This window comes from Methylocaldum sp. GT1BB (assembly GCF_051027545.1).
GTDB lineage: Bacteria > Pseudomonadota > Gammaproteobacteria > Methylococcales > Methylococcaceae > Methylocaldum.
Genome location: NZ_CP194902.1, coordinates 176,795 through 234,465, shown reverse-complemented (window position 1 = coordinate 234,465; position 57,671 = coordinate 176,795). Strand labels below are relative to the sequence as shown.

Annotated in this window: 48 protein-coding genes and 2 tRNA genes (2 of these 50 running past the window's edge); 34 read left to right on the top strand and 16 right to left on the bottom strand. The window is 55.6% G+C overall.

The window, feature by feature from the left end; all coding sequences use genetic code 11:
* Both ACR2TX_RS02350 and ACR2TX_RS02345 read right to left on the bottom strand, forming a co-directional pair.
* Nucleotides 1-414, bottom strand: partial view of a competence/damage-inducible protein A gene (locus ACR2TX_RS02350; RefSeq protein ID WP_434131067.1) — the 5' portion only. The gene continues 822 nt to the left of window position 1, outside the view; the window shows 414 of its 1,236 coding nt (coding positions 1-414); its start codon is at nt 412-414; its stop codon lies beyond the left edge, outside the window.
* Between the two features lie 2 nt (nt 415-416).
* Complete coding sequence (locus ACR2TX_RS02345; RefSeq protein ID WP_434131064.1) at nt 417-1,352, bottom strand: AEC family transporter; 936 nt, start codon at nt 1,350-1,352, stop codon at nt 417-419.
* Nucleotides 1,353-1,446: 94 nt separating this feature from the next.
* On the opposite strand from ACR2TX_RS02345, the gene pyrF reads away from it, so the two are divergent.
* Nucleotides 1,447-2,181, top strand: coding sequence for an orotidine-5'-phosphate decarboxylase (gene pyrF, locus ACR2TX_RS02340; RefSeq protein ID WP_434131062.1), 735 nt, complete (start codon nt 1,447-1,449; stop codon nt 2,179-2,181).
* Nucleotides 2,182-2,218: 37 nt separating this feature from the next.
* Nucleotides 2,219-3,172: an MDR/zinc-dependent alcohol dehydrogenase-like family protein gene (locus ACR2TX_RS02335; RefSeq protein WP_156880195.1), complete on the top strand. Its 954-nt coding sequence runs from the start codon at nt 2,219-2,221 to the stop codon at nt 3,170-3,172.
* A 7-nt stretch (nt 3,173-3,179) separates the two neighbouring features.
* Here the strand turns inward: ACR2TX_RS02335 and ACR2TX_RS02330 are convergent, their stop codons facing one another.
* Complete coding sequence (locus ACR2TX_RS02330) at nt 3,180-3,761, bottom strand: DUF4124 domain-containing protein (RefSeq protein ID WP_434131059.1); 582 nt, start codon at nt 3,759-3,761, stop codon at nt 3,180-3,182.
* Nucleotides 3,762-3,935: 174 nt separating this feature from the next.
* Between ACR2TX_RS02330 and ACR2TX_RS02325 the strand changes: the two genes are divergently transcribed.
* Entirely contained in the window at nt 3,936-4,661 is a 726-nt protein-coding gene (locus ACR2TX_RS02325; protein WP_434131056.1) for a sulfite exporter TauE/SafE family protein, read from the top strand.
* Nucleotides 4,662-4,682: 21 nt separating this feature from the next.
* Nucleotides 4,683-5,624, top strand: coding sequence for a sigma-54 interaction domain-containing protein (locus ACR2TX_RS02320; RefSeq protein WP_077728389.1), 942 nt, complete (start codon nt 4,683-4,685; stop codon nt 5,622-5,624).
* 80 nt (nt 5,625-5,704) lie between these two features.
* On the opposite strand, the gene ACR2TX_RS02315 is transcribed toward ACR2TX_RS02320, so the two are convergent.
* Nucleotides 5,705-6,931: an argininosuccinate synthase gene (locus ACR2TX_RS02315; RefSeq protein ID WP_156880191.1), complete on the bottom strand. Its 1,227-nt coding sequence runs from the start codon at nt 6,929-6,931 to the stop codon at nt 5,705-5,707.
* A 312-nt stretch (nt 6,932-7,243) separates the two neighbouring features.
* A complete protein-coding gene (locus ACR2TX_RS02310; protein ID WP_240502380.1) occupies nt 7,244-8,563 on the bottom strand; it encodes a sigma-54 interaction domain-containing protein in 1,320 nt (439 codons plus the stop codon).
* A gap of 265 nt (nt 8,564-8,828) precedes the next feature.
* On the opposite strand from ACR2TX_RS02310, the gene ACR2TX_RS02305 reads away from it, so the two are divergent.
* The 3 genes from ACR2TX_RS02305 (at nt 8,829) to thiE (ending at nt 11,369) form a co-directional block, all read left to right on the top strand.
* On the top strand, nt 8,829-9,533 hold the full coding sequence (locus tag ACR2TX_RS02305; protein ID WP_077728385.1) for an MBL fold metallo-hydrolase: 705 nt from the start codon (nt 8,829-8,831) through the stop codon (nt 9,531-9,533).
* 90 nt (nt 9,534-9,623) lie between these two features.
* The gene (locus ACR2TX_RS02300) at nt 9,624-10,547 is read left to right on the top strand and encodes a sulfite exporter TauE/SafE family protein (RefSeq protein WP_077728384.1); all 924 of its coding nucleotides are present in this window, start codon (nt 9,624-9,626) and stop codon (nt 10,545-10,547) included.
* Nucleotides 10,548-10,694: 147 nt separating this feature from the next.
* Nucleotides 10,695-11,369 carry a thiamine phosphate synthase gene (gene thiE / locus ACR2TX_RS02295; protein WP_077728383.1) on the top strand — a complete coding sequence of 225 codons (675 nt, stop codon included), beginning with the start codon at nt 10,695-10,697 and terminating at the stop codon, nt 11,367-11,369.
* A gap of 42 nt (nt 11,370-11,411) precedes the next feature.
* On the opposite strand, the gene xdp1 is transcribed toward thiE, so the two are convergent.
* Both xdp1 and prsT read right to left on the bottom strand, forming a co-directional pair.
* Nucleotides 11,412-12,230 (bottom strand): exosortase-dependent surface protein XDP1, encoded by an 819-nt coding sequence (xdp1, locus tag ACR2TX_RS02290; RefSeq protein ID WP_210023779.1) that lies wholly within the window; start codon nt 12,228-12,230, stop codon nt 11,412-11,414.
* Between the two features lie 287 nt (nt 12,231-12,517).
* Nucleotides 12,518-15,358 carry an XrtA/PEP-CTERM system TPR-repeat protein PrsT gene (gene prsT, locus ACR2TX_RS02285; protein WP_156880187.1) on the bottom strand — a complete coding sequence of 947 codons (2,841 nt, stop codon included), beginning with the start codon at nt 15,356-15,358 and terminating at the stop codon, nt 12,518-12,520.
* Nucleotides 15,359-15,561: 203 nt separating this feature from the next.
* On the opposite strand from prsT, the gene ACR2TX_RS02280 reads away from it, so the two are divergent.
* The gene (locus tag ACR2TX_RS02280; RefSeq protein WP_156880185.1) at nt 15,562-16,311 is read left to right on the top strand and encodes a YdcF family protein; all 750 of its coding nucleotides are present in this window, start codon (nt 15,562-15,564) and stop codon (nt 16,309-16,311) included.
* A gap of 46 nt (nt 16,312-16,357) precedes the next feature.
* On the opposite strand, the gene ACR2TX_RS02275 is transcribed toward ACR2TX_RS02280, so the two are convergent.
* Both ACR2TX_RS02275 and ACR2TX_RS02270 read right to left on the bottom strand, forming a co-directional pair.
* On the bottom strand, nt 16,358-18,937 hold the full coding sequence (locus tag ACR2TX_RS02275; protein ID WP_434131054.1) for an EAL domain-containing protein: 2,580 nt from the start codon (nt 18,935-18,937) through the stop codon (nt 16,358-16,360).
* A 110-nt stretch (nt 18,938-19,047) separates the two neighbouring features.
* A complete protein-coding gene (locus ACR2TX_RS02270) occupies nt 19,048-20,625 on the bottom strand; it encodes a methyl-accepting chemotaxis protein (RefSeq protein ID WP_168183887.1) in 1,578 nt (525 codons plus the stop codon).
* A 444-nt stretch (nt 20,626-21,069) separates the two neighbouring features.
* Between ACR2TX_RS02270 and ACR2TX_RS02265 the strand changes: the two genes are divergently transcribed.
* The 14 genes from ACR2TX_RS02265 (at nt 21,070) to galU (ending at nt 37,612) form a co-directional block, all read left to right on the top strand.
* On the top strand, nt 21,070-22,725 hold the full coding sequence (locus ACR2TX_RS02265; RefSeq protein ID WP_434131052.1) for an ATP-binding protein: 1,656 nt from the start codon (nt 21,070-21,072) through the stop codon (nt 22,723-22,725).
* A gap of 378 nt (nt 22,726-23,103) precedes the next feature.
* Nucleotides 23,104-25,683 (top strand): DNA gyrase subunit A, encoded by a 2,580-nt coding sequence (gyrA, locus tag ACR2TX_RS02260; protein ID WP_156880179.1) that lies wholly within the window; start codon nt 23,104-23,106, stop codon nt 25,681-25,683.
* Nucleotides 25,676-26,758, top strand: a complete 1,083-nt coding sequence (gene serC, locus ACR2TX_RS02255; RefSeq protein ID WP_434131050.1) for a 3-phosphoserine/phosphohydroxythreonine transaminase — start codon at nt 25,676-25,678, stop codon at nt 26,756-26,758. The genes gyrA and serC overlap by 8 nt, the downstream gene beginning before the upstream one ends.
* Before the next feature lie 4 nt (nt 26,759-26,762).
* Entirely contained in the window at nt 26,763-27,926 is a 1,164-nt protein-coding gene (locus ACR2TX_RS02250; protein ID WP_077728376.1) for a phosphoglycerate dehydrogenase, read from the top strand.
* A 9-nt stretch (nt 27,927-27,935) separates the two neighbouring features.
* Nucleotides 27,936-29,042, top strand: a complete 1,107-nt coding sequence (gene pheA, locus ACR2TX_RS02245) for a prephenate dehydratase (RefSeq protein WP_077728375.1) — start codon at nt 27,936-27,938, stop codon at nt 29,040-29,042.
* 30 nt (nt 29,043-29,072) lie between these two features.
* The gene (hisC, locus tag ACR2TX_RS02240; protein ID WP_434131048.1) at nt 29,073-30,188 is read left to right on the top strand and encodes a histidinol-phosphate transaminase; all 1,116 of its coding nucleotides are present in this window, start codon (nt 29,073-29,075) and stop codon (nt 30,186-30,188) included.
* A complete protein-coding gene (locus tag ACR2TX_RS02235) occupies nt 30,185-31,054 on the top strand; it encodes a prephenate dehydrogenase (protein WP_434131045.1) in 870 nt (289 codons plus the stop codon). Before hisC ends, ACR2TX_RS02235 begins: the two co-directional genes overlap by 4 nt.
* A gap of 7 nt (nt 31,055-31,061) precedes the next feature.
* Nucleotides 31,062-32,390 (top strand): 3-phosphoshikimate 1-carboxyvinyltransferase, encoded by a 1,329-nt coding sequence (aroA, locus tag ACR2TX_RS02230; protein ID WP_156880177.1) that lies wholly within the window; start codon nt 31,062-31,064, stop codon nt 32,388-32,390.
* The gene (gene cmk / locus ACR2TX_RS02225) at nt 32,387-33,055 is read left to right on the top strand and encodes a (d)CMP kinase (RefSeq protein WP_077728371.1); all 669 of its coding nucleotides are present in this window, start codon (nt 32,387-32,389) and stop codon (nt 33,053-33,055) included. Before aroA ends, cmk begins: the two co-directional genes overlap by 4 nt.
* Nucleotides 33,056-33,164: 109 nt before the next feature.
* Nucleotides 33,165-34,835, top strand: a complete 1,671-nt coding sequence (rpsA, locus tag ACR2TX_RS02220) for a 30S ribosomal protein S1 (protein WP_077728370.1) — start codon at nt 33,165-33,167, stop codon at nt 34,833-34,835.
* Between the two features lie 43 nt (nt 34,836-34,878).
* Complete coding sequence (locus tag ACR2TX_RS02215) at nt 34,879-35,178, top strand: integration host factor subunit beta (RefSeq protein ID WP_276205321.1); 300 nt, start codon at nt 34,879-34,881, stop codon at nt 35,176-35,178.
* A gap of 490 nt (nt 35,179-35,668) precedes the next feature.
* The gene (locus ACR2TX_RS02210; RefSeq protein ID WP_077728369.1) at nt 35,669-35,974 is read left to right on the top strand and encodes a ComEA family DNA-binding protein; all 306 of its coding nucleotides are present in this window, start codon (nt 35,669-35,671) and stop codon (nt 35,972-35,974) included.
* Between the two features lie 128 nt (nt 35,975-36,102).
* The gene (gene cysC, locus ACR2TX_RS02205; RefSeq protein ID WP_434132392.1) at nt 36,103-36,705 is read left to right on the top strand and encodes an adenylyl-sulfate kinase; all 603 of its coding nucleotides are present in this window, start codon (nt 36,103-36,105) and stop codon (nt 36,703-36,705) included.
* A 28-nt stretch (nt 36,706-36,733) separates the two neighbouring features.
* On the top strand, nt 36,734-37,612 hold the full coding sequence (galU, locus tag ACR2TX_RS02200) for a UTP--glucose-1-phosphate uridylyltransferase GalU (RefSeq protein WP_077728368.1): 879 nt from the start codon (nt 36,734-36,736) through the stop codon (nt 37,610-37,612).
* A gap of 331 nt (nt 37,613-37,943) precedes the next feature.
* Here the strand turns inward: galU and ggt are convergent, their stop codons facing one another.
* The 6 genes from ggt to hrcA form a co-directional block, all read right to left on the bottom strand.
* Complete coding sequence (gene ggt / locus ACR2TX_RS02195; RefSeq protein ID WP_077728367.1) at nt 37,944-39,689, bottom strand: gamma-glutamyltransferase; 1,746 nt, start codon at nt 39,687-39,689, stop codon at nt 37,944-37,946.
* Between the two features lie 34 nt (nt 39,690-39,723).
* On the bottom strand, nt 39,724-40,530 hold the full coding sequence (dapB, locus tag ACR2TX_RS02190; protein WP_434131042.1) for a 4-hydroxy-tetrahydrodipicolinate reductase: 807 nt from the start codon (nt 40,528-40,530) through the stop codon (nt 39,724-39,726).
* Between the two features lie 83 nt (nt 40,531-40,613).
* On the bottom strand, nt 40,614-41,756 hold the full coding sequence (gene dnaJ, locus ACR2TX_RS02185) for a molecular chaperone DnaJ (RefSeq protein WP_077728365.1): 1,143 nt from the start codon (nt 41,754-41,756) through the stop codon (nt 40,614-40,616).
* 223 nt (nt 41,757-41,979) lie between these two features.
* The gene (gene dnaK / locus ACR2TX_RS02180; RefSeq protein ID WP_077728364.1) at nt 41,980-43,908 is read right to left on the bottom strand and encodes a molecular chaperone DnaK; all 1,929 of its coding nucleotides are present in this window, start codon (nt 43,906-43,908) and stop codon (nt 41,980-41,982) included.
* A gap of 76 nt (nt 43,909-43,984) precedes the next feature.
* Nucleotides 43,985-44,602, bottom strand: a complete 618-nt coding sequence (gene grpE, locus ACR2TX_RS02175) for a nucleotide exchange factor GrpE (protein ID WP_077728363.1) — start codon at nt 44,600-44,602, stop codon at nt 43,985-43,987.
* Nucleotides 44,603-44,687: 85 nt separating this feature from the next.
* Nucleotides 44,688-45,746 carry a heat-inducible transcriptional repressor HrcA gene (gene hrcA, locus ACR2TX_RS02170; protein WP_077728362.1) on the bottom strand — a complete coding sequence of 353 codons (1,059 nt, stop codon included), beginning with the start codon at nt 45,744-45,746 and terminating at the stop codon, nt 44,688-44,690.
* Between the two features lie 174 nt (nt 45,747-45,920).
* On the opposite strand from hrcA, the gene bfr reads away from it, so the two are divergent.
* From bfr to recN, 3 genes are read left to right on the top strand one after another with little or no spacing between them, the layout of a single operon-like run.
* On the top strand, nt 45,921-46,385 hold the full coding sequence (gene bfr, locus ACR2TX_RS02165) for a bacterioferritin (protein ID WP_077728361.1): 465 nt from the start codon (nt 45,921-45,923) through the stop codon (nt 46,383-46,385).
* A 60-nt stretch (nt 46,386-46,445) separates the two neighbouring features.
* Entirely contained in the window at nt 46,446-47,330 is an 885-nt protein-coding gene (locus ACR2TX_RS02160) for an NAD(+) kinase (protein WP_077728360.1), read from the top strand.
* 2 nt (nt 47,331-47,332) lie between these two features.
* A complete protein-coding gene (recN, locus tag ACR2TX_RS02155; protein ID WP_434131040.1) occupies nt 47,333-49,021 on the top strand; it encodes a DNA repair protein RecN in 1,689 nt (562 codons plus the stop codon).
* Between the two features lie 163 nt (nt 49,022-49,184).
* Here recN and ACR2TX_RS02150 read toward each other — a convergent pair whose 3' ends face one another.
* Nucleotides 49,185-51,764, bottom strand: a complete 2,580-nt coding sequence (locus ACR2TX_RS02150; protein ID WP_434131038.1) for an Rne/Rng family ribonuclease — start codon at nt 51,762-51,764, stop codon at nt 49,185-49,187.
* 681 nt (nt 51,765-52,445) lie between these two features.
* Between ACR2TX_RS02150 and rluC the strand changes: the two genes are divergently transcribed.
* The 9 genes from rluC to fusA form a co-directional block, all read left to right on the top strand.
* Nucleotides 52,446-53,396, top strand: coding sequence for a 23S rRNA pseudouridine(955/2504/2580) synthase RluC (gene rluC / locus ACR2TX_RS02145; protein ID WP_434131036.1), 951 nt, complete (start codon nt 52,446-52,448; stop codon nt 53,394-53,396).
* Nucleotides 53,393-54,043 (top strand): HAD family hydrolase, encoded by a 651-nt coding sequence (locus ACR2TX_RS02140; protein WP_434131035.1) that lies wholly within the window; start codon nt 53,393-53,395, stop codon nt 54,041-54,043. The genes rluC and ACR2TX_RS02140 overlap by 4 nt, the downstream gene beginning before the upstream one ends.
* Nucleotides 54,044-54,095: 52 nt before the next feature.
* Entirely contained in the window at nt 54,096-55,085 is a 990-nt protein-coding gene (locus ACR2TX_RS02135) for a S49 family peptidase (RefSeq protein ID WP_434131033.1), read from the top strand.
* Between the two features lie 21 nt (nt 55,086-55,106).
* Nucleotides 55,107-55,703: an NUDIX domain-containing protein gene (locus ACR2TX_RS02130; RefSeq protein WP_077728532.1), complete on the top strand. Its 597-nt coding sequence runs from the start codon at nt 55,107-55,109 to the stop codon at nt 55,701-55,703.
* A gap of 148 nt (nt 55,704-55,851) precedes the next feature.
* Nucleotides 55,852-55,928: transfer RNA gene (locus ACR2TX_RS02125), tRNA-Arg, on the top strand.
* Nucleotides 55,929-55,996: 68 nt separating this feature from the next.
* A tRNA-Asn gene (locus tag ACR2TX_RS02120) sits at nt 55,997-56,072 on the top strand.
* Nucleotides 56,073-56,554: 482 nt separating this feature from the next.
* Nucleotides 56,555-56,929 carry a 30S ribosomal protein S12 gene (rpsL, locus tag ACR2TX_RS02115; protein ID WP_077728355.1) on the top strand — a complete coding sequence of 125 codons (375 nt, stop codon included), beginning with the start codon at nt 56,555-56,557 and terminating at the stop codon, nt 56,927-56,929.
* Between the two features lie 19 nt (nt 56,930-56,948).
* Nucleotides 56,949-57,419: a 30S ribosomal protein S7 gene (rpsG, locus tag ACR2TX_RS02110; protein ID WP_077728354.1), complete on the top strand. Its 471-nt coding sequence runs from the start codon at nt 56,949-56,951 to the stop codon at nt 57,417-57,419.
* 44 nt (nt 57,420-57,463) lie between these two features.
* Nucleotides 57,464-57,671, top strand: the beginning of a protein-coding gene (fusA, locus tag ACR2TX_RS02105; RefSeq protein WP_077728353.1) for an elongation factor G. 1,892 nt of this gene lie beyond the right edge of the window; 208 of the gene's 2,100 nt are visible here — the first part of the coding sequence; the start codon lies at nt 57,464-57,466; its stop codon lies beyond the right edge, outside the window.

The following is a 57,671-nucleotide window of genomic DNA, read 5'->3' as shown; positions in this document are numbered from 1 at the left end:
GGGAGCGGTGCCCCAAAGATTGTCGAGACGCTCCGAGCCGCGCGGGAGGAGTGCCTGCTTCCTGTTGATGTCCGGCATCGCGCGTCCGAATCGCATGAAATAAGACTCGACCTGAGCCAGCGCGTCTTCGTCCAGTTCGAGGGGCGGGCCGAAAGCCTGGCTGACTGCTTCGGCGGTGAGATCGTCGCAGGTCGGTCCCAATCCGCCGGTACAAATGCATAGATCGGCGCGCCCGGCGATTTCGCGGAGCAAATCGACCAACGCTTCCAGCCGGTCGCCGACCGCGGTATGCCGGGCCACGTCAAACCCCAGTGCAGTCAACTTTCGCGACAGCCAGGCCGAATTGGTATCGGTGATTTCGCCGGTGACGATTTCATCCCCTTGCGAAAAGATTTCTGCGACAGGTCTTTGCATGATCAATGTCCGGAATGTATGGCGGCCACCCGATGATGCCAGAAGGGCAGGGTGACCATGGCGAAGAGCGTGGTCAGCGAGACGGCCAGGGCGTAGAACGAGGTGTCGAGGCGGTAGCGGTCGCAATAAACGACGCCGAGCAGCATGCTCGGCATGGCGGCCTCCAATACGAGTGCTGTCAGAGTATCGCCCTCGAATCCCAGGGAGAGTCCCAACCCCAGACCGAACAACGGCATGGCGCCCATTTTGAACGCCACGACAAGCGAAGCGAGCGGCAGGTTACGGCTGTGCCAGGAATTCCAGCGCAGGCCGAGTCCCAGTGAAATCAGCATGAGAGGCACGACGGCCGCAGACAAGCCCATCAAAAACCGCTCCATCCAGGCGGGTTGCGCCACGCCCGCGAAATTCAGGCCTAGTGCGACCGCCGCGGCCCAGAGCGGCGGATTGAGCAGGAGAGAGCGGAGCATCGAACCGTTTTCCGAGTTCGTCGTACCGTAGTACCGGGCGATCAGGATGCCGAGGGTAAAAACCAGCGGCATGGATGCGAACAAATCGATTTGAATGACGATGGTGCGTGCCCACGTACCGAAGGTCTGCTCCAGCACGGGAAGCCCCATGTAGGTTACGTTCGAGAAAGCGATGCTCAGCATCGCGGCGCCCAAGCGTTGCGGTGCCAGCTTGATGAGACGGGCGGCCAGCCAGGTGATGGCGATGCCGAACAGAATGATTCCCGCGCCGAACAGCGAGATCTTCAGCGTCTCGATACCTAAATCGGCCGTCCACAGCACGGAAAGCACCAGCGCCGGCAGCAAGAGATGAAATACCACAGCGGTCAGCACCAAGCGAGTTTGATCGGCATCCAGCCCGCCAGGCCGTATAATGCGCCACATTGCGCCGCACAGGATCAATACGGCCATCTGCATCAGCACGGAAACCATTCGCGACTCCTGGGTTCGAGGAGGCGTTATTCTAGCAATCACAGTGCCGACACCGAGACCACAGCGGCCGAACGACCCGAAAACGAGGAACAGCATGACCGACACTCTTTCTAAAAAGCCCATTCCCTCCCGAGACCGCCTCATCATGGCGCTGGACCTGCCGAGCGTGGCCGAAGCCAAGGATCTGGTGGAAACCTTGGGCGATTCGGTGAGTTTTTACAAAATCGGGCTGGAACTGTTCATGGCCGGCGACTACTTCGAATTGATCGAATGGCTCAAGAAGCGGGGCAAGAAGATCTTCGCCGACCTCAAGTTTTTCGACGTGCCGGAAACGGTTGCGCGGGCAGTTAGAGCCCTGAGCGCCCATGGCGTCGAATTCGCCACCGTGCACGGTAACGATGCGATCATGGAAGCCGCTGCGAAAGCCAAGGGCAATCTCAAGATTCTGGCCGTCACGGTATTGACCAGCCTCGATCAAGGCGATCTCAGGGATCTCGGCTTCGAGTGCGACGTGCAGCGCTTGGTTCTCTCCCGCGCCCGGCGCGCTTTGGCCTTGGGCTGCGACGGCGTGATTTCTTCGGGCCTTGAGGTTCCCGCATTGCGGCGGGAGATCGACGAAAAGCTGCTGGTCATTTCACCCGGCATTCGTCCCGTGGAAAACCGTCCGACGGACGACCAGAAGCGGGTCGTGACGGTCGAGCAAGCCTTCTTGAATGGCGCTGATTACATCGTCGTCGGTCGTCCGATCCGGGACGCGGACAATCCGCGCGAAGCGGCGGAAAAGGTGCAGGCGCAGATCGAAAACGTGTTCAGAAGGGTGGCGAGTTAAAACGTCAGCTCTGGCTTGTCGTCTCGCGAGTCCCGCTATGCAAGCCCTTTGGCTGGAAGACAGACGGCTCTCCATTCGTAACGATCTTTCCATTCCCGTCCCGCCCGCAGGCGAGGCGCTGGTTCGGGTGCGGCTCGCGGGCATCTGCGGCACGGATTTGGAGTTGGTGCGGGGTTATTATCCTTACGCCGGCATTCCCGGACATGAATTCGTCGGCGAAGTCGCCGACTCGCCCGATGGTACGCTCATAGGCTGCCGGATAGTCGGTGAAATCAATGTCTCTTGCGGAGAGTGCGAGATCTGCCGGCGAAATCTTCCTACCCACTGCGCGCGCCGTACCGTGCTCGGTATCCGCGATCGGCGCGGCGCATTCGCCGAATATCTCACCTTGCCTTTGCGGAATCTGCATCGGGTGCCGGACACCGTGCCGGATGAGGCGGCGGTCTTTGCCGAACCACTCGCCGCGGCGCTGCAAATTCAGCGGCAAATATCGATAAATGCCGGCGATCGAATATTGTTGATCGGAGCGGGCCGATTGGGACAGCTCATTGTTCAGACGCTGACGCTTACCGGCTGCGATTTGTGCGTTTCGGCGCGACATCCCCGGCAGAAAGCGCTGCTTCTGAGTCGGGGAATCCGGTTGATTGCCGAAGACGAGATTCCCGCTCGACATTACGACATCGTCATCGAGGCGACCGGTTCGCCGGCCGGTTTCGATCTTGCCCGGCGCGCCGTCCGCCCGCGCGGCACGCTGGTGTTGAAATCGACTTATCGGGACAGCGTAAACGTGAATCTTTCTTCCTTGGTCGTGGACGAGATTTCGCTGCTCGGTTCTCGCTGCGGTCCTTTCGACTCGGCCCTGCGCTTGCTGGAGCAGAAAGCCGTTGATCCCTCTCCGTTGATCGATGCGGAATATTCTCTAGCTCGTGCGGTCGAAGCCTTCGAATTGGCCAAGAGGCCGGGCGTCCTTAAGGTACTGATCCGTCCATAGTCGACTATTAGCGGCGGTGGACGCTTCCCGGAACCACTATCGGATATGGCGCGATCGGGATATGCCTTGCGGCCTCGACCTTCCGGCGTGCCCGTTCCAGTTGATCTTGCTGGGTTTGAATCGTTTCGTCTTTCGATTCCAAAGCTTGCTGCAAGCGGGCCTTCTCCTCCCGATATCTTTCCTTCAGCCGTTCCATGTCCTGCCCGCTCGGAGACCTGAATTCGGACGCCTTCCTGCCGCTCAATAGGGCGGCGCGATGAGCGAGCAAGTCCAAAATCAACTCTTGCTTGGCCGCAGGCGTCAATTCGTACTCCGGTCCCAAACCGGCCGGCATCTTCTTTATTCGATCCATTTCCCGATCGATCCGGCGCAAATGGTCCTTGGCGAGATTTCGGCAGACCGCGTCGATCGGGCCTTTATAAAGGTTTCGCTGCTCGTCCTCGGCCGGAGTCGCATTCATGCCCGCGGGTGGATGATAGCCGTAGCGGACAGTGCCCGAATTATCCGTCCAACGATAAAGAGTCGCGGCTCCTGCCGGCGTGGCCAGACTCGCGAAAAGAAAATAAACAGCAGCAAAACGCAGTTTCATGGAATTTCTCCTGCGATGGCAGTTCTTAATCTGACTGTGGGACCCCCGATTCGCTCCCGTCGACTCGCCTGAACGTTGCCTGACGAAGGGCTCTCCAGGATACGCGCCGAGGCAGCTTATCGTTAAGCCCGATCTGTTATACCTATAAGTTTTTGTGCTATCGTTCGCCCCCTTATGCACCATCTCGAAACCGCGTTCAGCACGTCCTATCTCGTAGCCCTGCTGATGGGGCTTTTCAGTTCCCTGCATTGCTTAGGGATGTGCGGTTCCATCATCGGTTCGCTGACCCTGAGTTTGAGGCGGGAAATCCGCGAGCAAAAATCCCTGCTCATGCCCTTCGTATTCAGCTACAACTTGGGGCGCATAGCCAGCTACTCGTTGGGGGGGCTGCTTGCGGGTCTTGCTCATCATGTTCTCAGTATGCCGCTCGGAGAAGGGCACGGGCATCGCATCTTGCAAATCATATCCGCACTGATCATGGCCGGAGCGGGTCTGCATATCGCCGGCTGGTTTCCGCGATTCGCTTACATCGAGAAGGCCGGCGGAATCATCTGGAAAAGAATCGAGCCTTACGGCCGGCGCCTGATCCCGGTGGAGACCTTGCCCAAGGCTTTCATCTTCGGCATGATTTGGGGTTGGCTGCCGTGCGGTCTGGTCTATACCGCGTTGGCGCTCGCCGCGACGACCGGAGATGTGGTGCGCAGCACCTTCACCATGTTGGCGTTCGGCATAGGTACTTTGCCTGCCGTCATGGGCGTCGGTATAATGACCTCGTTAATGGTGCGGTTGTCCAATATGAAGAAATTTCGCCAGGCGGCAGGGGTCACTCTGATTGCCTTGGCCCTATTGGCGGCATTCCCTTGGCTCAACCCCATGGTTCGCCATACAATAGGTTCCTAAAAGAAGGAGGAGGGTGAGATTATGTTTGAGAAGCTGATCGGCCAATCACCGAATTTCGAGGCGTTATTGCGCAGCGCCAGAATGATTGCCGCGACCGACGTGACTGTTTTGGTCGTCGGAGAGACCGGTACCGGCAAGGAGGTGCTGGCGCATGCTTTGAAAGAACATAGTCCTCGTGCAAATAAACCTTTCATCACGCTGAATTGCGCCGCACTTCCCGAGGCGTTGGCCGAGTCGGAATTGTTCGGGCATCGCAAAGGCTCGTTCACCGGTGCGGTGAATGGCCAAACCGGCCGTCTTCAAGCCGCTGACGGGGGTACCGTATTCCTCGACGAAGTCGATTCTCTGCCCATGGCTCTGCAGGCGAAGTTCCTGCGTTTCCTCGAGACCGGCGAGATTCAGCCGGTCGGCGAAACCCATACGTTGAACGTAGACGTCCGGATTATCGCCGCGACCAATGCCAATCTTCAGGAAAAGATTGCGCGGGGAGAGTTCCGTAAAGACCTCTATTACCGTCTCAACGTCGTTCCGATCGAGATACCGCCGTTGCGCGAGCGCATGGGCGACATCCAGTTGCTGCTGCAGCACTTTATGATGCAGTTTGCCGAAGAGCATAAGCTTCCGGAGGCTTCGTTCAGCAAGGCGGCTCTCAGCCGGCTTGCAACTTACTCCTGGCCTGGCAACGTCAGAGAACTTCGCAATGTGTGCGAGCGACTGTCCATCCTGCTGGCCGGGCGGACTATCGATGAGGGTAATCTGCCTCTGGAGATCGTCAATCGGGTGCCGTCGCAGAAGCCGGTATTTGACTTGCCTGAGCTGGGCATCGATCTGGAAAAAGTCGAGATGGATCTGATTCGCCAGGCCTTGGCGCGGACCAATGGCAACCGCAGCCGCTCGGCCCGGCTTTTGGGAATCTCACGGGATACTTTGCTTTATCGCATGCAGAAATACGGAATCAGCTAAGAGACATTTTCCTGGGCGGTCTCACTCTCCCGCCCAACGGAATTCTTAAAGCCCGCGGTAAGACCACGGGCTTTTTTCGTTTAGACGAACTTCAGACCTTTTTTCGCAGCAATCCGCATGCGTAAGGCATTGAGTTTGATGAACCCTTCCGCGTCTTTCTGGTTGTACGCGCCGCGATCGTCCTCGAACGTGGCGATGCTCATGTCGAACAGGCTGTTGCTGTCGGACTTGCGGCCGACGACGGTCACATTGCCTTTGTAAAGCTTCACTCTGACTTCGCCGTTCACTGCCGCCTGCGAGGCGTCGATTAGTTCTTGCAGCATCAGACGTTCCGGGCTCCACCAGTAGCCGTTGTAAATTAGGCTGGCATAGCGGGGCATCAGTTCGTCCTTCAGATGTGCTACTTCGCGGTCCAGCGTGAGGGATTCGATGGCGCGATGGGCTCTGAGCATGATGGTGCCGCCCGGTGTTTCGTAGCAGCCGCGGGACTTCATGCCGACGTACCGGTTTTCGACGATATCCAAGCGGCCGACGCCGTTAGCGCCGCCCAGTTGGTTGAGCTTCGCCAGGATTTGTGCGGGTGAGAGCGATTCGCCGTTGATAGCTACGATGTCGCCGCGCTCGTAACTCAGCTCGATATAGGTCGGTTTGTCCGCTGCTTTTTCCGGGGACACGGTCCAGCGCCACATGTCTTCCTCGGGTTCGGCCCATGGATCTTCGAGAATGCCGCCTTCGTAGGAGATGTGCAGCAGGTTGGCGTCCATGGAATAAGGCGATGCCTTGCCACGTTTCATTTCGATCGGAATGCCGTGCCGCTCGGCATAGGCCAGGAGCTTCTCGCGCGAATTCAGATCCCATTCCCGCCAAGGGGCGATGATCTTGATGTCGGGCCGCAGCGCGTAAGCGCCCAATTCGAACCGGACCTGATCGTTGCCCTTACCGGTAGCGCCGTGGGCGATGGCGTCGGCCCCGGTCTCGTTGGTGATTTCGATGAGACGCTTGGCGATCAAGGGTCGGGCAATCGACGTTCCCAAGAGGTATTCGCCTTCATAGATCGCATTGGCGCGGAACATCGGGAACACGAAATCCCGGGCGAATTCCTCCTTGAGGTCGTCGATGTAGATTTCTTTGATGCCGAGAGCCTGAGCTTTGGCACGCGCGGGCTCCAACTCCTCGCCCTGGCCGATGTCCGCGGTGAAGGTGACGACTTCGCAGCCGTAGGTCTCCTGCAGCCACTTGAGGATGACAGAGGTGTCGAGCCCGCCGGAGTAGGCGAGGGCGACCTTTTTTACAGTCTGGTTGGACATGATGTTCCCGTTGCGTGAAGAAGAGAAAAACGGCGAGATTATAACGTTGTCGCGAAGCTCGCGCAGCGTGAGGCTACGGATTTCGAACGTTTCGAGAGGTCAAGGTTCGGATGACCTCGGGTGAATTTTTCTGCTATCCCGATCTGACGGTCCCGTGAGAGTAGGCGACCAACAGCGATCGTCTGGGAAATCCCGCGTTGATCGCGGAGCTGCTGTCGTGTCCATGGCCGAGTTCGATCCCCCAAACACGCGCGACGGTCATCGAGTTCGTCGCCGATGCCGGCTCGTAACGGCAACGATATCGCAGTTCTTTCACAGCCCGTACTTCTTCCGCTTTCTCCAAAAGGTCGCTCGGCTCATGCCGAGCAATTGCGCAGCGCGGTCGATATGGCCATGGGCGGATGCCAGGGCTCGGCGAATGCGATCGGCCTCGTTTTCCGTTACCGGCAAGTCGGCGACCGTCGGCGATAGGGGCTCTTCTCGAAATTCGGGCGGCAGATCGTCCAGCTGCAGTACGTCGCCCCGTCCCACGGCAAAGGCGTATTCCACGACATTTTGCAGTTCGCGCACGTTGCCGGGCCAGTGATGATCCAAAAGCACCCGCATGGCTTCCGGTTCGATGCTCTGGATACGGCGCGGCCCGTGAAGATTGTGCTGGTCGATGAAGTGCTGCAACAGAAGACCGATGTCCTGCCGCCGTGCCCGCAGCGGCGGCAGAAAGATGGGGACCACGCGCAAGCGGTACATCAAATCCTCGCGGAAGTGTCCGGCCTTGACTTCCTCGCGCAGCGACCGGTGGGTGGCCGCGACGATGCGCACGTCCACGGTGATCGGATGATCGCCGCCCACCGGGATAAAGGTTTTCTCCTGGAGTACGCGCAGCAGCTTGGCTTGCAGTTCCAGCGGGAGTTCCGCGACTTCATCGAGGAAAATCGTGCCGCCGTCGGCGCGTTTGAACAGTCCCTGGTGATCCTTGATCGCGCCAGTGAATGCGCCGCGGACATGCCCGAAGAGCTCGCTTTCCAACAGATTGGCGCTAAGCGTGGCGCAGTTGATGGCTAAGAACGGATGACTGCGGCGATGGCTTTCCTCGTGCAGGGCTTGAGCGACCAATTCCTTGCCGGTGCCCGATTCGCCCCGGATCAAAACCGTTGCTTCGGTCTGGGCGACGTTGCGGATGATTTGGAAGGCTTGCTTGAGGGCGGAATCGCGGGTGATGAGGCCATGAAAGACTTCCGCTTTATCCGCCGCTTGCAGTCCGATGCTTTTCGTTCTGGGCTCGGCCTCTGCCGGCCAAAGCATTTCGATCGCTCCCGCAAAACGCCCTTGGGCGTCGAAGAAAGCTTGGGCCGAGCGTTTGACGCGGACGGTTCCGCCCTGTGCATGATCGAGTTCAATCGAAACGCCGTCGATCCTTCCTTCTTGGGCAATGCTATTTCGAACATCGCGATCTCGGCAACGGATGGCAGAGCTACAAGGTTGTCCCAGCACTTGCTCGCTGGAAAAGCCGAGCAGGCGCTCTGCTCCACGGCTCCATAGCAAAATTTCGCCTTTTGCGTTAACGACGAAGACGGCGCCGCCCATCAGTTCGGCCAAAGTCGATACGGCTCTATCGGGTCCAACGGTGCTCAACCAACGATTCAGAAAAGGAGAGAACTGGCTCACAATGAGGCGATTGAAAGGTTTCGGGGGTGTTTCAAGCGACGTGTTTTGTTGCACATAATGTATCACGCGAAACGTATAATGAAACGTCGGGTAGGTAGGGCCATGGCCAGGAGTCGTAAAAACCCGCGAAACGCCGGGCACGCCGTAGATGCGAAGGGTTGTTCCGGCGTAGGCACGGTCTTTGTAAGTAGTCAGTCAGAGTTGGCGGATTCCTGATCCAAAGGAGGCTACGATGATCTTCAAACAACTTTTTGAACCCGATACCTTTACCTACACCTATCTGCTCGCCTGCGAACGGACCCGTCGCGCGTTGCTGATCGATCCGGTCGCGACCGAGGTCGAAAATTATATTGGCCTAATAAAAAAACTCGACCTTGATCTGCGCTACACGATGGAGACTCATGTCCATGCCGACCACATTACGGGCTCCGGGCTTTTGCGCGAGCGTTTGGGCAGCAAGAGCGTCGTGCACCGTGACGCTGGCGCCATGTGCGCCGATCTTCTGGTGACCGACGGCATCCTGCTTCAGATAGGGGACATCGAAATCGAGGTGCGGCACACTCCCGGCCACACCAACGGCTGCGTAAGCTATGTCGTCGGCGACCGGGTTTTTACCGGCGATGCGTTGTTCATCGGAGGTTGCGGGCGTACCGACTTTCAGCAGGGCGATGCCGGTCGGCTGTACGACAGCATCATCAAGAAACTGTTCACCCTGTCGCCCGATACTCTGGTTTATCCGGGGCATGACTACAACGGCAACACGGTTTCTACCATCAAACAGGAGATGGCCAAAAATCCACGCGTGGGAGGCGGCAAGAGTCGCGAGGAATTCATCGATATCATGAATAAACTTGACCTGCCGTATCCGAAGTACATCGATCAGGCGTTGCCGGCAAACCAAGCCTGCGGCCGGGAACTCGCCGTACGCCACGGCTGAAACGCTCGCTCGCCAGAGAAACATTACCGGAACCCGGCCTCTGTGCGTAATTGAGAGGTCGGGTCATCCGGTATTTGAGGGAGATTGCTCATGACCCTCGTCGTCATCTTATCGCTCGTGATCGGTTTGCTGCTGGGATTGCTCGGCGGTGGCGGATCGATACTCACAGTCCCGGTGCTGGTCTATTTGGTCCATATCGAACCTAAAACAGCCATTGCTACATCTCTAGTCGTCGTGGGCGTCACCAGCCTCGCCGCAGTTGTCAATCACGCCCGCAACGGGCGGGTCTGCTGGCGTACCGGACTGATCTTCGGCATCGCGGGCATGGTGGGTGCCTATGGCGGCGGACGGCTGGCGGCCTATGTTCCGGGCGGCGTTTTGCTGTTGCTGTTTGCTGCCATTATGTTCGGCACAGCTTTGGCGATGTTGCGCGGGCGACGGCAAAACAACGTGGAAGCGGATGCGGTTAAGCCGATTTGTCCGGCCGATCTCCCTTTGCTGGCGATTATATTCGACGGGCTCATGGTTGGTGTCCTCACCGGATTGGTGGGTGCCGGCGGCGGCTTCTTGGTCGTGCCTGCCTTGAATTTGCTCGGTGGATTGCCCATGCACGCGGCTATCGGCACCTCATTGTTGGTCATCGCCATGAAATCGTTTGCGGGCCTCGCCGGATATATTACTCACGTCAGTATCGATCTCGAATTGGTTTCCATCGTCACCGGCGTCGCAATCGTTGGCAGCGTGTTAGGCGGACTGCTCTCTCGCCATGTCAGTGGACAATCATTGCGGCGGATCTTTGCGGTATTCGTCATCGCGATCGCCTGCTACCTCCTGTACAAAGAACTGACGCCCCAATTGATCGCAGAGACTCGGGAAGCGCTTCTGAATCGTCCCGATTTCTTTTTAGGTATGGCCACCATGCTGGGGATCGTTGCGATTGCACGGCTTTGGCGATGGATTCATGCTCAAGGCCTGCATCAAAAAAAAAGTAGCATTTACGCTGAATCCCGGTAAATTGCTGAGCGCTATAAAGATGATTGGCATGCAATTTCGGTAATATTGGCATCCGGCACGGAATTGTTCGGCGATTCTGAGAGCGCCAAATTTGGCGCTCAAATGCCCATTCACCAGTTTACCCATTAAGGGCTGATCGACCAGGACATGCATAACATCCGCTTACCGTTTCCCCGCTCTGGGCTTTATGCCATCACTCGAGAAGCTTACCGGAATGAACAAGCCTTGGCCGAGGCTGTGGCGGCAGCCATTCGGGGCGGGGCTGCCGTGGTTCAGTACCGCGCGAAAGCCTCCCGCGATCCGCTACGCGAGGCGGCGCGTCTCTTGGCCGTCTGTCGCGACGGCGGCGTGCCGTTGATTATCAATGATGATGTGGAACTTGCCCGTCGTGTCGGTGCCGACGGGGTGCACGTGGGTAAGGACGATCTGTCGTTGACGGAAGCGCGGGACGTTCTGGGGCCGAACGCCATCATCGGCGTATCCTGTTACGATTCGGTCGATCTCGCCGTCCGGGCCGAAGCCGGCGGTGCCAGCTATGTCGCTTTTGGCCGGTTTTTCCCTTCCAAGACCAAGCCCGATGCGCCTTGCGCTCACCTCGAAACGTTATCGTTGGCCAAGCGGCAGTTAAGCATTCCTATCGCGGCCATTGGCGGCATTACGGCTGAGAACGGTGGCCAGTTGGTACATGCCGGGGCGGATTTATTGGCGGTGATCGAGTCGGTATTCGGGGTGGGCGATCCTTGCCTTGCTGCCTCGGAATTTGCTCCTTTGTTTGAACACGTAGGAAGAAGCGAAAGGCCCGTCTCGCCGCCAGCACTTTAACTGGAGTGGCGGCTCGGCGCGGACCAATGGATAACACTTCAGTTAGGCAGTTAGCGTCTTCTTGCCGCGACGAGTTTTCAGCAGGGGAATGCCCCATGCCAGCAACAAGAGGCTCGCCGGCTCTGGAACCGGGCTTCCCGAAGTCGGGGGAGGAGTGCGAATCAAGCCGTGCAGCGAGGCGATCTTCACGAAGTCGTCTTTCGTAGTCAATCCACAAGTCTGTCCAGGCCCGCAGGAAATTTTCGGATTGTAGGCGCTGACCAGCCAATATTTGGAGGTGATGCCGGTCGGGTTGATGTTCGTCGGCTGGTCTTTTTGTAAATTGGCGTAGTTGTCAACCAAGGACCACCCACCGGTCGTGGTTAGATTGCTATAGTTGTATCCGGTTAGGTTCGGCAACACAGCGGTGTCGCTCGTATCTGCGGTATACGCCAGAACCGTGATATCCGTGTCGCAGGTTATTTGAGTATAGCCAATGTCACATTGGCTAGTGTTGCCAAAATTCGGCCATCCGATGGTGATTTGGTCCAGTGCGACGGCTGCATCGAAAGCGAAGACTATCGAATCAATGCGTCGGTAATTGTCCATCGCGTGTTCCGGTGTGGAGCAACTTGAGTCGCCGGCGGAACAAACGCCCAATCCTCCGGAATAGGTGCCTACGTTTGCTGTCCGGAGATTTCCGCTTCCGTAGGTGTTGCTTGAATTTACGTAGGCTGACCACTCTAGGCCAGGAGCACCGCTAGTCGTCGTGATGCCACTGTTGGGGAGTCCCCAGGTATAGTTCGCCGAAGCTATGGGCGCTAAAAATGAAGCAAAGAATCCAACCAAAGCGAATTTACCGAGTCGTTTCAGTGTACGCATTCTGTTACTCATCGTTTTATTGTTGTTACAGCAAGTATTATGCAACCGAGGTGCCAATACTGTTTTTTTGTTAATTTTCAATGGCATGGGCTTTAATGTCGCTAATGAGCGACGGCCATATGGAAAAACTGTAAAAAAAACTGACATGAGGACGCGCTTGTGGGAACAGAACGAGAACGAAAAACTTGGGTGAATCGGTGCTCGTTTCTTAAGTAACGAATTTTTCAAGCGATTGTTCTCGACAAGGAAAATGTAAGCGTCGTACAGCGATCCGAATCTCGACCCGCTTACCGATGATCCTGCAGCTTAGCCTGTAATTTCTTCGCGTCTTCGATCTCATCGAACATCGTATTCGCACGTAAAGCTTCGTTTAGCTCGTTAAGGGCCTCTTTTCTCCGGCCCAGTGCATCCAAGGCGACGGCAGTGTGGTAACGGATTTCGGGGTCGGACGACGAACGAATATGGGCGTTCCGCAAGTAGGGCAATCCTTCGGCAGGCTTTCCCTGTCGCACGAGAATCCATCCGATCGTGTCGTTCACCGAGGGGTTGTCCGGAGCCGCTTTGTGGGCTCGTTCCGCGAGCTTCAAAGCTCTCGGGTCGTTTGCATTCGAATAGAGAACAGCCAGGTTGTTTAAGGTAGGCGGGTAGTCCGGGTATCTTTTGAGAATCCGTTCGAAATACCCGATCGCCTCAGCCTGTTTCCCAGCCTGGAGATAGCCCTCGGCGAGGGCTTGCATCGAATTGAAATCCTCCGAGTGGGAACTTACCCATTGCTCCAGGAAACGGAACGCTTCCTCGCCTTTCCCCGCCAGTCTTTGCGCCTGATAGAGCCTGACGGCGCCCAGTGAATCTTGGTTCTTCTGGAAGGCGGATCGATAACTGACAATGGCCTCGGCGTATTGGGATTGATGCATCCGAATGTCGCCCGTCAGTTGATCGCTCAAAGCGAGGTCGGGATGTCGGTTGTGCAGATTCTCTACTACTTCGATGGCTTTTTCGGTTATCCCAGATTTTAGGTAAGTCTCCACCAAAGCCGCCTGGACGGGAAGATAATCCGGGTTGGCGCGGGCGGCGCTTTCGAGAGACCAGATTGCGTCGCTCACGGCATCCGCAGCGATTTGCAATCCAGCCGTTTTAAACAATCGCTCGGCATCGTTGAATGCCGAGCGGGCTATCTTCTGCAAGATAACTTGCGCGACCGGTTTTTTACCAAGGGCAAGCTGACAGCGGGCGGACGCCGTCAAAACGTCCAAATTGTCGGGAGCTATCGTTTCCGCTTCCTGAGCCACAGCGAGTGCTTTTTGGGTATCGCGGACTCCTAGATACCTGTCGATCAGTTTGAGTTTGATGTGTATGGCCTTGTTATCGGCGGCTCGCGCTTTTTCGAGCCACCGTAGAGCCTCGGTGCTGCGTCCGCGGGCATCCTCCAGCGCAGCGAGTTGGATCATGGTCTGCGTATCCTGGGGCCGTTCTCGAAGAATACCCAAGAAGCGATTTTCGGCTTGCTCGATTTTCCCTTCGATTAGATCTAACTTGCCGAGATTAATCAGCGAAGGAAGAAAGCTGGCGTCTTTTGAGAGCGCTTTTTCGAAATTCTTCCGGGCTGAATCGCGCTCCCCGGATGCCATTTGGGCCGCCGCCAGCATGTTGATCAGCGTCAGGTTATTCGGTTCTCGCTCCAGCGACTTTGTCAGAATCTTCACGGCTTCCGCTGGCTGCCCCCGTTTTAGGTACAGCACACCGAGCGCGATTGCCGCTGGGCGCTGGCCGGGATCGTTCTCGAGAATGGATCTCAGTTCGCTGATACCGATGTTCTGCTGACTCGTTCCCAAGCGGCTAAATGCCAACTGGGTTTTGACCTCCGCTAAACCGCCGCTGGCTTGGCTCGCTTTCTCGAGTGCGGTGATCGCGTCCGAATGCTGGCCTTTGTGCATGTAAGCGGTGCCGAGCAAATACAGCAAGCGGAAATGATCGGGATGGTACTTGAGTGCCTGGCTGAGGATACGGATAGCCTCGTTATGGTCTCTTTGCTCCACCAGCACCGAGCCGAGCGCTTCGGCGACTTCTGCATGGCCTGGATATTGCCCGAAATAGTGGGTCAGGAATTCACGAGCTTTTTCGAAGTGGCGCAGGTTGTAATTAGATAACCCCGCCACCAGCAATAAAGTAGGTTTTCCCCTTACGACTTGCGTATCGAGTCCATCGATAACGGTTACAGTTTCGTTCAACGCGGTTTTCGCAGCTTCGGGCGCACCGTTACGCGCCATTAACAGCGCGTAAAGGTAGTTGGCCCTAGGCTCGAAGGGTTGCGTCTTTCGCAGAAAATTCAGGTCTTCCGAAGTATGATCGTTCTTGCCCAGCTCGAACAGCAGGCCGGCGCGGGCGAGTCGGGCCTCGTAGTGCTTCGGTTCTAGGTCGATCACGCGGCCATATTCTTCTATGGCTTGTTCATGTTGCCCCTTGGCGTGACTGATCGACGCCTTGAGATTCCAGCCATCGGCATTGGTCGCATCGCGGGATACGGCTTCTGCTGCGATCTTTTCGGCGTCGTCCACCATGCCTCGCCGCAAGAGCAGGGTTCCCTGCCCAACCAATGGCGAAACGGCTTTCGGATCGAGTTTCCCTGCCTCCCGGAAACTCGCCGCCGCTGCTTCGAAATCCCGCACCTCCGTATAAGCTTGTCCGCGTAGAGCGAGAATCTCGGACCGAAGCTCCGGTGGAAAACCTTCGGCCGACACCGTCGCGAGCAGATCGTGGTACTTCATCTGCGTTAGTAGGGCCTGGGCGAGTGGCACTACGGTCAAGGAGCGATCCGCGCCCAGGCGATTGGCGTTAAGCAGTTCCTCGGCCGCTAGTTCTCCGTTTCCTAGTTTGAGATAAGAGAGTCCCAGAAGCAGATGAGCCGAAGGTAGTCCAGGTGATAACTGTAGAGCATTCTTCAGTTGAATCACCGCAGTGTTGTAATCCTCCTTGTTGTAATAAACCAAGGCGTCTTCATAAAAAGCGGAGGCACTCTGGGTTTCGGCCCGGGAAACAGGAGACGTTAGCAGGACGGCCACAAAAACATAAGCCATTTGAACTTTAAGAAATACAAACGGCTTAAAGACTCGAGCCTTGATCGATTGCATGAAATGGTCTCGACAACAATAAGTGGATTGGATCTGAGCTCTCAATGATAGAAGAGCAGTTGAAAAATATTACGAGCCGGACGAGAGGAAGCGGAAAAACGCAGCCTGGAATTTTCGTGCTTTTCTTCTGATTCTAGCGGCTATCCCGTCCCCGATGTCCGCTAATACGTTCTGCTGTCTCTTTTCATAAATATAGTCATATCATGAACTGGAACTGGTCTATTACCAATCTTTTCGCTGCGTTGCTGTTGCCTCCGCTCAACATGCTCGTTATCGGAGCAATCGGTTTCTGGCAGCTCAAGATGCGGCCTCGGCTGGGCCGCGGTTTGATCGCCGTCGGCCTTTTCGGATTGGGGCTGCTGTCGATACCTTACGTGTCCAACTGTCTGTTGGCTACGCTCCAGGTTCCGCCTCTGCCTGCCGTCGACCGCGATGCGGAAGCCATCGTGATTCTCGGCGGGGGCATTCGGTCGAATGCACCGGAGTATGGCGGCGATGCAACCGTCAATGATCGCACTCTGGAAAGGATTCGATACGGAGCGTCCTTGTGCCGCAAGACCGGAAAACCGATCTTGGTCACCGGCGGCGCGCCCGAAGGCTACGCGGCGGAAGGTCCTATCATGCGCTCGATTTTGGAGAACGAGTTCGGCGTCCCGGTCCGCTGGGTCGAAAGCAGGTCCCTAAGTACGAGAGAGAATGGCCGATTCTCCGCGCCGATTCTCAGGCAAGCAGGCATACGCCGGATTTATCTCGTTAGCCATTCCTGGCATCTGCCGCGAGCGGTTCCGGAGTTCGAGCGGGAAGGCTTGGAAGTGGTCCCTGCCGGAACGGGATATGTGCCGACGGACCGCCTCAGGCCGATCGATTTTGTACCCAGCTATCGGGCCATAACCAACAGCGCCTTCGCATTTCACGAATGGATCGGCCTGGCGTGGTATCGGATTCAAGGCTGACGGCAGGCAGTTCCGGGAGCGATTAGGAATTGGTCCAAGATTCTTGTCAGTTCAACGGGCCACTGCGATCCATGCGGCGCCCTGCCAATTGGGCGATCTCTGAAAGCGGCAGCGGCCGGCCGAACAAATAGCCCTGGCCAAAATGGCAATGGTGGCTGCGGAGAAATTCGAGTTGTTCGGGCGATTCTACTCCCTCGGCAACGACCTGCAGGTTGAGATTGTGGGCCAAACCGATGATCGCTCGAATGATTTTTCCGTTATCGTTCTCCAAACACGCGCCGGCGATGAAGGATTTGTCGATCTTAAGGGCGGAAATTTTGAATTGCCTCAGGTAGCTTAGCGAGGAATAACCGGTGCCGAAGTCGTCGATCAGCACGTCGATCCCCATGTCGGCCAGCTGATCCAACACGGCGATGGTCTCTTGCACCTGCTGCATCGCGAGGCTTTCGGTCAGCTCCAGTTTGAGCCGTGACGGCGAAAGACCGACGCGTGACAGAATGTACCCGATGATCTTGGTGAGGTTATTCCGGAATTGATGGCCGGATAGGTTCACCGAGACGCTGAGATCGGTTCCCAGGATTTTCCCGAACTGAAGACAGTCCCGACAGGCCTGCTCGAGTACCCAATCTCCGACCGGATTAATCAGGCCGGTGTCTTCCAAAAGCGGCACGAACTGGTCTGGAGGAATCATGCCGCGGTCCGGGTGATTCCAGCGGATGAGCGCCTCCATGCTGACGATGCGGCCGTTTCGTAGGTCAACCTGAGGTTGATAATGAAGCGAGAATTCTCTTCGCTCCAGGGCGTTGTATAAGTCGTTTTCCAAATCCAGCCGCGTGCTGTTTTTCTCGTGGATTTTGCCGGAATAGAACTGATAGGTGTTCCGGCCTTGGTGCTTGGCATCGTACATCGCCAAATCGGCGTGGCGGATCAAGTCGTCGACGTTTTCGGCATCGCGGGGGCTCAAAGCGATGCCGATGGTCACGGTAATGCGGCGTGTACGATCGCCAAACAGAAAAGGTTCCGTAAATGCCTCCAACACCCGCTGGGCGATTTTGTTCGCATCGTCTGGGCCACCCAGGTCGTTGACAATAAGTGCAAATTCATCGCCGCCCAGCCTTGCAACGATGTCGCCTCGGCGGGTGCGTCCATTTTCACGCAAGCACTTTGTCAGCCGCTCGGCAACCTGTTGCAGCAGGCGGTCGCCGATCTGGTGGCCGAAAGTATCGTTGATGGTCTTGAAGCGGTCGATGTCGAGGTACAGCAACGCCGCCTGCTTGCGTTCGCCATGCGCCCTGAGGATGGCTTTTTTCAGGTGATTGCGGAACATCAGTCGGTTAGGAAGTTCGGTTAGATGGTCGTGATTGATCAGCTGATCGACGAGAGAATTCGTAAATTTTCGGGAGCTTAGATCGGCGAATACACCTATGTAGCGAATGACTTGATGTCCGTCGTCCTTCAATGCAGTGATGCTCAGCCATTCCGGGTAGATCTCGCCGCTCTTCCGTTTATTCCAGATTTCGCCCTGCCATTGGCCGGATTCATCCAGGCTGAGCCACATTTGGCGATAGAATTGCCGGTCGTGCCGTCCGGAACTGAACATCGAAGGTTTGCGTCCTATCACCTCGTCTTTCGAGTAGCCGGTGATGGTGGTCAGCGCACGATTCACCATCACGATATTGGCTTTGGCGTCGGTGATGAGGATGCCTTCCGAACTGGTTTCGAACACGCTGGCGGCGATTCGAAGCTGTTCTTCGGCGCGCCGGCGTCCTTCTTTGTTCCAGATATTCCGGATTGCCAAGGCTAAAGTATCTGCAAAGGTGGCGACGAGAAGTTCGTCGTCCCCGTCGAAGAACCCGCCGTCGGTCTTATCGCAGAGATAGAGGCGCCCATACGTCTCTCCGTTGTGGGAAATCGAGACGGCGAGAAGATTGCGCATGGGCGGGTGGCCCGGCGGAAATCCCGCCGCATGCGGGTGCTCGTGCAGATTCTGCAGCCGCAGAAACTGATTCCGGGCCAGCGCCCTCCCCAGCAGTCCCTTTCCTTCCGGCCAGTGTTCGATGCGCTGCGCCTGTTCTTCGCTCAAACCGGTGTAGATGAATTCGGCGAGTTGGCCTTGCTCGTCGAAAATTCCAATCGCCCCGTAGCGCGCCGATAACAGACGGGTCAGATATTCGAGAGAGCTTTCCAATAGATGCCGTTCCAGCTTTATCGTATTCATGATCCGCAGCAAGGAGCGGGTCGCTAGGCTAAGCGACCTCAGCTGCTCGGACCAGGATGGCGAAGGGTCGCGATTCGTCGACAATTCGGCATGGCGATGCGATGCATCCGACAAAAGTTCCTTTTCGCGCTTCAGGAGCGCGTCAATCAGGCTGGTTCGGGTTACGGCTCCGATAAAATCACCGCTATCGTTGAAAACCGCTAGAGCCGCCAGGTGCTCGTTTTTCAGCCGGTTTTTCACGATTTCGAGCGGCGTGTTTTCATGGACAGGGGCCGGAATCGGGTCAACCACCAAGTCCGCCAGTATCTGGTCCGGATTCCGGGCGATTTGTTCGCTCGATACGAGTCCCAGAAAGAGACTTATCCCAGCGGGGAGGACATCGAAAACGCTATAGATACAGCCCGGCACAAGCTCCTCTCGTGATGGCCGGTCGTCGGCTTTTGCTCTTGTCAGTTGATCGGTTAATGCTTCCCGTGCGCAAAGTCTCGAGCGTCCGATTGGATGGTTAGTCGAATCGCTCATTCGTCGGCCTGGGCGAAACGGTTCATGAGGTTTTCAAGATCCACAGCCAACTGTAACGCTTGTTCACTAGTGTTGGCGGTCCGCTCAGCCTCTTTCGCGATGTTCTTGGTTTTTTGGTTGATGTTTTCAACGTTGCGCATGATTTCTTGAGTGACGCAGGATTGCTCCTCCACGGCACTTGCTACCTGCACATTCATATCCTTGATTTCTTCAATCGCTCGCGTGATCTCGGAAAGCGTTTCATTGCAGACCTCCGCCTGTTGCACGCTCACTTGAGCTTGCCGGCGGCCTTTCTCCATAACGGCGGTGGCTTCCTGGGCTTCTTTCTGCAGCCGCTCGACGATTTTCTGGATTTCCCGGGTCGAACTCTGGGTGGTGGACGCCAGCTTGCGTACTTCTTCGGCAACGACCGCGAAACCGCGTCCCCGCTCGCCCGCGCGCGCAGCCTCGATGGCGGCGTTCAAGGCCAACAGATTGGTTTGATCGGCGATGTCGCGGATCACGTTGACTACGACATCGATGCCTCTGCTTTCTTGTTCCAGTTTTTCTATCACCTGTGCGGCATTCTCGACCTCATGGGCCAAGTCGTCGATTGCAACGCTGGTCTGCCCCACGGCATGTTTGCCCTTGCCGGCTGCATGGGTCGCGCGGTCGGCTGCGGAAGCGGCTTCTGCGGCATTGCGGGCAATGCTCTGAACGGTTGCCGTCATTTCATCGACGGCCGTCGCTACCATGGCGATCTCCGACTGCTGATGGGTGAGGTCGTTGCTGGTCTGGGCCGCAGCCTGCCGGGCGTGAGTCGCCATGTCCTGGAGCCGGGCGGCGGCGTCATCGAAGCGCCCGATTACGGTTCGCAGCCTAGCCTGCAAGGAGACGATAGCGGTCTGCAATTGGCCCACTTCATCATCTCTTCCGGCATAGACCTTTCGGGCGATGCCGTTGTCGATGAACTGCTTGGAGAAATTCGCAGCCTGGGTGAGCGGCCGTGTGAGAAGACGTGCCATGAATAACGAGAGGGCCATACTGACGGCGGCTGCCGCATAAAACGCGGGTTGCGCGCCGGCTCCGGTAAAACCGAGAGCTAGCAGGGGTGCCGTGGCGACGAGAAATCCGACGAACGCTTTCGCCGAGAAGCTCAATCGGAGCAGCGAAGGCAGCTTGAACTTTTTTTCGCGGAACGACCGGTAGAGCGCTTCGGCCCTAGCAACGTACTCCCGTGAAGGACTCACCCTCACCGATTCGTAGCCGATTATGCGGTCTTTATCCAGCATCGGCATAACGAATGCGTCCACCCAGTAATAGTCGCCGTTCTTACATCGATTTTTGACGATGCCCATCCAAGGGGTCCGGTTTTTCAAGGTGGTCCAGAGATCGGCGAACGCTTCCGGCGGCATATCCGGATGTCGAACGATATTGTGGTTCTTATTCAATAGCTCCTGTTCGGTGAACCCGGCGACTGTCTGAAAGTCCTTGTTCGCGTAAGTGATGATTCCCTTTAAATTGGTAGTCGAGATCAGTTGTGTAGCGGCGGGATACGTCGATTCGTTTGCAGTGACGGGAAGATTGATTTTCATAGAGAAGCCTTTGTTCAGTCCGCTCGGCAGGCAAAGCGCGGGCGCGCGTTCCGTTTGCATCGTCGAGGCAGGGTTCGTTCACGTTGCGAAAAGCCCATCCGCGCTGGTGTTAGGAAAAATCCGGGGACCATGGGGATGACGGCCTAGAGTATAGGTGGGAGGAAACAAGAAATTTCTTATTTTTGGCGCTGGGTCGTTTTCCTGGTTCGTGTACTGCCAGCGAGGCAGTTCGGATAGCAGGAGGTGGGCGGCGCCAAGAGCGGCGGCGCAGGCCGAATCGCACCGGCCCGATTCGCATATTCGCCGAACTGGTCTAACTTTTGGGCCAGTTCTCCAGAAGTTCTACAGTGACTGTCGGGATCGGAGCGAGCGGCGGCTCCCAGCCGTCGGACCGAACCGGCTGGAGGCTCCGGTTTTCTTACAGGCGCTTTTTAGGGGTCCGTTATGTCCGAACACACCGATACACTGATTGGTCATTTGCTGGAAGTTCGCAACGGTCAATTCGTAGCCAAGCTATTGAGCGAGGAAGAAGGCTTTTGCCCGACTGTGTCGGTGGACGGTGAGCTCAAAGTGGTCGGACAACCGGGATCTTACGTATCGATCCGTCAGCACGGTTTTCGATCCTTGGCGCTGATCAATCATGTAGAAGCAGATCGTTCCGGTGGTCGAATATGCCGTTCCGCGGCCGGCAGCCTGGTCGCGCTTACGCCGCTCGGACAAATTACCGATGAAGGCGTGTTCCAGCGCGGTGTAAGGCATTTTCCGACACCCGGCGCCGAAGTGCACATCGTGGCCGAGGACGAGATCGATTCGATTTTCGCGAATTACCGGCAGTATCGGTTCAATCCCGGCTATCTCCGCAGCCATCCCTCGACCGGCGTTTACCTGGATCCGTCGGCTTTGTGCAGTCGCCATTTCGCTATTCTCGGGCAGTCCGGCTCCGGCAAGTCATGGTCGGTGGCAAGTTTGATTCAGTGCATGGTCGATGCCATGCCCAACGCGCATATCATCCTGCTCGATTTGCACGGCGAATATTGCTGGAAGGATAGGAGCAGGGCTCTCCATTCCGCCTTTAAGCCGGAACAGACGCGTTATCTCGACGCCCGAGCCCTGGAAATTCCTTATTGGCTGATGACTTTCGCCGAGTTGCTCGACCTGCTGATCGATCGCAACGACCCGGGAGCTGCCATACAGACTGCTTTCCTGCGCGAGACGATTTACGAGTTGAAGAAAAAATCGGCGAAATCCCTGGATTTGGAAACAATCTCGCTCGACTCGCCAATTTATTTCTCGTTACAGGAGGTTTACGACAGCTTCAAGGAAGCCAATGAATTCCGCACCGATTTCGGCAAGACCAAAGGCCCGCTGTTCGGCCAGTTCGACGAGTTTCTGGTCAAGCTGCTGAGCCGGCTCAATGACGTGCGCTATGATTTTCTGCTCAATCCGGTAAGACGGAACCGCTCGGAGAGTCTGCCCGGGCTGCTGCGGGATTTCGTCGGATTGGGCGACCCCAAATGTCAGATCACGATTATCGACTTGAGCCCGGTACCTTTCGACGTGCGTCCGACCGTTTCCGCGCAGATCGGGCGCTTGGCCTTCGAGTTCAATTACTGGAACCCGTTCAACCGAGAGTTTCCCATTCTCCTGGTCTGCGAAGAAGCTCATGCCTATATTCCCCGTGAGTCCAACACCCAGTTTGAAGGCACTCGCAAGACCATGGAGCGGATCGCCAAGGAAGGGCGCAAGTACGGTGTCGGTTTGGGGGTTATCAGTCAGCGGCCCCACGAGTTGTCGGAAACGGTATTGTCGCAATGCGGCACGTACATCTGCCTGCGCATTACCAATCCCGACGACCAGGACTATGTGCGCAAGCTGGTGCCGGAGGGCGAGTCCGATTTGGTCGATATCCTGACGTCTCTCAGCCGGGGCGAGGCCATGATCCTCGGCGAGGCCATCCCACTCCCTACCCGGACCCAGATTTATAAGCCCGACCCGACGCCCAACAGCAACGACGCGGATTTCTATTCGGCGTGGAAGTCCGGTCCGGAAGATTTAGACATCGAGGGCATCGTCGATCGATGGAGGCGGCAGGGGCGGTAAGCCGGGTGCTTGTCCGGTACTGACCAGATTTCCGCCATTTTCTTGAATGTCTTAGGTATATTAATCAAGCCCGTAAATACCCTCCTGGTATTTCGGGCCGCCGCCCAGGCCGGTACACGCCCGGCCTGGGCTCACGCGGCTTGTCGCCGCGCCGGGGCATCCCTGCCCCGGATCAACCCGGCCTATATTTATAGGCCGGGTTAATAATGATTTAGATTGCCTATCTAATGTCGGTCCACAATCTTATGCACAGGGACGGTGGACAACTGTCGTTCCTGCTTTAGTGGAGCGGCCACGCCTCAACGGTTATAATGCCGGTTGGTTATTTACGCGGCGTATCTGAAGCGGCGCGGCTCCTTTACGGTACAGCACTCCCTCATGACTTCCTTCGCCAAAGAAATTATTCCGGTCAGTCTCGAAGACGAGATGAAACAGTCCTATCTCGATTACGCCATGAGCGTGATCGTGGGGCGCGCCTTGCCGGATGTGCGTGACGGTTTGAAGCCGGTACATCGGCGCGTGCTTTACGCCATGCACGAGCTGAGCAACGATTGGAATAAGCCTTACAAGAAGTCTGCCCGCGTCGTGGGTGACGTCATCGGTAAATACCATCCGCACGGCGACGCCGCGGTGTATGACACGATCGTGCGCATGGCCCAGCCGTTTTCGCTGCGCTATATGCTAATCGACGGTCAGGGCAATTTCGGGTCGGTCGATGGCGATCCGCCGGCGGCCATGCGTTATACCGAAGTGCGCATGGCCCGCATTGCGCACGAATTGCTCGCCGATCTCGAGAAAGAGACGGTCGATTTCATCCCGAACTACGACGAATCCGAAAAAGAGCCTTCGGTACTGCCCACGCGCATTCCGAACTTGCTCATCAACGGTTCGGCAGGCATCGCGGTGGGCATGGCGACGAATATCCCGCCCCACAATCTCACCGAAGTCATCAGCGCCTGCTTGTTGCTGATCGAGAATCCGGATGCCGGCATCGCCGAACTGATGGAACACATCCCGGGACCGGATTTTCCCACAGCCGGCATCATCAATGGGGCGAGCGGCATCCGTGAAGCTTATCTCACCGGCCGGGGCCGCATTTACATCCGTGCCCGCTGCGATTTCGAGGAAGACGGCGGACGCACCAGCATCATCGTCAGCGAGTTGCCGTATCAGGTGAACAAGGCCCGGCTCATGGAAAAAATCGCCGAGCTGGCCAAGGAGGGGAAGCTGGAGGGCATTTCCGGGCTGCGCGACGAGTCGGACAAGGACGGCATGCGCATGGTGATCGAACTCAAGCGCGGCGAAGTGCCGGAAGTGGTGCTGAACAATCTCTATCAGCAGACCGCCATGCAGAGCGTGTTCGGCATCAATACCGTGGCATTGCTGGACGGACGTCCGCGCTGTCTGAACCTCAAGGAGTTGCTCGCGGCGTTTATCGATCATCGCCGCGAAGTCGTCACCCGGCGCACGCTGTACGATCTTCGAAAAGCGCGCGAACGTGCGCATATCCTGGAAGGTCAGGCCGTCGCTCTCGCGAATATCGACGAAGTGATCGAACTGATCAAGACGTCGCCCAATCCTGCGGAAGCGAAACAGCGGCTATTGGAGCGCACCTGGCGTCCCGGCGTGGTTTCGGATCTTCTGGCCAGGGCGGAAGACGCAATGCGGTCCCGTCCGGAAAACCTCGCGGCCGGTTACGGTCTGACCGAACACGGTTACAACCTGTCGCCGGAGCAGGCGCAGGCAATTTTGGATCTCCGTCTGCACCGCCTGACCGGGCTGGAGCAGGACAAGATCATCGATGAATACAAGCAGCTGTTGGCGCAGATTGACGAGCTCCTCGAAATTTTGGCCAGCGACAAGCGATTGATGGAAGTCATCCGCGACGAGCTTGTCGCCATCCGCGACCAGTTCGGCGACAAGCGTCGCACCGAAATCATCGAGGACCGTCTCGATTTGTCCGCGGAAGATCTGATCACCGAGGAAGACGTGGTGGTCACGGTTTCCCACGAAGGCTACGTGAAATCGCAGCCGCTCGGCGCCTACCGGGCGCAACGGCGGGGCGGGCGCGGCAAGGCGGCGGCGACCACCAAGGAAGAGGATTTCATCGAAAAACTCATCGTGGCCAACACCCATGACACCATTCTGTGCTTTTCGAGCGTGGGCAAGGTGTACTGGCTCAAGGTCTACGAGCTGCCTTCGGCCAGCCGCGTGTCGCGCGGCAAGCCTTTCGTCAATCTGCTGCCGCTGGAGCAGGGCGAGCGCATCAATGCCATCCTCCCGATTCGGGAATTCGACGAAAGCCATTACGTTTTCATGGCGACCGCCTCGGGTATCGTCAAAAAAGTGGGGCTGCGGGAGTTCGAGCGTCCGCGCCCGTCCGGGAAAATCGCCATCGATCTGCGGCAGGACGATCACTTGGTGAACGTGGCCATCACAGACGGCAAGCAGCATGTCATGCTGTTCAGCAATGCGGGCAAGGCCGTGTGCTTCGAGGAAGAGGACGTGCGGCCCATGGGGCGTGGCGCAACCGGCGTCCGCGGCATGACGCTGCACGACGGCCAGAAGATCATTGCCCTCATCATCGGCACCGAGGGTTCGGTGCTGAACATTACCGAAAACGGGTTCGGCAAGCGTACGGCGCTGAGCGACTTTCCGATACACCGCCGCGGCGGCCAAGGCGTGATCGCCATCCAAACCAGCGAACGTAACGGTTCGGTAGTCGGCGCCGTACTCGTTCAGGATTCGGACGAGATCATGCTGATCACCGATGCCGGCACGCTGGTGCGGACGCGGGTCGAAGAGATTCGGGAACTCGGGCGCAATACTCAAGGCGTGACGGTGATCCGCCTCAGTCCGGGTGAAAAAGTCGTCGGAGTGGACAGGATTCCGGTCCTTGAGGGCGAAAACGACGAGTTGGCGGAAACGGATGAAGACCAGGAGGGCGACGATGGCTAGGGTTTACAATTTCAGCGCGGGACCGTCCATGCTTCCCGAGCCGGTGTTGCTCCACGCGCGCGAAGAGTTGCCGGATTGGCATTCCACTGGTATGTCGATCATGGAAATGAGTCACCGCGGCAAAGATTTTGTCGCCGTCGCCGAAAAATCCGAGGCGGACCTGCGCGAGCTTCTGACGATTCCGGCGAATTACAAAGTCTTGTTTTTACAAGGTGGCGCGACCGGACAATTCGCGGCGGTCCCAATGAATCTTCTTCGGGGAAAATTCAAGGCTTGCTATGTCAATACCGGCCTCTGGTCGGAGAAGGCCGTTTCCGAGGCCGAGCGGTACTGCTCGGTCGCTATTGCGGCGAGTTCCAAGGAAAGCGGCTTTACGACTGTTCCGCCTCGCTCCGATTGGCGCATCGATCCGGATGCGGCTTATCTCCATTACACCGCCAACGAAACCATCGGCGGGGTCGAATTCCAGGATGTTCCTGACTCGGCCGGGCTGCCGCTGGTTTGCGACATGTCGTCCAATATCCTGTCGCGCCCGCTGGATGTCGGCCGATTCGGCTTGATTTACGCCGGCGCGCAGAAAAACATGGGGCCGGCCGGTATCGTCGTGGTGATCGTGCGCGAAGATCTGATCGGGCAGGCCCTGACTGGTACGCCGTCGATCTTCGACTATAAGAAGCAGGCGGACAGCGGTTCCATGCTCAATACGCCGCCGACCTACAACTGGTATTTGCTGGGCCTGGTGTTGGAGTGGCTGAGGGATCAGGGCGGATTGGCTGCCGTCGAAGCGCGCAATATCCGTAAGGCGGAAAAACTGTACGCCGCTATCGACGGTTCGACGTTCTATTCGAACCCCATCCAGCCGGCTTATCGTTCCCGCATGAACGTCCCGTTCCGGCTGGCGAAAGCGGACCTGGAAAAAACGTTTTTGGCCGAAGCCAAAGCAGCAGGATTAGTGAACCTGGAGGGGCACCGGTCGGTAGGTGGATTCAGGGCTAGCATCTACAACGCGATGCCTGAAGAAGGAGTCGATGCCTTAATCGAATTCATGCGCGAGTTCGAGCGCAGACACGGATAGTTTCATGTTCAAGATTCTCACCTACGACAACATCTCGGTGGCCGGATTAGAGCGACTGCCCCGCGACCGTTACGAGATTGCGTCGGAAATTCAGCATCCCGACGCGATACTGCTGCGCTCCCATAACCTCCACGGCGTGCCCATCCCGGAATCGGTGAAGGCGGTGGGACGTGCCGGCGCCGGGGTGAACAACATTCCCGTCGCGGAGTATTCGAAGTGCGGCATTCCGGTGTTCAATGCACCGGGCGCCAACGCCAATGCCGTGAAAGAGTTGGTCATTGCGGGGATGCTATTGGCGGCCCGCAACATTTGTACGGCTTGGGACTTTGCCCGCCAGTTGGAGGGCGACGACGAGACGATTCATCACCGCGTCGAAAAAACTAAGAAACAATTCGCCGGTTTCGAGCTGGCGGGCAAGACCTTGGGGGTTTTGGGGCTGGGCGCTATTGGCGTAAGAGTGGCCAATGCGGCGACGGGTTTGGGCATGCATGTGATCGGTTACGATCCGCTGCTTACGGTCGAAAGCGCCTGGCAGCTGTCTTCGTCGGTTGCGCGGGCCGCGAGCATCGACGATTTGATTGCGAAGGTCGACCTCCTGACCTTGCACGTGCCGCTGAACGACCAGACGCGCCACCTCGTCAATGCGGCACGAATCGGCATCATGAAGAAAGGGGCGGTCTTGCTCAATTTTTCTCGCGCCGGCATCGTGGACGACGCCAGCGTGTACGGCGCTTTGAACGCAGGCCATCTCGCCGCTTATGTATGCGACTTTCCTTCGCGCGCCATGCTGGACCATCCCCGCGCAGTCGTACTCCCGCATCTCGGTGCCTCCACCGCCGAAGCCGAGGAAAACTGTGCGGTAATGGTGGCCGATAGGGTGCGGGATTTTCTGGAAAACGGTAACATCCGACACTCGGTGAATTTTCCGGACGTGGTCATGCCGCGGACCGAGGGCGTCCGCCTCGGAGTAGCGAATGAGAACGTGCCCAAGATGGTAGGGCAGATTTCCGGTGCGCTGGCTGACGCTAACCTCAATATTCTCGATTTGTTGAACAAGTCGAGAGGTGAACTTGCTTATACGCTCATCGACCTCAATACCGAGGTGCCCGCCGAAACGCTGGAACATATCCGGGCCATCAAGGGAGTGCTTTCCGCCCGCGTCATATAACGAGTTGTCATGGAGAATTCGAACAATACATCGACTGTCGATACTGCGTTGCTTCACCTCCGCAAGGAGATCGATGCGATCGACGATCGGATCTTGGAGCTGTTGAACCAGCGTGCGCGCTGCGCCCAGCAAGTTGCCGAAATCAAGACGGCGGCGGGCGAGGTCGATTGTTTTCACCGCCCCGAGCGGGAAGCGGAAGTGCTGCGGCGCATCGCCGAAAACAATAGCGGTCCTTTGAGCCAGGAAGCAGTCACCCGTTTTTTCCGCGAGCTCATGTCGGAATGCCTGGCCTTGGAAAAACCGTTGACCGTTGCTTTTCTCGGTCCTCAGGGCACGTTTACGCAGCAGGCCGCTTACAAACACTTCGGCCATGCCATTCAGGCGGTGCCCTTGCCGGCTATCGACGAAATTTTCCGGGCTGTCGAAAGCGGCGCCTGCCAGTACGGCGTGGTGCCCGTCGAAAATTCTACCGAAGGGGTGATCACCCACACCCTGGATAGCTTTTTGCGATCCTTTTTGCTCATCGCCGGCGAGGTGGGGCTGCGTATTCACCACAACCTGATGAGCAAGTTGAGTAGCTCCGAAGAAATACGTGAAGTTTTCTCCCATCAACAATCTCTCGCTCAATGCCGCGAATGGCTGGATCGTTATCTTCCGAACGTTCGGAAGACCGCCGTCAGCAGCAATGCCGAGGCGGCACGACTTGCCGCTGTCATGCCGAATACCGCGGCCATAGCGGGGGAAGTGGCGGCCGAGCTGTATGGACTCAATGTTCTGGAGCGCAACATCGAAGACGAGCCGGACAATACCACGCGGTTCTTGGTGATCGGGCGGAATCCGGTCGGAGCCACCGGAAACGATAAGACGTCGTTACTCCTCTCGACCCGGAACAATCCCGGCGCTCTTTATGCTGTCCTCGAGCCTTTTGCGAGGCACAGCATCAGCATGACCAAAATCGAATCCCGACCGTCTCGCCGGGGTACGTGGGACTATGTCTTCTTCGTCGATGTGGAAGGACACCGGAATGAACCTCGATTGGCGGAGGCATTAAAGGAAGTTGAGAAAAGCGTCACGATGTTGAAAATCCTCGGTTCTTATCCTCGGGCCTCGTCTTGATCGTTTGATCCTAGTATTCGACTCATCTTTATGAAAGCAGAGCATTTAGCCGTTCCCGGAGTTCGGGCGCTCACGCCTTACCTGCCCGGCAAACCCATCAGTGAACTGGAACGGGAGTTAGGGCTACGCAATATCGTCAAATTGGCATCGAACGAGAACCCTCTAGGGCCTAGCCCGAAGGCGCTCGAAGCAGCACGTCGTGCATCATCCGAAATCCACCTATACCCGGACGGCAGCGGTTTCGAGCTCAAGGCCGCATTATCGCGCAAACTCGATGTCCGACCCGAACAGATTACCTTGGGTAACGGTTCCAACGACGCACTGGAGTTGGTGGCCCGCGCTTTCCTGTCCCCGCAGTCGAAAGCGATCTATTCCGAATATGCCTTTGCGGTTTATTCCATCGTGACGCAAGCCGTCGGCGCACAGGCGGTCGTTGCACCGGCCCATGACGGCTCTCACGGGCCCCGTTATGGCCATGACTTGCAGGCCATGGCCCAGGCAGTTGATGAATCGACGCGGGTCGTATTCATTGCCAATCCCAATAATCCGACCGGGACCTATTTGACGAAATCGGAGTTGCGCAGTTTTCTCGGCGACCTTCCCGAGCATGTCATCGCCGTTGTGGACGAGGCGTATTTCGAATATGTTGAAGCTCCCGACTATCCCGATTGCATAGAGTGGCTGTCCGATTTTCCCAGTTTGATCGTGATCCGGACTTTTTCCAAAGCCTATGGACTGGCGGGGCTGCGGGTCGGGTATGCGGTGTCGAGCCCAGCGATTGCCGATCTTTTGAATCGCGTGCGGCAACCGTTCAACGTCAATTCTCTGGCCTTGGAAGCCGCCAAGGCTGCACTCGACGACAACGATCATCTGACCCGTTCGGTTAGCTTGAATCGAGAGGGCTTGCGTCGACTAAGCGAAGCCTTCACCGAGCGCGACTTGAGCTTCATTCCTTCGGTCGGCAACTTCATTATGGTCGACATGGGAAGACCGGCAGCCCCGGTTTACGAGGCGCTGTTACGGCAGGGCGTCATCGTTCGGCCGGTTGCCAATTACGGGCTTCCCAATCATTTGCGGGTCACCGTCGGTACCGAGGAAGAAAACCGGATTTTCCTGGCCGCACTGGACCGTGTCTTGGCCTTATGATCGAGCGTCTATGCATCATCGGCGTGGGGCTGATCGGCGGATCGGTGGCGCGTGCCGCGCGCGCCAAAGGGCTCTGCCATGAAATCGTGGGCGTCGATGCCGATACCGATAACTTGCGAAACGCATTGGAATGCGGTGTCATCGACGTCGGATATTCCGATACATCGCAAGGCGCTGCAAGTGCCGATTTGGTGATGATCGCGACCCCGGTCGGGACCTTTGATGCCATTTTTCGCGCGTTGAAGCCGGTATGGTCCACCCGAGCGGTCGTTACGGACGCGGGCAGCACGAAGTGTAATGTCATCGAATCCGCCGAAAGAGTTTTTGGTGAAATTCCCGACAATTTTGTGCCAGGCCACCCGATCGCGGGAGCCGAACGGAGCGGTGTGGATGCCTCGACCGCCGATTTGTATCAGGGCAAGCGAGTTATCCTGACGCCTCTAAACAACACGTCGCCGCTGGCCATCAAGCGGGTTGAGCGTTTTTGGCGAGCGATAGGAGCCAAGGTTTCGGAAATGGAGCCAGCCCATCACGACGAAGTGTTGGCCGCGACCAGCCATTTGCCTCACGTGTTGGCCTTTACGCTGACTTACATGCTAGGTAAGAAAGACGAGCAGCAGGAAATTTTTCAGTATGCCGCTGGCGGATTTCGGGACTTTACCCGTATCGCGTCCAGCGATCCGAAAATGTGGCTGGATATCTGCCTCGCGAACCGGCGGCAAATCGTATCCTTGATCCATCAGTTCCGCGAAGAGCTTAGTGTGGCCGCTGGTCTGATTTCGAGAGGGGCCGAGGACGAACTCTATTCTTTATTCTCCGAAGCCCGCAGTGCGCGACAACGATTCTTAGATCAACTTGAAAAATAACAGGTCCATGCAGAACAACACGATCAGCTTTCGGGTGCAGCCGGGTGGCACGCTTCGCGGAGAGGCCCGGGTGCCCGGCGATAAATCCATCTCCCATCGATCCATCATGTTGGGTGCGCTGGCCGAAGGCACGACCCGCGTCACCGGCTTTTTGGAAGCGGAAGATTGCCTCGCCACTATGAATGCGTTTCGGGCGATGGGCGTCGACATCGAGGGCCCGCAAGACGGGCAGGTGTGCATTCGAGGTGTGGGGCTGCATGGGTTGCGTGCGCCCAAAGAACCGTTGTACCTGGGGAATTCGGGCACGTCGATGCGTCTCCTTTGCGGTCTGTTGGCGGGGCAGCATTTTGACTCGGTTTTGACCGGCGACGTTTCTCTTTCCCGCCGCCCCATGAAGCGAGTAACCGAGCCGCTACGTACGATGGGCGCAGTGGTGGAAACTACCGAGGCGGGAACCGCTCCGCTCAAGATTAGAGGCAGCATCAAGCTGAGGGGGATTCACTACGATATGCCGGTGGCCAGTGCCCAGGTCAAGTCCTGTCTTCTCTTGGCCGGGCTTTACGCCGCCGGTAGAACGTGTGTGCGCGAGCCGGCTCCTACGCGCGATCATACCGAGCGCATGTTGGCCGGATTTTCCTATCCGGTGGTTCGTGAAGGCGATACCGTATGCGTACAGCCGGACGGGAGACTTGTTGCCTGCGACATCGATGTGCCTGGCGACATATCATCGGCGGCATTTTTCATGGTCGGCGCAGCAATCGGCGAAGATGCCGATGTCACCCTCCGGCATGTGGGCGTGAATCCGACTCGTACCGGGGTTTTGGACATTCTGCGTCTGATGGGGGCGGATATTCAGGTCGTCGATGTCCGCGAGATGGGCGGTGAGCCGGTTGCGGATATCCGCATCCGTTCAAGTCGCCTGCGCGGGATCGAGATTCCGCAAGAATTGGTGCCTTTGGCGATCGACGAGTTTCCGGTTCTGTTTGTCGCCGCGGCTTGCGCCGAGGGGGAAACTCGATTGACCGGCGCCGAGGAACTACGGGTCAAGGAAAGCGATCGTATCCAAGTAATGGCTGACGGTTTGCAAGCCTTAGGCATCGACGCCCAGCCGACGCCGGATGGTATGATTGTACGGGGCGGAAAACTGTCCGGGGGGAAAGTAAATTCCCACGGCGACCATCGTATTGCCATGGCATTTTCTGTTGCCGCGCTGCGGGCCGCCGGCCTGATCGAAATCGACGACTGCGCGAACGTCAATACATCCTTTCCGAGCTTCGTGGAGTTGGCGCGCGATATGGGCCTAAACATCTCTGCCATTTTCGGCGAAATCCTATGACAACGAAGGTGCCGGTGATCACCATTGATGGGCCGAGCGGTGCCGGCAAGGGGACGGTGAGCCGTGCGTTGGCCAAGACGCTGGGCTGGCATTTCTTGGACAGCGGGGCCATCTACCGTTCATTGGCCTTCGCCGTTACCCAGGCTGCGATCGACCCCCACAATGTCGACGCCGTTGTCAGTGTCGCTCGGTCGATGGATCTTCAATTCGAGGCGAACGATCCGCCGCGCATCCTTCTGAACGGCCAGGATATTGCCTGTCAAATCCAGACGGAAGACTGCGGCAACACGGCTTCGAAGATCGCCGCTTATGGACCGGTACGACAGGCACTCTTGCAGAAGCAGCGCGATTTTCAGCGAGAACCCGGCTTGGTCGCAGACGGCCGCGACATGGGCACAGTCGTTTTTCCCGACGCCCCGTATAAGATATTTTTAACTGCCAGCGCGGAAGTGCGCGCAAAAAGGCGGCATAAGCAGTTGAAAGAGAAGGGGGCTGATGTTAACCTTGAACGCTTAACGAAAGAGATTGAAGAACGGGACCGGCGCGACAAGGAACGTGCTGAGGCGCCGCTGACTGTACCGGATGGCGCTGTTCTGATTGATTCGTCCGATCTCACGATTGATCAAGTTATCGCCCGATGTCTCGATATTATAGGCGGTAGGTAAGATCGTAATCGGTAATTTTTGAGGCGTTGCCGGCGTTTGCTCGGCAATTTGTTTAACCAATTAACCCAAACGGCTAGGGAAACTTGGCTGTTAGAACCAAGTTCGTTTTATGAGCGATAGCTTTGCACAATTGTTTGAAGAGAGTCTGGCTCAGGCGGAAATGCGCCCAGGCAGCATCATCACGGGCACCGTAATCGATATCGGCCCCGATGTGGTCGTAGTCAATGCGGGATTGAAGTCGGAAGGCGTCATACCCAAATGGCAGTTCTTGAATTCCGACGGACAAATCGAAGTACAGATCGGCGACACGGTCGAAGTGGCGCTCGACATGCTGGAGGACGGTTTAGGGGCTACGCTGTTGTCCCGCGACAAGGCAAAGCGGTTGAAGGCATGGCAAGAGCTCGAACAGGCGTACGAGAAGAATGAGACCGTGGTCGGTAGAATTACGGGCAAGGTACGCGGAGGCTTCACGGTGGCTGTCGGTGCGTTGCGCGCCTTTTTGCCCGGATCTCTGGTCGATGTGCGTCCGGTCCGCGACACGTCCTACTTGGAAGGGCGCGACCTCGAATTCAAGGTCATCAAGATCGACCAAAAGCGCAATAATGTTGTGCTTTCCCGCCGCGCCGTAGTGGAATCCGAGTTCAGCGCCGAGAAGGAAGCGTTGCTCGAGAACCTGAAAGAAGGTGCGATCGTCACGGGCGTGGTGAAGAACCTGACCGATTATGGCGCCTTTATCGATCTCGGCGGCATCGACGGCCTGCTCCACATTACCGATATGGCTTGGAAGAGAGTGCGGCATCCCTCGGAAGCCGTTCAGATCGGCCAAGAAATCCAGGTCAAGGTACTTAAATTTGATCAGGAAAAGAATCGCGTCTCGCTTGGCTTGAAGCAGCTGGGAGAGGATCCGTGGCTGAATATCGCACGTCGTTATCCGCCGGGCACGCGCCTTTTCGGAAAGGTCAGCAACCTTACGGATTACGGCTGTTTCGTCGAGTTGGAAGAGGGCGTCGAAGGCCTCGTTCACGTATCCGAGATGGATTGGACCAACAAGAACGTCAACCCGGCCAAGGTTATCCAGTTGGGTGAGGAAGTCGAGGTCATGGTACTCGACATCGACGAGGAGCGTCGTCGCATTTCTCTCGGCATGAAGCAGTGCAAGCCCAATCCTTGGGAAGAATTTGCTGCGAGCCACAAGAAGGGCGACAAGATTAAGGGCAGCATCAAGTCGATTACCGATTTCGGTATTTTCATCGGACTGGAAGGTGCTATCGACGGTCTGGTGCATCTGTCGGACATTTCTTGGTCCATTCCGGGCGAAGAAGCGATTCGCCAATACAAGAAAGGCGATGAAGTGGAGACCATCATCCTGGCCATCGATCCTGAGCGGGAACGAATCTCGCTCGGCATAAAGCAGTTGGAGCAGGATCCCTTCCAGAATTACTTGGCGACCCACGAAAAAGGCAGCATTGTCAACGGGGTTGTCAAGGAAGTCGACGCTAAGGGGGCAGTTATCACCCTGGCTGACAGTGTTGAAGGCTATCTCCGCGCGTCCGAAATTTCTCGCGATCGAGTAGAAGACGCTCGTACCCAGTTGAAGGTAGGCGACGAAGTCGAAGCGAAGTTCATCGGGGTCGACAAGAAAAACAAATCCATTACTCTCTCGATTAAGGCGAAGGATCAAGAAGAGGAAGCTGCTGCAATCAAGGGGTACTCACAGCAATCTTCCTCCGGTATGCCTACTTTGGGAGATATCTTCAAGGAACAGATGGAAAATAAATAGTCAGGTCAAGCAAGGGGGGCGGACACACTGCCCCCCGCTATTTATGGAAATGACAGTGACAAAGTCAGAATTGATCAATCTCTTAGCAGAGAAGTACGGCCACTTGGCGTTTAAGGATGTCGAGTTGGCGGTAAAAGGAATGATCGAACATATGACCCATGCCCTTTCATCGGGCGAGCGCATCGAAATTAGAGGGTTCGGGAGTTTCTCGCTGCATTATCGTCCACCGAGGATGGGGCGGAATCCAAAAACAGGCGACTCAGTCGAGTTGGCTTCCAAGTTTGTACCTCATTTTAAGCCTGGCAAAGAACTGCGAGATCGAGTCAATCAAGCGCGGAGTTGAGTTGCCCCTGAGGCCGCCACAAATTAGGCGATATAGATTTGGTCCATTAAAGGCATCGTATTGCGTCTCCGTCCCTCTGTCTCTGTCCTAGCATATTCTGTTTAGCACACCAGCCGGTGTAAGTCCTTCCTCACAAAAATTGCCATCCAGCCGTGACGTGCTCCGACGTGCATTGCTGCACTGGGATCGTCTGGGTCCGGCGACAAGTCAATCTTGGAAAGTGCAGTGGAATGCGCTGGAGTGTCAGCAACCACGCCTATCAACTGCCTTGAAGGTGTCTATGAGAACGCCTCCAATACTGTCCGCTTCGGCAGTAACAGAACCCAAGCGCTGCTTTCATCGGTCTCTCATCTGTAAAGCACTGCCTAAATGACTTGTCGGCAAAAGCTTACGCAAAAATCCGAAAATTCCTACAGTAATTTCAATTGCATATGCGGCATCGACTGCTAGCTTTAAGCTTGCAACATATTTGCAACCTACAGGAGCCGTCATGTTGAAGCTTAGGAAAGTTATATTTGCATTAATGCTTTTTAGCTGTGCGTGGTGCGTATCAGCTGAACCAGTAGATATTAATTCCGCTACGGCCGACCAGCTTGCCCAAAGTTTAAACGGTGTAGGCAAGGCAAAAGCGGAAGCGATTATTCAGGATCGTGAAAAAAACGGCAAATTTAAGTCGGCGGATGATTTGGCGCGTGTCAAAGGAATTGGCACCGCGACAATCGAAAAGAACCGCGACAAGATTACTGTCGGCGCTGAAGCACCAAATTCGGCAGCGGCATCTGCCAAGGCCAAATAATCAAAAATCGACTATCGATTCCGAAAGGCTCCTTCGTGGAGCCTTTTTTTTGAAAAATAAATTTCCATCCTTGGTGAGCGCCATCGAACTCAAGGCTAAAATACTCGAGGGAATTAAAACGAGTGAAAGTGATTTCTATGAGTTCAAACATCGTATGGCACAACGCGTCCGTAACACGAGAAAAGCGAGAGCGGCTTAATGGGCACAAAAGCTTTATTTTATGGTTTACCGGCCTTTCCGGGGCCGGTAAATCGACCTTGGCTCATCGTGTCGAAGAGCTGCTGTTCGAACGGGGATGTCGTACCTACGTGTTCGATGGCGATAACGTACGGCATGGACTTTGCTCTGATTTAGCGTTCAGTATAGAAGACAGACGGGAAAATATCCGCCGCATCGGCGAGATGAGTAAGCTGTTCATCGATGCAGGCGTTATTGCTCTGACGGCTTTTATATCCCCGTTTCGACGGGACCGACAAATGGTGAGATCGCTAGTCGGTGAGGGAGATTTCATCGAAGTTTACTGCGATGCATCGGTAGAGGTGTGCGAAAATCGTGACGTCAAAGGTTTGTATAAGAGGGCTCGACTTGGCGAAATTCCTGATTTTACAGGCATCTCTTCTCCGTACGAGGAGCCAGAAAATCCTGAAATTACCTTACATTCAGGTGTCGACTCTTTGGATACATGTGCTCAGATAGTGCTTCGATATCTCGAGGATAAACACAAGATTTAATTTGGTTGAGTAAAGAGCAAAGCAAACAATGAAGAGGATTGTAAGAAAAGCAGTTTTTCCGGTTGCCGGCCTAGGAACGCGATTTCTTCCAGCCACTAAGGCGAGCCCGAAAGAAATGTTGCCTATTGTAGACAAGCCATTGATCCAATATGCCGTGGAAGAAGCGGTTGCGGCCGGGGTCGACGTCATGGTGTTCATTACTAGCCGGACGAAAAGGGCAATTTCAGATCATTTCGACAAGGCCTACGAACTTGAAACCGAGCTGGCCAACCGCGGTAAGTCGGAGATCTTGCGGATTGTTCAAAACATCGTCCCGCCCCATGTCACTTGCGTTTACATTCGCCAAGCGGAAGCCCTGGGCTTGGGGCACGCAGTCAATTGTGCGCGGGCTGTGATTGGAGATGAACCCTTCGCCGTGTTGCTGGCTGACGACATGATCGACGATGGGCATACCGGCTGTCTGTCGCAGATGGTTAAAATCTTCGACGAATGGCAGTGTTCGGTACTGGGAGTTGAGAGGATCGCTCCTTCGGAAACTCAAAGCTACGGCATCGTTAAAGCTAATCTGATTCAAGACAACATTGGAAAGTTGGAGCAAATCGTCGAGAAACCGAAGCCAGAAAATGCACCTTCGAATTTGGCGGTAGTTGGTCGGTACATTTTAACCCCTGCCATTTTTGACAAACTCGATAACGTGGCTAAAGGGGCCGGCGGCGAAATTCAACTTACCGATGCTATTGCGATGCTGCTGCACGAGGAACCGGTTCTAGCTTATGAATTCCATGGTAAACGTTATGACTGCGGTTCAAAGCTCGGATATTTGATCGCAACGGTAGAGCAGGGCCTGAAACATCCAGAACTGAGTGATAGCTTCAAGGACTATTTGACCACTCTCAAGTTGTCGTAGTAGCGCCTGAAGGGTGTCACCGGGCGGATGGAGTTCCCATACGCGGAAGTAGGGGAGGGTCTAGGTAAGGTCGGACATCTAAAATCAGTGCATCGTCCGCGCGATTTTTTACGAACTCAGACGTCGCGCGTTGTACGGCCCGATGCTAAGCTTTGAGGTGAGCGTGGCGGTCGAGTGATCTCTCTCGACCGCCAAGACTTAAACAATGCTTCGTACGCGCAATTGACCACTCAAATATAGAGAGCGCTGCGCGAACGCGCGTCAATGCAGTGTCGGAGAAAGCGACGCATAGGTCCAGTTAACGCAAGTCCTCGGAAAACAGCGAAACACTCTATTTCAGTTTGGCCAAGCCTTCGCCTCGCGGATCGCTGGCGGCGTAAACCCGATTAATGCTCTTGTCCCAGAGAACCGATTGCATGTCACCGTAGCGGCGATCGATGGGTTTCAACTCATGACCCCTTTTCTTAAGTTCCACTTGCTCCTCCTCGGTTAGGCCGCCGGGTTCATATTGGATAACATCCGGTAGATATTGATGGTGAAATCGAGGAATGGACACCCAAGAATCCGGTGTGTGGCCTTCGGCGAAATCCAAAACGGCTAGCAGTACCATGGAGACGATACGGCTTCCGCCGGGGGTTCCGATCATGCCTATGCGATGCTGGTCCTCAACAAACGTCGGCGTCATGCTGGACAGCATCCGTTTACCGGGTGCAATGGTGTTAGCCTCACCGCCTACCAATCCGTAAACGTTGCTTGAGCCGGGATGAGCGGCAAAATCATCCATCTCGTCGTTCAGCAATACGCCGGTGCCAGGAGGCATAAATCCGGAGCCAAAAGGATAGTTGACGCTTAGAGTGGCGGCGACACGATTGCCTTCCCTGTCTAGAACGGAAAAATGAGTGGTGTTTTCGCCATCCGGCTCAGGGGCGTTGAACTGACTTAAATACAGACTCGGGAGTGCTCGGCTCGGGTGTATCGCCGCGCGTAAACCGGCGGCATAATTCGGGCTGAGTAACCGACGTAACGGCATCATTACGAAATCGGGATCACCCAGGAATCGCTCGCGGTCGTGATAGGCGCGCCGCATGGCTTCGACTATGAGATGCTTGCGGGTAGTGCTGTCGACGGCTTTCAGATCGTAGCCGGACAATATGTTCAGGATTTCGATCAAGCCGATCCCGCCCGCGGAAGGCGGTGGTGGCGCGGTTATGCGTATTCCACGGTAGAAGCCTTGAACGGGCTCCCGCTCGACTACACGATAATCGGACAAGTCTTGTACGGTCCAAATGCCGCCGGCACTTCGGACGCCTTCGACTAATCTTTTCGCGGTATCGCCGTTATAAAAGCCGATCTTGCCGGATTCGCCGAGCTGCGTGAGCGTATTCGCGAGTTCCTTTTGCTTCAAAAGCGCACCGGGCTCGGGCATTTTCCCATTGACTAGAAAAACGTTGGCTGCTGCTTTCGACCTGCGCAATACGTCGGCGCGAAATGACAGTAGTCGACAATGACGTTCACTTATGGGAAACCCGTCTTCGGCATAGCGAATAGCCGGCGCTAAGTCGCTAGAGAGTGGGAGCCGTCCGTAATTCCGGGCAAGATGCACGAGCGCAGCCGGCATGCCTGGAATGCCCGCAGAAAGAGCTCCGTTGACTGATTTGTTGGGCACGGCTTTTCCTTCGTCATCGAGGTACATGTCGGGCCGGGCCGCCAAGGGAGCCCGCTCTCGACCGTCCAGCATCACCGTTTTGCCGTCGGACGCTCGATGAAGAAGCCAAAAGCCGCCACCGCCGAGCCCCGATCCCGCAGGTTCGACCACTGCGAGTGCTGCACTGATGGCCACCGCGGCATCGAACGCATTACCGCCCTTATCCAGAATTTCAAAACCGGCTTCCGTGGCGAGCGGGTGCGCGCTGGCGATGGCAGCTTGTGGCGGAGCAGCCGTCGCTACCGGCAAGAAAAAGATAAGGCAGAAAGTGAGCCGGATTAGCCGCGGCTTAAGAAACGACCTGCTAAGAAGTTTAAGCGTGTTGACTTGGCGGTTGACCCATGGAGAGTACGGACGGAATCGACTGTCCATTACCTAATTGTCACGTTAAGGCGAAGGTAAGCCGTTAGGCCTTGAGCCCCAGTACGTCCTGCATGTCGTAAATGCCCGGCGTTTTGTCCATAAGCCAAATGGCGGCGCGCATGGCTCCCTTGGCAAAGGTCATGCGGCTGGTCGCGTTATGGGTAATTTCGACGCGCTCGCCTTCGTCGGCGAACATCACGGTATGTTCGCCCACGATATCGCCAGCCCGAATCACGGAAAAGCCTATCGTTTTGGGATCGCGTTCCCCGGTGTAGCCTTCCCGTCCATGGACGGCGCATTCGCGCAGATCTCGGCCGAGTGCGGCGGCCACGACCTCGCCCATACGTAATGCCGTCCCGGAGGGGGCATCCACTTTATGCCTGTGATGGGCCTCGATGATCTCGATATCGGTTTGCTCGCCGATGACCTTCGCAGCGATTTCCAACAGTTTGAGGCAAAGATTTACCCCTACGCTCATGTTCGGTGCTAGTACGAGCGGTATCGTAAGTGCGATATGTTCGATATCCGCTTTCTGTTCAGGCGTGAAGCCAGTCGTACCGATAACGAGTCGTTTACCGTGCTCCCGACACACCGCGAGATGTTCCATGGTTGCCTCGGGACGGGTGAAGTCGACGACGACATCGAGGTCCGAGATGACGCGGCTCAGGTCGTCGACCACCGGGATGTTGAGCTTCGACAGTCCGGCAAGCTCTCCGGCGTCCTTCCCCGTTTCGGGGCTGCCTTTTCTCTCCACCGCGGCTGTCAGGAGCATTCCGTTGGTGTCGAGGCAGGCGCGTATCAAGGCTTGTCCCATGCGACCAGCGGCTCCGACGATTCCAACTTTGATCATTATGGTTTTCCTGAGATATGGCTTTGGTATTTTCGTGTCGATCAGTGGCCTTGCGGCGTTTCGATAATCCGGCAATCCGGCAATTAAAGCCCGAGTTTGTCGAAAAACTGTTTCACTCCGTCGAGCCAGCCATGCGCTTGTGGACTGTGATGACTGCCGCCCCCGCTCAGGGAGTCGTCCAGTTTCTTGATCAACTCGATCTGGTCCTTATTGAGATGTACCGGCGTTTCGATACGGACTCGGCACAACAGATCGCCCTGCGGGCCGCCGCGCACCGGTTTTACCCCTTTGCCGCGCAGCCGGAACAGCCGGCCGGTTTGGGTTTCCGCGGGAATCTTAAGTACCACTTTGCCATCGAGCGTTGGAACCTCCAGTTCGCCGCCCAAACAAGCGGTCGGGAAGCTGATCGGAACCTCACAATAGAGATTGGCACCATCCCGGGTAAAAATCGGGTGCTCTTTAACGGAGATTTGTACGTACAAGTCGCCCGGTGGTCCTCCGCTTTCTCCCGCTTCGCCTTCGCCGGCCAAACGGATACGATCCCCCGTGTCCACACCTGGCGGGATCTTGACTGATAGCGTTTTGGTTTCCTGAACACGTCCCTGCCCGTGACAGACGCGACAAGGATCCTTTATTTGCTGGCCCGTACCGTGACAGGTCGGGCAGGTTTGCTGCACGGCGAAGAAGCCTTGCTGCATGCGGATGGCGCCATGGCCCTGGCAAGTAGAGCAGGTCGTGGGTCCCGTGCCCTTCTTGGCGCCGGTGCCATTGCATTCGTCACAAGTTACGAAGGTCGGTACGCGGATCTTGACTTCGGTGCCCGCGACCGCTTCCTCGAGGGTGATCTCCAGGTTATAGCGAAGATCGGCACCGCGTTGCACGCGACTGCCCCGTCTTCGGCCTGTCGCACCGCCACCGAAGATATCACCAAAGACATCACTGAAGATGTCGCTGAAACTTTCGCCGGTAAAGCCGAACCCACCGGCTGCGCCCATGGATGGATCAACTCCGGCATGGCCGAATTGATCATAAGCGGAACGCTTCTTCGGATCGGAAAGCACATCGTAGGCTTCCTTGATCTTTTTGAACTGCTCTTCCGCTTTCGGATTGTCGCGGTTGCGATCTGGATGATATTTCATCGCTAAGCGGCGAAAGCTCTTTTTGATGTCGCTATCGCTCGCGTTTCGCGCCACGCCTAAAAGTTCGTAATAATCTTCTTTCGCCATAACATAAAGAGCCGCAGGGCTTTGCCTGCGGCTAAGTTGGAGTCAATGCGCAGGACGCATCAAACTTGCCCGAAATACTCAGGCGTTAATTCCTCGCCACCTTCCCTCACCCGAAAGCTCGACTGCTTTACGCATAAACTTAGGAGAGGAGGGCGGATGAGCAGAGCAGTTTGCTTCCGCTCATCTGCATTCATGGCACAGTGCCAAACCGAGCGATAAGGCCTTATTTCCGATCCTCTTTCACTTCTTCGAATTCGGCATCGACGACATCTTCGCCTGCCTTGGCTTCCGTCGGTTGTTCGGTTTCAGCGCCGGGCGAACCAGCTGTCTCGCCTTTCTGTGCGTATAAGCGTTCCGCCAGTTTACCCGAAAGCTCGGTCAGATGTTCAGTCTTTCGCTCGATTTCCGCCTTATCGTCACCGTTCATGGCGGTCTTCAATTCACTAATCGCACCTTCGATTTTGCTGCGCTCGTCGCTTTCCACTTTATCGCCAAGTTCGTGCAGCGTCTTGTTCGTTGCATGGATCATGGCGTCTGCGTTATTGCGCGCAGTTACCAGTTCGTGCAGTTTCTTGTCTTCTTCGGCATGCAGTTCCGCATCCTTGACCATACGCTTGATCTCGTCCTCGGTCAGGCCGCTGGAGGCGGTGATGCGGATCGATTGCTGCTTGCCAGTAGCTTTGTCCTTGGCCGACACGTGCAGGATGCCGTTGGCGTCGATATCGAAAGTCACTTCGACCTGCGGTATGCCGCGCGGAGCCGGCGGGATGTCGGTCAGATCGAATTTGCCGAGAGACTTGTTGTCTTTCGCCATTTCACGTTCGCCCTGCAGGACGTGAATCGTAACCGCGGTTTGGTTGTCCTCGGCCGTCGAGAAGACCTGCCCGGTTTTGGTGGGGATGGTGGTGTTCTTCTCGATCAGCTTGGTCATGACGCCGCCCAAGGTCTCGATGCCTAGAGACAACGGAGTGACGTCCAGCAGCAGTACGTCTTTGACCTGTCCACCTAGAACGCCGCCTTGGATCGCCGCACCGAGCGCCACCGCTTCATCCGGATTGACGTCCTTGCGAGGCTCTTTGCCGAAGATGTCCTTCACGAAATCCTGAACTTTCGGCATGCGCGTCTGCCCACCGACGAGGATAACCTCGTTGATTTCGCTGGGCTTGAGGCCAGCATCCTTGAGCGCGGTTTCGCACGGGCCTTTTGTCTTCAAGATCAGATCCTCGACCAAGGATTCGAGCTTGGCACGGGTAAGCTTCATATTGAGATGCTTGGGCCCGCTCGCATCGGCCGTGACGTAGGGCAGGTTGATGTCGGTCTGCTGGCTCGAAGACAGCTCGATCTTCGCCTTTTCCGCCGCTTCCTTCAGGCGTTGCAGAGCCAACGGATCATTGTGCAGGTCGATGCCGTTCTCTTTTTTAAACTCGTCGCAGATGTAATCGATGATGCGCAGGTCGAAGTCTTCGCCGCCAAGATGGGTGTCGCCGTTGGTGGAAAGTACTTCAAACTGATGCTCACCGTCGACTTCGGCAATTTCGATGATGGAAATATCGAACGTACCGCCGCCGAGATCGTAGACCGCAACTTTGATGTCTCCGTGCTTTCTGTCCAGACCGAAGGCCATGGCTGCGGCGGTCGGCTCATTGATGATGCGCTTGACATCGAGCCCAGCAATGCGGCCGGCGTCTTTCGTTGCTTGGCGTTGGGAGTCGTTAAAGTACGCGGGTACGGTGATGACCGCCTCTTTGATCTCCTCGCCGAGAAACGCTTCGGCGTCCTTTTTCAGCTTCATCAATACGCGTGCCGAAATTTCCGGAGGGGCCATTTTTTTGCCGTTGACTTCGACCCACGCGTCGCCGTTATCGGCTTCGACAATCTTGTACGGCACAAGATGTATGTCTTTTTGAACCACAGAATCCTTGAAGCGGCGTCCGATAAGCCGCTTTATGGCATATAAGGTATTCTTGGGATTGGTGATCGCCTGCCGCTTAGCGGACTGCCCGACCAGTACCTCGTTATCGGCCGTAAAGGCCACGACCGAGGGGGTGGTGCGAGCGCCTTCGGCATTTTCGATGACGCGCGGTTTGCCCCCTTCAAGAATGGCCACACAGGAATTGGTGGTGCCCAAATCGATGCCAATAATCTTCGCCATTTAATTCTCCAAATTAATCAATAGCTTGTGGGTTAGGTGTGGGTTTAGCGTTAATATGGGGGCGCCAAGGCTGATTTCAAGCTTGCTCGTCGATGCGCGTGGATTCTGCGGCGGCTTGGGCAATAACCACCATGGCCGGACGTAACAGGCGATCATGGAGGAGATATCCTTTTTGGAAAACTTTTACCACCGTATTGGGCTCGATATCAGTGGTCGGTTGCATCGCCATGGCCTGGTGTAAGTCCGGATTGAACTTTTCGCCTATGGGATCCACTGCTCGGACGCTGAATTTTTCCAGTACCGAATTCAGCTGCTTTAGCGTGAGCTCCATGCCTTCGCGCAATTTCACCACATCCGAGGTCTCTCCGACGGCCGCTTGCAGCCCGAGTTCGAGGCTATCGACCACGGTCAATAGCTCCTTCGAAAATTTCTCCAGAGCATATTTATTGGCATTCTGGAGTTCTTTTTCCGAGCGTCGGCGCAAATTCTCCAACTCGGCCTGGGTGCGTACGAATTTGTCCCAATTCTCCTCCGCTCGGCGAGTTGCTTCGGTCAATTGCTGTGCAAGTTGCTCGATCGGCGTTGGTTCGACAACACCTTCTTCCGTTGTGATTGCCGTGTCGACAGAAGCGGCTTGTTCCGCTTGATCTGGCGCCTTTGGCGCCGATTCGGGCGAAGCCTGGTCTTTGCTCATATAACTGCTCCTCAACGAAAAATAATGAGCCCGTGTGCCTATGCACGCACACAGGTCGACGATTTCTACCAATATGGGTTAAGAATTAAGATGGGGTCAGCGATTTTTGATTCAAGGCGGCCCCCAACAATTTCGCGGTAATGTCAACCAAAGGAATGACCCGCTCATACGCCATGCGGGTGGGGCCGATAACGCCGAGTACGCCTACCGCCTCGCCATTGAGAGAGTAAGAGGCGGTTACCAGGCTGCACTGATCCAGCGCACGATAGCCGGATTCCTCGCCTATAAAGATCTTGACGCCGGGGGTTTCTAGGCAACGGTCTAGTAGATGGACTAAGTCTTCCTTCTGATGAAACGTTTCGAATAAGGAACGGAGCCGCTCCATATTGGCCAAATCGGCAAAATCCATCAGATTGATTTCGCCGGTTAGCACAAACGGGTTCCGACGTTTTCCTTTATCCTTAAGTGCCAAATCCGCGATTTCAGCCGCATCAATAATTTCCTGGCTTAAACGATTCCGCATTTCCTGCAAGTCGTTAAATAGACTCTCGCGGATCGCAGTTAGATCCTTGCCTGCATAGGTTGAATTGAGGAAATTTGCTGCCGCTTGCAAATCGGCAGGCGTGAACTGACGGGGTGAGTGAATGATCTTGTTGTGGACTTCCTGTTCGTTAGTGACCAGGATGACCAGCAAGCGTTGACCGGACAGCGGGATAAATTCGATGTGTCTGAAGGTGACTATCTCCCTGCGCGGCAACATCACGAGGCCCGCCATATGGGTTACTTCCGAGAGGACGCGAGAGGCGGCTTCGAGCAAATCGTCGGGATCTTCCTGAGTATTCAGGTCCTGGCGGAGCTGTCGGATGATGTCTTGCTGCAAAGGTTTGATGGTCAGCAAGGTATCAACAAAAAAACGGTAGCCGGTTACCGTCGGCATGCGTCCCGCTGACGTATGTGGCGATGTGATCAGCCCTATGTCTTCGAGATCCGCCATGATGTTGCGGATCGTCGCCGGGCTTAAATTCAAGCCGGTGTCGCGCGCTAAAGCCCGCGAACCAACCGGCTGGCCTTCGCCGATATAACGCTCCACCAGCACTTTAAGCAAGTGTTGGGCTCGCTCGCTCAATTGGGGATATTTAGGCACCGGTATCCTCGAATGGTGGGGGTTTTAGCACTCGAGACCATCGAGTGCTAAAAAGTTAGCAACCCCTAGATAATGTGTCAAGAAGCTCATACCATATCGAGCAAAGCGGCGTCTAATTAGGTGTAAATCTTAGGTCACCACATGGCGAACGCTTCCATATCCAAGGAGAGAATTATGCAAGGCGACTCGACGGTTATCGATTATCTTAATCGCGTGCTGGGCAACGAACTGATCGGCATCAACCAGTATTTTCTTCATGCGAGAATGTACAGGAACTGGGGGTTGGGCGAGCTCGACAAGCACGAATATGATGAATCTATCGGTAAGATGAAGCGTGCCGACAAGTTGATCGAGCGTATTTTGTTTCTTGAAGGATTGCCAAACTTGCAGGATTTGGGGCATTTGAAGATCGGAGAAAATCCGGAGGAAATGCTCGGCTGCGACCTTCAGTTGGAACTTCAAAGCGTATCTTTGCTGCGCGAAGCGGTCGAGTTTTGTGAAAAGGCCGGAGATTATGTCTCCCGAGATCTTCTGGAAGAGATACTCGAAGATGAGGAAGAGCAGGTCGACTGGCTTGAAACGCAGGCGGAGTTGATTCGGAAAATCGGCCTGCAGAACTATTTGCAGTCTCAGATGTAAGCTGCGGTACCGGTCAGCCCCATTTACAGTGACGCGGGACGCTCGCGGCTTCAGAAACATATGCCATCCATTTTCCGGAACGTAGCCCTAATCGGGAAGCCCGATGCGCCACGCATAGCCGAAACCCTTTCCTCGCTTTACGGACATCTTACCGGGAGATGCCTGCGTGTTTTGGTGCAACGGGACTGCGCTCATTTCGTAGCCGATTCTTCGCCGGAAACGTGTACCGTTGCCGAAATAGGCCAGTGCTGCGATCTCGCAATTGTGGTTGGCGGCGATGGCACACTTTTATCCGCCGCGCGTGTTCTCGCGCAGTTCGAGATTCCATTGATTGGGGTCAATCTGGGGCGATTGGGGTTCCTGGTCGATATTTCTCCGTCGGACGCCGGAGCGAAGCTCGATGAAATTCTTGACGGACGCTACAGTGCCGATGAGCGCTTTCTGTTGCGGGCGAAAATTTTTCGCAACGGTCATGTGATATACGAGCAGACGGCGGTTAACGAAGTAGTCGTGCATAGCGGGAATGCCGCCAGCATGATCGAGATTGAGGCATCGATCAACGGCGTTTTTCTGAATTCGCAACGCTCTGATGGGCTTATCGCGTCAACTCCCACGGGCTCTACGGCTTACGCCCTGTCGGCTGGAGGTCCGATTCTTTATCCCACGCTTAAGGCTATCGTATTAGCGCCGATCAATCCCCATACCTTGTCTAATCGTCCGATCGTGGTGGATGACGACAGCGTAATCGAAATTGCCTTCCGTCCCAGCAAACAATTCAAAGCTCAGGTCGTTTGCGACAATGTGTCGTTTCCTGATGTCGAAATAGAGGATCGCATCGAGATTCGAAGAGAACCTAAGACTTTTCGCATTCTTCATCCGCTTGACTATGATTTCTTTGAGATTCTCAGAGCGAAGCTCAACTGGAGCTCCGGTTATCGAAGCTGACTATGCTTGTCCACCTCAGCATCAGAGATTTGGCCGTCGTCCGATCACTCGATCTGGAGTTTGAGCGCGGATTGACCGTGCTAACCGGCGAGACCGGCGCCGGGAAATCGATATTATTAACTGCTTTGGGGTTGGCTTTGGGCGAGCGTGCCGATTCGGGGTTCATCCGCCCCGGGGCTGCGCGCGCCGAGATCAGTCTTTCGTTCGGCTTGGAGGATGCTGCAGATGCGCGTCGCTGGCTCGACGAAAATGAATTATCGGAGGACGGCGAGTGTCTGGTGCGGCGGGTTATCAGTCAAGACGGCCGTTCGAAGGCTTTCGTCAATGGTCGCCCGGTTACCTTGCAAGCCTTGCAGGAGTTGGGTTCCAGCTTGGTCGAGATACACGGCCAGCATGCTCATGTACATCTTCTGAAGGCAGCGGAGCAGCGCCGGTTACTGGATGAAGCCGCTGGGAACGAATCGTTGTTGGTCCAGATCGGCAATCTCTATGATCGTTGGCGAAGTACTCGGTGCGAGCTGGAAAAGCTTACCAATACAGCCAAGGATCAAGCCGCCCGCGAAGAGTTGTTGCGCTACCAAATCGACGAGTTGGAGCAGCACGACATCTCTGGGCTCGATTACCCGGCCCTAGTTGACGAGCATACACTCCTTGCCAATGTTGGCAAAATTCTCACCACCGGTCAGGCGCAGCTCGAACTCCTCTATGAAGATGAAAGTCAATCGGTCAACGCGCGCCTGGCGCAAGCTATCCATGCCCTATCGGATTTGAGCCGGCTGGCTCCCGAACTGGAAGAAACGACCGCTCTCCTAAATGAAGCGCAAGTGCAAGTTAAAGAAGGGGCATTGCAGCTCCGTCGTCAACTGGAGCGGATTGAGGCCGACCCCGGTCGTCTGGACTGGCTTGAACAGCGCCTTGGCGATATCCATCGTTTGGCCCGCAAACACCAGGTCCGGCCGGAAGAATTGCCTGGACTGCTTGATTCGCTACGCTCGGAATTGAACGGTATCGCCCATGGATCGGAAAGAATCGAAGCGTTGGAGTCGGATCTTCGGCAGGTCCTCACGGATTACGGGAAAGTTGCCGATATGTTGTCCCAACGCCGTCGTACGGCCGCTAGCCGGTTACAGTCACGGATCTCGGAGATGATTCAGGAATTGGGCATGCCACAGGGGCAGTTTTTGGTGGATGTGGGTACCGAGAATGCGAAAGAACCGACCCCGTTTGGCCTGGATCAGGCCGAGTTCTTGGTAAGCGCCAACCCGGGATTGCCGCCGCGTCCTTTGGCCAAAGTCGCGTCTGGCGGCGAATTGTCACGCATCAGTCTAGCCATTCAGGTGGCTGCTACCGACTCCAAGACAGTTCCGAGCTTGATATTCGATGAGGTGGATACGGGAATCGGCGGCCGGGTGGCCGAAATCGTCGGTCAAAAACTGCGCGCGCTGGGACAGGGGCGGCAGGTATTTTGCGTGACCCACCTGCCTCAGGTTGCGGCTCAAGGTCATTACCACTTGTTAGTAGAAAAAGTCAGCACCGATGGGGTAACACTATCGACCGTCCGAAAGCTTTCTCGTGAAGAGAGGAAGCAGGAGATTGCGCGTATGCTTGGTGGAATCCGTGTCACCCAGCAAACCTTGGCGCATGCCGAGGAGATGTTGAATAGCCACTTGCAAAGCGAGTTGGAGGTGTGACTGAGCGCTGAAGATTGTTTAAGAAGTGAACTGTACGAGCCATTTGCAGTGCGACAAAGGCCCTCGGATTATACGGTAGATCTAAGACAAACGAAGAAGTTGTCGGGCGGCAGAGCCGCCCGACAAGTTGACTAGCACGCTATTTCTTTCTCCCTGGCCAAAATCACTCCGTGCCACTTTCGACACTCGATTTGTCCGGTACGACAACGGCAGTAGTGCTCCGACTTTCTTCGGCTGGTCGGTGCTCATCGGTGGCTCGGTTGTCATTGGCCGTCGAGACCACTTCACCCGTTTCGCGGCGATTTTCGTGAATACTGTCATCGGGTCCTTCGCTGGACTCACTTCGTTTGGCGCTAAACCTCTTATCTCGTCTGCCGCGCCCCCGGCGTTTGGCCAAGGATCGGCGAGGCGATTTACGCGCTTCGAGACTCAAATCTTCCGCTTCGGTTTCCTCGCTATCATCCGATGGTGAATCAAGCTCAAAGGACCCGATAACCGGCGTACTAACTGAGCTTATGCTTTCGCGCTCGCCCCGAGATTCCTCGGGCGCCCTGGGCCTTGGCAAATGGACCGCAGGAATCTCCGGCTTTTCCTCTTTCTCCAGCGACGGACGGTCTGGTTCGGTTACGATTTGGACCCCATTGTCGGAAACCAGAGCGGACATGATTGTCTCAGTCGGTGCCTCTTCGGTAGGTTTGTACCCAATCGTTTGACGCTCCGGGATCGGGAGATTGGCGTCTTCGATTTTCTCCGGGGCGATCTCTCTAGCTTGGTTTTGCTGGCCGCTACGCGCTAAGCCGGGCTCGCCCCGCCTCGGGCGTCTCCTGCGCGCCCCCCCGCGTCTGGACTGATCTCGGGTTCGCCGGTCACCATTGCCGAATTCCTGTTTCTCCGGAATTGGAGTTCGGGCTTCGATTTCTCTGGTTTCAAGCATTTCCCCGCTCATTGACTGCTGACGCTGTTTGAAGTCGGCTATCCGATGGGGGCGGTGTTGAGCGACTTGTGAGAGTATCGGCTGAGGCTTTTCGACGACAGCTTCCGCTTCGTCCTCAAGTTTGCCGCCGGTCAAAATCGACCAGAACCGCTTTATGAAGCCACCTGCGGCGTGTTTCCCTGCGCTAGTAATCGGAGCCGGATGAGCGGGCAGGAATTCCTTAACGGCAGGCTCCGCGCTGATTGATGCGCTTTCCCTCGTAAATCTGGGGAGCTCGGATTCAGCTGACTTCAGCATCTGATAGCTCGGTTTCCGCTCTCCTTCTTCCTCTGCGCCAGTGCTTCGCACACGCTGGATTTCATACGCCGGCGTCTCAAGATGTTTGGTCGGTATTACGATAACACTAACTAGGTGGCGCTTTTCGATGTCCGCGACAGCCGAGCGCTTTTCGTTGAGAAGGTAGGTAGCCGAATCTACGGGCAGATGCGCGATAACCTTGTCGGTATTTTTTTTCATCGCCTCTTCTTCGATGATACGCAGTACCGAGAGTGCCAACGACTGTACGCTGCGCACGGAGCCTTGGCCGTTACATCGTGGACAGGTGAGCAGGCTGGATTCACCGAGCGACGGTCGGAGGCGCTGACGGGACATCTCGAGCAAGCCAAAACGAGAGATTCGGCCGATTTGTATCCGGGCTCTATCCGCCTTGATCGCGTCACGTAATCGGTTTTCGACGGCCCGCTGATTACGCGCCGCCATCATGTCTATGAAGTCGATCACGAACAAACCGCCCAAATCCCGCAGTCTGAGTTGGCGCGCGATTTCGTCGGCGGCTTCCAAGTTGGTATTTAGCGCTGTTTCTTCGATATCGCCGCCTTTGGTTGCCCGGGCGGAGTTGATGTCGATCGCTGTCAAGGCTTCGCTGTGATCGATTACGATGGCTCCACCGGATGGCAAAGGGACCTCGCGGCTGTAAGCTGTTTCAATCTGGCTTTCGATCTGATAACGACTGAATAGCGGGACTGTGTCTTGGTAAAGCTTTGCCTTTTGGATGAACTGCGGCATGACCTGCTGCAAAAAGCTGCGCACCAGCTTGAAAGTGCCCGCATCATCGATCAGTATCTCGTCGATATCGCCGCGGAGATGATCTCTCAGCGCACGAATGATCACGTTGCTTTCCTGAAAGATTAGGAACGGGGCGGCCTTTTCCTTGGCCGAGCGGTCAATAGCCTCCCACAATTGCAAAAGGTAATTCAGGTCCCATTGAAGTTCTTCGGCTGACTTGCCGCCCCCGGCAGTCCGCACGATAAGCCCCATGCCTTCCGGAATTTGGAGTTGATTCATAACCTCGCGCATGTCGGAACGAATATCGCCCTCGATACGTCGAGAAATGCCGCCGGCGCGCGGATTATTGGGCATTAGCACCAGGTAACTGCCGGCCAGGCTGATGTAAGTCGTTAACGCCGCCCCTTTGCTCCCGCGCTCCTCCTTCTCGACCTGAACTATGACTTCCTGTCCCTCTTTGACTAAATCCTTGATATCCCGGCGGGAAAATTCCTCGTCCAGGGGCTGTCCGAAATAGTTCGGCGTAATTTCCTTGAATGGCAAGAAGCCATGGCGGTCGGCGCCATAATTGACGAAGGCCGCTTCGAGACTGGGTTCAATGCGGGTAATAATACCTTTATAAATGTTGGCTTTTTTCTGTTCTTTGGAAGGGATTTCTATATCAAAGTCGTAAAGTTTTTGTCCGTCCACCAGTGCAACCCGAAGTTCTTCGGGCTGAGTGGCGTTGATTAACATTCTTCTCATCCGGCTGGTCCTTTAGCGGTTCCCCGAAGAAGCGGGCAAGCGGTTTCATGCAGCCATTGTTCTTATCAATCAAAGCGTGTTCTCAATTGACGTGAATGCGCCTATTGCGCTGAAAACCGAATCTTGACGTTGCGAGGGATACCCTGCCTCAATCGGAGGAGGGGGGTTCCATTCTTCTCTTCAGGTCACGCGATACTCGCTCGTCATGGGTCGAGCGAAAAAACCCTACTGTTGTCGTTTTTTCCGGCCAAATTTTTCTGTTTGGTACTTTGACCTTCTAAACAAAATGTTCTGTCTGTCGCCAATAATTCCGTTCAGCAAACGGTTCTCGGTTAGATCTGGCATTTGCCAGGGATGGACTATTTTGGGCTGACGTGTGAGCAGTCGAGCCCCGCTACCTCGAAAATCGAGTCGTATCCCGCCGCTCTGCGCGACGGCGTCCTCATTTAACCGCGAAACTTACGATTCTCCCGCCCCATGTCATGTAGCCCCGAGACAGATTGCTTTATAGGCATTCTTATCGACCATTTAGTCCAGGCCGTTCTAATTCTTCATGGGCTATCACCACCGGGCACGGTCCGGATAACTACTAGGCGTTCGGTTGCTGTCAACCGTAAGCTAACTATAACAATCTTAAGGAGAGTCATCAATTTGGCTGGGCAAAGCTGATATTATGTTCCTATGAAACAAGCATTGAGTGGCGCCTCTGTCAGATGGATCGAAGTGGATGAGGAGAGCGCGGGGCAGCGAATCGACAACTTTCTATTCACACGCCTTAAGGGAGTGCCGAAAAGCCATATTTATCGAATTTTGCGTACCGGTGAAGTCCGCCGAAATGGCGGACGCATTCAGGCCCAAGATCGGCTGGATACGGGGGATGTGATCCGTGTTCCACCGATTAGGGTAACGATGAGCAATCCCAGCCAAATTCCGGAGACTTTCGTGCGAGCCCGTTTGGAGCCTCGCATTTTGTACGAGGACGATGATCTTTTGGTCCTTAATAAACCTGCTGGCATGGCCGTGCACGGCGGTAGTGGATTGAGTTTCGGTGTGATCGAAGGGTTGAGGGAAATCCGGTCGGAGGCACGGTTCTTGGAGCTTGTGCACCGTTTGGATCGAGATACCTCCGGTTGTTTGCTGATCGCCAAGAAGCGCAGTGCCCTGCGAACTCTGCACGCGCAATTTCGTGGTGACGAAGTAAAGAAGGTTTACCTGGCACTGCTTGCCGGAGTGTGGGCGAGAGCGCGATGGATTGCGGATGCGCCGTTAAAAAAGAATGTCTTGCAGAGCGGCGAACGGATGGTTAAGGTCGCGCGCGAGGGTAAGCCCGCAGTTACCGAATTCAGGCGAAGGGAGCGCTATTTTGATTCGACGCTAGTTGAGGCACGTCCGGTTACTGGGCGAACCCATCAAATTCGGGTCCACGCTCAATCTATGGGGCATCCCATTGTCGGCGATGAGCGGTACGGCGATGAGAAAGTCAATCGGGAGTTTCGTCGACTTGGTTTGAAACGTCTTTTTCTTCACGCTTTGGAAACGGTTTTTCTCCACCCGCGTACGGGCACTCCGATCGAGGTAAAGGCTCCGCTTGATCAGGAGCTTTCCGAATTTCTTAAAGTGCTGCCGCGATGAGGAACCAATTCGATCTTTTGGTTTTTGATTGGGATGGCACTCTGTTCGACTCGGTCGGATGGATCGTGGATTGCTTGCAGCGGGCTGCGCACGGCTGCGGTCTCCCTATTCCGTCTGACCAAGAGGCTAAATCCGTCATAGGTCTCGGGTTGATGGAGGCGATGGAGGCTTTATTTCCCGAATATCCTTCCGAAATGGCGCGCCGCTTGGCGGAAGGTTATCGCCGTCATTACGGTGACAGGATAATTAGTGCGGATGGTTTATTCGCTGGTGTGCTCGATCTGTTGACGGAGTTGAGGGGGCGCGGTTACCGCCTTGCGGTCGCTACTGGGAAGACCCGCGCGGGGTTGAATCATGCGCTTGCCGCAACTGGGACGGAGCTGTTTTTTCATTCGACCCGCTGTGCGGATGAGACGGTTTCCAAGCCGAACCCGGAAATGCTCTTTCAACTCATGTCTGAAGCCGGCATCGCCCGAGAGAGGACTTTAATGGTGGGTGATTCGCTTCATGATCTGCGCATGGCTCACAATGCCGGGGTCGCTGCGGTAGGTGTCGGATGCGGTGCGAATGATTTGTTCGAGTTGGCTGAGTTTGATCCTTTGGCATGTATAGAGCGGACTACCGACCTTCTGGAAATTCTGAGCTGACGAATTACTTTGGTTTGAATCTGAGGCAAACGAAGTCGACTGAGATAACGCTATGGACCAACGCGACATGAGTGAAATCGAGCAAGAGCCGGAAACACCGACGCCTTCACCCGCATGGGAGCGCGATACGCTGGAAAAAGTGCTGTTGGCGTCTCTTACGGAACAGCGACAGGCGAGGCGCTGGGGAATATTTTTTAAGCTGCTTATGCTGGCCTACTTTGGCGTTGCGCTTTGGTTGGTTGCACAACCGTTGTCGGATCAGCGTAGTAGGGGGGAGAAAAGTCATACAGCTGTTATTGACGTGGCGGGGATGATCGCCGCCGGGGAAAAGGCTAATGCCGATGCCATTATCGAAGGACTTAGGGCAGCCGCGGAAGCAGTTGGTGCAAAAGGGATCATATTGCGCATGAATACGCCAGGTGGTAGCCCCGTTCAGTCGGCTTACGTTTACGAGGAGATTCGACGGATAAAAAAACTAAAACCGGAGCTCCCGATTTATGCGGTGGTTGCGGATATGTGCACTTCTGGTGGGTATTACATTGCCTCCGCTGCCGATAAGATCTTCGTCAACCAATCGAGCATTGTCGGATCGATCGGCGTAATCATGGACAGCTTCGGATTCGTGGATGCTATTAACAAACTCGGTATCGAGCGCAGAGTAATGACGGCCGGAGAACACAAGGCGATTCTCGATCCTTTTTCGCCGGTCGACCCCGTGGCAAAAGAACATGTGCAATCGGTGTTAAATGCAATTCATCAACAGTTTATCGATGCCGTCCGTCAAGGGCGGGCCGGACGCCTCAAGGAGAATACTCCTGAACTGTATTCGGGGCTGGTTTGGACGGGTGACGAAGGTATTAAGCTCGGACTAGCGGATGGGCTTGGGGATGTCCGTTCTGTTGCAGAATCGGTGATCGGTGCCAAGGATATGGTCAATTACACACCGGAGGAAAATCTTTGGGACCGCGTCACAAGTCGCATTGGTATCACATTCGGCCACATGCTGCGCACTGCTGTATCGGCCGGCACCTATTTGAACTAGGTCGGCGCAATTATGAATGAAATCGACAAGGCGTTCGAGTTGATCAAGGAAGAGCCGATCTATCGCGGATTCTTCAGTCTGTCGCGCATACGATTTAGGCATGCATTGTTTCGTGGAGGCTGGAGTGACTATTTGGATAGGGAGTTGTTTCATCGTGGCAGGAGCGTTGCCGTTATTCCCTATGATCCTGTGGCGGATCAAGTGGTGCTTATCGAGCAGTTCAGGGTCGGAGCCATGTTTGTGAATGGGGATCCGTGGTTGCTCGAAATCGTGGCGGGAGCCTTCGAACAAGGGGAAAGTCCAGAAGACGTCGCCTATCGCGAAGCCGCCGAGGAGGCGGGATGTGAAATCACTGAGCTTATTCGTATTGCCGAGTTTTTTCCGACGCCCGGCGGTTGTTCGGAAAAAATTACGCTGTATTGTGGAATCGTCGACTCACGGGGCTTGGGTGGTATTCACGGTGTTGAAGAGGAGCACGAAGATATTCTGGCTCGCGTGGCGAGCTTCGATCAAGCGATGGACTGGCTTAGTCGGGGCCGAATTGAGGCCGCTATTCCCATCATAGGTCTTCAGTGGCTCGCATTGAATCGGCATCACCTGCGGGCAAGGCATGGGTAGAGGTTTGCTGTGGGAGTGCTCTGATTCGTTTTTGCTGGTGCGTGATCTTTTCCGGTTAGGGCCGGTGCAACTATCAGAAGCGGTGAAGTTGTTAAGAAAAATAATTTGACGAGGCATGTGCCATAATTCATAATACGCCTTCTGCCGCGCGCCTGTAGCTCAGTTGGATAGAGTACCTGGCTACGAACTAGGTGGTCGGGAGTTCGAATCTCTCCAGGCGCGCCATCTTGTACGGTTTGCGTGGGGTTTGACAGGGGATTGGTCTGTTTCTATAATCCCACGACTCAATTTGTTCCCCTGTAGCTCAGTCGGTAGAGCAGCTGGCTGTTAACCAGCGGGTCGGCGGTTCGAGCCCGTCCGGGGGAGCCACATTTCCATGTTGTGAGTTCTGTTCGCTTTTTGGTGTCAGGCTCGCGAGTAAGAAGTCATCGTGCGATCTCTGGGGTCGCGGGGCGGTCCTGGCAAGGTTTCTTTCTTATCCCTTCTGTCTTCTTGGGTGTCATCAGTCCGCGGTGATTGGTGTGATGGGCTGTGAAGATGCGTTGATGTGCTCGATCGTCATTGTGAGCCGGGATTGAGGGTAATTGGATTGTGGGTAGCGTCCAAGTTCGCGGTTCTAGTTTATTCCTCCGTAGATCTCGGAGCAGCTAAGAAGGGATGTTTCTCGAAGTGACAATTTCTTTGTGTCTCGCGATTCTGGGGTTTTTAGGTTTCGGTCGCGTGATGTTGACAAGTCGGTTTTTTAGTTTTAAATTTCGCCGCTTTACCAGCGCCTTTTAACGTTTTGGGTGGGCAAGGTTTCTGGTGACGATTTTTCCGAAGGTTGAGCGAAAAAGTTTTGGAGTTTGGTAATGAGCACGATAAACCAGTTGGTTCGGAAGCCGCGAGTCAGAAAAAAAGACAAAAGCAATGTGCCGGCCCTGGACAGTTGTCCTCAAAGGCGTGGCGTATGTACGCGCGTTTATACAACTACGCCTAAGAAACCGAATTCCGCTTTGAGAAAAGTGGCTCGTGTTCGCCTGACGAACGGTGCTGAGGTGACCAGCTACATTGGTGGAGAGGGTCACAATTTGCAGGAGCACTCCGTGGTTTTAATTAGGGGTGGTCGTGTAAAAGACTTGCCGGGTGTGAGGTATCACATTGTTCGAGGTAGTCTTGATACTGCGGGCGTTCAAAAGCGTCGCCAAGGGCGGTCCAAGTACGGTGCGAAAAGACCGAAAAGTTAACTGAGTTCCAGGTTGCGTTATGTCTAGAAGAAGAGTCGCTCAAAGAAGAGAAGTTATTCCGGATCCGCGCTTCGGCAGCGAAATACTGGCTCGTTTCGTCAATATGTTGATGTTGGACGGAAAAAAGTCCGTGGCTGAAAAGGTGGTCTATGGTGCTTTGGATCACATTTCTGCCAAGACCAGTCAATCGTCCCTGGATGTGTTGACCAAGGCCCTGGAAAACGTTCAGCCCCTGGTGGAGGTCAAGTCGCGTCGCGTTGGTGGGGCTACCTATCAGGTTCCAGTTGAGGTTCGTCCGGCGCGTAGGGCTGCTTTGGCTATGCGTTGGCTAATCGATGCTGCTCGCAAGAGGAGTGAGAAGGGTATGGTCATGAGGTTGGCCGCCGAACTGCTCGATGCGAACGAGAATCGCGGATCGGCTGTGAAGAAGCGTGAAGATACGCACCGAATGGCAGAGGCAAACAAAGCATTCTCTCATTATCGCTGGTAAGCAGTGACTTCTTATCTCCAATTAGGTTAGCGAAGGTTAAAGCAGTGGCACGCACGACTCCAATCGAGAGATACCGGAACATCGGGATTTCCGCGCATATTGATGCGGGTAAGACTACCACCACAGAGCGTGTGTTGTTTTATACCGGCATAAATCACAAGATCGGTGAGGTTCATGATGGCGCCGCTACTATGGACTGGATGGAGCAGGAGCAGGAGCGTGGTATCACCATCACCTCTGCGGCGACTACGA

Coding starts and splice junctions, on each gene's coding strand:
- ACR2TX_RS02345 (WP_434131064.1), bottom strand. CDS start 1,352: ATGGTTTCCGTGCTGATGCAGATGGCCGTATTGATCCTGTGCGGCGCA.
- pyrF (WP_434131062.1), top strand. CDS start 1,447: ATGACCGACACTCTTTCTAAAAAGCCCATTCCCTCCCGAGACCGCCTC.
- ACR2TX_RS02335 (WP_156880195.1), top strand. CDS start 2,219: ATGCAAGCCCTTTGGCTGGAAGACAGACGGCTCTCCATTCGTAACGAT.
- ACR2TX_RS02330 (WP_434131059.1), bottom strand. CDS start 3,761: ATGAAACTGCGTTTTGCTGCTGTTTATTTTCTTTTCGCGAGTCTGGCC.
- ACR2TX_RS02325 (WP_434131056.1), top strand. CDS start 3,936: ATGCACCATCTCGAAACCGCGTTCAGCACGTCCTATCTCGTAGCCCTG.
- ACR2TX_RS02320 (WP_077728389.1), top strand. CDS start 4,683: ATGTTTGAGAAGCTGATCGGCCAATCACCGAATTTCGAGGCGTTATTG.
- ACR2TX_RS02315 (WP_156880191.1), bottom strand. CDS start 6,931: ATGTCCAACCAGACTGTAAAAAAGGTCGCCCTCGCCTACTCCGGCGGG.
- ACR2TX_RS02305 (WP_077728385.1), top strand. CDS start 8,829: ATGATCTTCAAACAACTTTTTGAACCCGATACCTTTACCTACACCTAT.
- ACR2TX_RS02300 (WP_077728384.1), top strand. CDS start 9,624: ATGACCCTCGTCGTCATCTTATCGCTCGTGATCGGTTTGCTGCTGGGA.
- thiE (WP_077728383.1), top strand. CDS start 10,695: ATGCATAACATCCGCTTACCGTTTCCCCGCTCTGGGCTTTATGCCATC.
- xdp1 (WP_210023779.1), bottom strand. CDS start 12,230: ATGCGTACACTGAAACGACTCGGTAAATTCGCTTTGGTTGGATTCTTT.
- prsT (WP_156880187.1), bottom strand. CDS start 15,358: ATGCAATCGATCAAGGCTCGAGTCTTTAAGCCGTTTGTATTTCTTAAA.
- ACR2TX_RS02280 (WP_156880185.1), top strand. CDS start 15,562: ATGAACTGGAACTGGTCTATTACCAATCTTTTCGCTGCGTTGCTGTTG.
- ACR2TX_RS02270 (WP_168183887.1), bottom strand. CDS start 20,625: ATGAAAATCAATCTTCCCGTCACTGCAAACGAATCGACGTATCCCGCC.
- ACR2TX_RS02265 (WP_434131052.1), top strand. CDS start 21,070: ATGTCCGAACACACCGATACACTGATTGGTCATTTGCTGGAAGTTCGC.
- gyrA (WP_156880179.1), top strand. CDS start 23,104: ATGACTTCCTTCGCCAAAGAAATTATTCCGGTCAGTCTCGAAGACGAG.
- serC (WP_434131050.1), top strand. CDS start 25,676: ATGGCTAGGGTTTACAATTTCAGCGCGGGACCGTCCATGCTTCCCGAG.
- ACR2TX_RS02250 (WP_077728376.1), top strand. CDS start 26,763: ATGTTCAAGATTCTCACCTACGACAACATCTCGGTGGCCGGATTAGAG.
- pheA (WP_077728375.1), top strand. CDS start 27,936: ATGGAGAATTCGAACAATACATCGACTGTCGATACTGCGTTGCTTCAC.
- hisC (WP_434131048.1), top strand. CDS start 29,073: ATGAAAGCAGAGCATTTAGCCGTTCCCGGAGTTCGGGCGCTCACGCCT.
- ACR2TX_RS02235 (WP_434131045.1), top strand. CDS start 30,185: ATGATCGAGCGTCTATGCATCATCGGCGTGGGGCTGATCGGCGGATCG.
- aroA (WP_156880177.1), top strand. CDS start 31,062: ATGCAGAACAACACGATCAGCTTTCGGGTGCAGCCGGGTGGCACGCTT.
- cmk (WP_077728371.1), top strand. CDS start 32,387: ATGACAACGAAGGTGCCGGTGATCACCATTGATGGGCCGAGCGGTGCC.
- rpsA (WP_077728370.1), top strand. CDS start 33,165: ATGAGCGATAGCTTTGCACAATTGTTTGAAGAGAGTCTGGCTCAGGCG.
- ACR2TX_RS02215 (WP_276205321.1), top strand. CDS start 34,879: ATGGAAATGACAGTGACAAAGTCAGAATTGATCAATCTCTTAGCAGAG.
- ACR2TX_RS02210 (WP_077728369.1), top strand. CDS start 35,669: ATGTTGAAGCTTAGGAAAGTTATATTTGCATTAATGCTTTTTAGCTGT.
- galU (WP_077728368.1), top strand. CDS start 36,734: ATGAAGAGGATTGTAAGAAAAGCAGTTTTTCCGGTTGCCGGCCTAGGA.
- ggt (WP_077728367.1), bottom strand. CDS start 39,689: ATGGACAGTCGATTCCGTCCGTACTCTCCATGGGTCAACCGCCAAGTC.
- dapB (WP_434131042.1), bottom strand. CDS start 40,530: ATGATCAAAGTTGGAATCGTCGGAGCCGCTGGTCGCATGGGACAAGCC.
- dnaJ (WP_077728365.1), bottom strand. CDS start 41,756: ATGGCGAAAGAAGATTATTACGAACTTTTAGGCGTGGCGCGAAACGCG.
- dnaK (WP_077728364.1), bottom strand. CDS start 43,908: ATGGCGAAGATTATTGGCATCGATTTGGGCACCACCAATTCCTGTGTG.
- grpE (WP_077728363.1), bottom strand. CDS start 44,602: ATGAGCAAAGACCAGGCTTCGCCCGAATCGGCGCCAAAGGCGCCAGAT.
- bfr (WP_077728361.1), top strand. CDS start 45,921: ATGCAAGGCGACTCGACGGTTATCGATTATCTTAATCGCGTGCTGGGC.
- ACR2TX_RS02160 (WP_077728360.1), top strand. CDS start 46,446: ATGCCATCCATTTTCCGGAACGTAGCCCTAATCGGGAAGCCCGATGCG.
- recN (WP_434131040.1), top strand. CDS start 47,333: ATGCTTGTCCACCTCAGCATCAGAGATTTGGCCGTCGTCCGATCACTC.
- ACR2TX_RS02150 (WP_434131038.1), bottom strand. CDS start 51,764: ATGAGAAGAATGTTAATCAACGCCACTCAGCCCGAAGAACTTCGGGTT.
- rluC (WP_434131036.1), top strand. CDS start 52,446: ATGAAACAAGCATTGAGTGGCGCCTCTGTCAGATGGATCGAAGTGGAT.
- ACR2TX_RS02140 (WP_434131035.1), top strand. CDS start 53,393: ATGAGGAACCAATTCGATCTTTTGGTTTTTGATTGGGATGGCACTCTG.
- ACR2TX_RS02135 (WP_434131033.1), top strand. CDS start 54,096: ATGGACCAACGCGACATGAGTGAAATCGAGCAAGAGCCGGAAACACCG.
- rpsL (WP_077728355.1), top strand. CDS start 56,555: ATGAGCACGATAAACCAGTTGGTTCGGAAGCCGCGAGTCAGAAAAAAA.
- rpsG (WP_077728354.1), top strand. CDS start 56,949: ATGTCTAGAAGAAGAGTCGCTCAAAGAAGAGAAGTTATTCCGGATCCG.